Below are 57,050 nucleotides of genomic sequence, written 5' to 3'. Positions count from 1 at the left end.
TGGAGGTGACTGGTACTAATAGGCCGAGGGCTTGTCCTCAGTTGCTCGCGTCCACTGTGTTAGTTCTGAGACAACGACCGTTGTCGGCTTTCGAGCTAGAACATCTAACTGAAGAGTGTGCTTGTTCGCTCGAAACCAATAGGGTTTCGGTGGTCATAGCGTAAGGGAAACGCCCGGTTACATTCCGAACCCGGAAGCTAAGCCTTTCAGCGCCGATGGTACTGCAGGGGGGACCCTGTGGGAGAGTAGGACGCCGCCGAACAATCTTTGGAGGACCCCTGGTCCCAGCGTTCACGCTGGGACCAGGGGTCCTTTTGTTTTTAACAAGCGCACTGCCCGGAGCGCGCCGGATAGACGGCTGCGCGAGAATGACTTGCGGTACCGAAGACAGGAGTCACCCATCATGTCCACCAACTCTCCCGACGAGCGCCCGGAGCGCGACCAGCGCCGCCGGGACAGTGGTGACCGCGGCGATCGCGGCGGGTACCGAGGGGCCCCGCGTCGTGACAACGACCGCCGCGACGACCGTGGTGCTTCCGACCGTGGCGGCCGACCGACGGGCGGTTATGGTCGCCGTGACGACCGGCCGGCGACCCCTCGTCGTGAAGACCGCGCTGATCGGCCCGCCGGTAGTGGTTTCCGCCGCGACGACAACCGCGGTGAGCGCGGCGGGCCCGTGCGCCGTGACGACCGGCGCGACGGAGACCGTGGGGGTCGTCCCGCTTTCCAGCGTGACAACAGTTCGGACCGGCCGGAGCGCTCGGACCGTCCGGCGGGACCTCGTCGTGACGACCGAGGGGACCGTCCCACTTTCCGTCGGGATGACAACCGCGGTGGTGGCGGTGACCGTGGCGGGTTTGTCCGTCGGGATGATGATCGTGGTGGGTTCCGTGGGCGGAGTGACGACCGTGGTGGTCGTCCTGCCGGGGGTGGCTTTGCCCGTCGGGACGAGCGTCAGGATGACCGTGGTGGTCGTCCGGCCGGTGGTGGTGGCGGGTTCCGTCGCGATGACAGCCGTGGCCGGGACGACAACCGTGGTGACCGTGGCGGGTTTGTCCGTCGGGATGATGATCGTGGTGGGTTCCGTGGGCGGAGTGACGACCGTGGTGGCCGTCCCTCTGGTGGTGGCTTTGCCCGTCGGGATGACCGTCAGGATGATCGTGGTGGTCGTCCGGCCGCCGGTGGTGGTTTCCGCCGCGACGACAACCGCGGTGACCGTGGCGGGTTTGTCCGTCGGGATGACGACCGTGGTGGGTTCCGTGGGCGGAGTGACGACCGCGGTGGCCGTCCCGCCGGCGGTGGCTTCCGTGGGCGGGACGACCGGTCGGCAGCCCCCCGTCGCGATGACCGACGAGATGACCGACGGGACGGAGAGCGTTCCGGCTTCCGTCGGGATGATGATCGTGGTGGGTTCCGTGGGCGGAGTGACGACCGTGGTGGTCGTCCTGCCGGGGGTGGCTTTGCCCGTCGGGATGACCGTCCGGATGACCGTGGTGGCCGTCCGGCCGGTGGTGGTGGCGGGTTCCGCCGCGACGACAGCCGTGGCCGGGACGACAACCGCGGTGACCGTGGCGGCTTTGTCCGTCGGGACGACGACCGCGGTGGCAGCCCCGCCGGAAGTGGCGGCGGGTTCCGTGGGCGTGATGACAACCGCGGGGACCGCGGTGGCTTCCGTCGTGATGACGACCGCCGTGAAGGCGGTGGTGACCGTGGTGGCTTCCGTCGGGACGACAGCCGTGGCCGCGACGACAACCGTGGTGATCGCGGTGGGTTTGTCCGTCGGGATGATGATCGTGGTGGGTTCCGTGGGCGGAGCGATGACCGTGGCGGTCGTCCTGCCGGCGGTGGCTTCCGTGGGCGTGACGACCGTGGAGGTCGGCCCTCAGGTGGCGGCGGTTACCGGGGACGGGACGACAGCCGGGGCGATGACCGGCGCGGTGGCGGGTTCCGTGACGAGCGTGACCGGGACCGGGAGCCGATCAAGCGGCTGCCGATCCACGAGGACGTCACGGGCGACGAGATCGACAAGGACGTACGCCAGGAGCTGATGAGCCTGCCCAAGGGGCTGGCGGAAGAGGTCTCCAAGAACCTGGTGATGGTCGCCCGGCTCATCGACGAGGACCCCGAGGGTGCCTATGGGTACTCCCGGGTGGCTCTGCGACTGGCTTCGCGTGTGGCCGCCGTACGAGAGGCGGCCGGGTTCGCCGCGTACGCGAACCAGAAGTACAGCGAGGCCCTGGCCGAGTTCCGTGCGGCTCGGCGGATGACCGGGAACGTCGAACTGTGGCCCGTCATGGCCGACTGCGAGCGTGGGCTCGGGCGGCCCGAGAAGGCGCTCGAGATGGCCGGGGCGCCCGAGGTGCACAAGCTGGACAAGGCAGGGCAGGTCGAGATGCGGCTCGTCGCGGCCGGCGCCCGGCGTGACATGGACCAGCTCGACGCGGCCATCGTGACCCTGCAGAGTCCTGAGCTGGCCTCCAACTCCGTACAGCCGTGGACCGCGCGCCTGCGGTACGCGTACGCCGACGCTCTGCTCGCCGCAGGGCGTGAGGACGAGGCACGGGAGTGGTTCGCCAAGGCCGTCGAGTCCGACAAGGACGGCAGCACGGACGCCTCCGACCGGCTCGCCGAGCTGGACGGCGTGGAGTTCGTGGACGCCTTCGACGAGAGCGAGGACGCGGACGAGGGCGAAGGCGACCTTGACGACAAGGGCGTCGAGCCCGTCGAGACGGTCGAGTTCCCTGAGGCCGAGTCTGTCGAAACCGTCGGGTCTGTCGAGGCTGCCGAGACGGTTGCAGCGGTTGAATCCGCCGATGACAGCGATGACAGTGCTTCGGGTGACGTCGAGGGCGGCAAGCGCTGACCTGCGGTAACTGGTGAAGGGCGGGATCCCGGTAAAGGGGTCCCGCCCTTTTGCGTTTCAGTGCGACAGGGTGCGCAGGACCAGGCCCGAGGCCGGCTTGGGGCCGAAGGATGTCGACTTGCGGGGCATCGTGACGCCCTGGCGGGCCAGGTCCCGTACGACCTCTTCGCGGACCGGGTGCATCAGGACGGCCGTACCGCCGTCCTGTTCCGCCTTCTCCACGGTGGCCGCCGTGTCGTGGATGTACGCGATGCGTGCCGGTGAGTCCTCGGGGATGTGCCAGATGTGGTCGAGGAGCGTGGCGTGCAGGACCGTCGCGTCCAGGGTGCGCCAGGCCTGCGGGCGGTCGGCAGGGATCGTACGGGCCAGGAGGGACGGGTCCGGGCGGTCCACGAGGTGGAAGTCGCCGTCGCCGGCCAGGAGGAAGGCGTTGCCCGCGGTGGCCGCCTCCGCGAGGGCGGTGAGGGCCTCGGGGAGCGGGGTCGCCAGGTGACGTACCCGGAAGTGGCCTTCCAGGGCCGCCAGGGCGTCGGAGACCGGGAGGCCGTGCAGGAGGCGGTGGATCGCGCGGACGCGCAGGGGATAGTGGGCGGTGTCCACGAGGAGTACCAGGCCGTGGTCCCAGGGGCTGGGGGACGGGTGCTCCGCGCGTAGACGCAGATACGTGGCCCAGCGGTGGTGGCCGTCGGCGATCAGGGCCTGGTGGTGTGTCAGGTCCGTCTGGATCCCGGCGAGTTCGGCGGGGTCGGTGATCGCCCAGAGGCGGTGGCCGAAACCGTCCTCCGTGGTCGTCGAGAGCAGCGGGGGGCGGTCGGCTGTGCGTTCGACCACCGCGCTCGTTGTGTACGGCGACGCGGTGGCGGAGTCGTCGCTCCGGTAGGTCAGGAGGAGGGGCTCCAGGTTCGCGTAGGTGGCGCGCATCAGGGCCGCCCGTTCCGCCACCACGTGCGGCATGACGTCCTCGTGCGGCAGGACGACGCCCTCCGACGGCTCCGACAGGCGCAGGGCGCCGATGACCCCGCGTTGGAGGTGGCCGGTCGTGTCGCGCTGTTCGTAGACGTACAGGGCGGGCTCGGCGTCGGCGGTCAGGATGCCCTCGGCGAGCCAGTCGTCCAGGGTGTCCGCCGCCTGCTCGTTACGGATGGACGGGGTGGCCGCCTGGGGGAGGATCAGCCGGACGATGTTGTGCGGGTCGGCGGATTCGAGGTGTATCAGCCCGTCCGGGCGCACGATCACGTCGTACGGCGGAGAGGTCACGGCGGCCAGGCTGCCGACCCGGTCGGGATCGTAGCGCAGGCCCCGGAAAGGGGTCAGTTGAAGGCCCATGCGAGCCGGTACGTCCGCGGGACCTGCAGTGTTCATTGGTGCATCGTAGGGCTGTCAGTGGCATGGGGGATGATCGGGGGAAAGCCGGTCGAACGAGGAGCGATGCGCAATGAGCCAGACCGTCAGGACGCGGCCCGAGGGCAGCGCGCGGGCCCTCAGCGAGGCGTACGACACGGCGCTGCTCGACCTCGACGGGGTGGTGTACGCGGGGGGCAACGCGATCGTGCACGCCGTGGAGTCGCTCGGTGTCGCGCGGGACGGCGGAATGCGGCTCGCCTATGTCACCAACAACGCGTTGCGGACGCCGGACGCCGTGGCCGCGCACCTCACCGAGCTGGGCATAGCGACGGAGGGCTCGGACGTCATCACCTCGGCGCAGGCGGTGGCCCGGCTGATCGCCGACCAGGTGCCGGCGGGGGCGCGTGTGCTGGTGATCGGTGGTGAGGGGCTGCGGGTCGCGCTGCGCGAGCGCGGGCTGGAGCCCGTCGAGTCGGCCGAGGACGAGCCGTTGGCGGTCGTGCAGGGGTACGGCGGGCCCGAGTTGCCCTGGGGGCGGTTCGCGGAGGCGTGCTACGCCATCGCGCGCGGGGTGCCCTGGTTCGCGTCCAACACCGACCTGACGATTCCCGGCGCACGCGGGATCGCGCCGGGCAACGGGGCGGCGGTGGAGGTCGTGCGCATCGCGACCGGGGCCGAACCCCAGGTGGCGGGCAAGCCGTTGCCGCCGATGCACCGGGAGACGGTGCTGCGGACCGGGGCGGAGCGGCCACTGGTCGTCGGGGACCGGCTGGACACGGACATCGAGGGCGCGTTCAACGGGGAGGTCGACTCGCTGCTGGTGCTGACCGGAGTGGCCGACGGCGCGCAGTTGCTGGCCGCGCCGCCGCAGCACCGGCCCACCTATGTCGACGCCGACCTCAGGGGGCTCCTGGCCGGGCAGCCTGAGGTGACGGAGACGGACGCCGGCGGCGGTTTCCGGTGCGGGGGTTGGACAGCTACCGCGGGGGAGGAGCGGCTGGAGCTGACGGGGGACGGAGAGGCGCTCGACGGGCTTCGCGCGCTGTGCGCGGCGGCCTGGACGGCGGCGGGGGACGGCGTATGCGGGTTGGACGGGGGGAAGGCCCTGGCGCGGCTGGGGTTGTAGTACCGCGCTCGGGGGCGCTCCCTGGGCAGGCACAGGCAGGTTGGGGAGGGTAGGCTAACCTAACCTCGTGTTTGTCGACAGCCCTCCTGAGCCGCGCGCGGAGACCGCCCCCGCGCCCCCGAAGCGTCAGGCGATACGAGCGGTCGGGCTCCTCGTCTCCCTGGGGATCCTGCTTCTCGTCGCCCTGGCGAGCATCGCGATCGGTGCGAAAGAGCTGTCCCTGGAGCAGGTCTGGCACGGGCTGTTCCAGGACTCGGGGACCTACGGGGACGTCGTCGTAGGCGAGCGCGTCTCGCGCACCCTCCTCGGGCTGCTCGCCGGTGCCGCGCTCGGGCTGTCCGGCGCCGTTCTCCAGGCGCTGACCCGTAATCCGCTGGCCGATCCCGGGCTGCTCGGCATCAACGCGGGTGCGTCGGCGGCTGTCGTCACCGCCATCACCTTCTTCGGCGTCACCTCGCTGGGCGGCTATGTGTGGTTCGCCTTCCTCGGGGCCGCCGCGGTCGGAGCGCTGGTCTGGTTCCTCGGCGGCAGCCGTGGTGCGACGCCGGTGCGGCTCGCCCTCGCGGGCACCGCGATCAGCGCCGCGCTCTACGGCTATCTCCAGGCCGTGATGATCACTGACGACGCCGCGCTCAGCAGGATGCGCTTCTGGACGGTCGGCTCGCTGGCCTCGGCCACCGACGACACCGTCACGCAGGTCCTGCCGTTCATTGTGGCCGGCACGGTCCTCGCGCTGCTGCTCGCCCGGCCGCTCAACGCCGTGGCGATGGGCGACGACACCGCCCGCGCCCTCGGCGCCGACCTGAAGCGCACCCGCGCGCTGTCCATGGCCGCCGCGACCGTGCTGTGCGGGGCCGCGACCGCCGCCTGCGGCCCGATCGTCTTCGTCGGGCTGATGGTCCCGCACGTCGTACGGTCCTTCACCGGGCCCGACCTGCGCTGGATCCTGCCGTATGCGACCGTCCTGTCGCCGGTGCTGCTGCTCGGCGCCGATGTCATCGGGCGGATCGTGGCCAGGCCCGCCGAACTCCAGGTCGGTATCGTCACGGCGGTCATCGGCGGCCCGGTCTTCATCTTTCTCGTACGACGGCGGAGGACGGCGCAGCTGTGAAGAGCAACCTTGTCCGGTCCGCCCCTGGATCGAGCCGCGTGGCCCGTTTCGTACGGGCGCCGGGTGGCCTCTCCCTCCGGCTGGAGGTGCGCGCGCTGGTGGTCGTCGTGGCGCTGCTGCTGACCGTGCTCACCGCGAGCGTGGTGCTGATCGGTACCGGTGACTTCCCGATCCCGGTCGGGGACGTCCTCAAAACCCTGCTCGGCGACGGGAACGCGGGCCAGGAGTTCATCGTCAACGAGCTGCGGCTGCCCCGGGTGCTGGTCGGGCTGCTGGTCGGGGCCTCGCTCGGGCTGGGCGGCGCGCTGTTCCAGTCCATCTCCCGCAATCCGCTGGGCAGTCCGGACGTACTCGGCCTCAGTCAGGGCTCGACGGCCGGCGCGCTGGTCATGATCGTGCTGTTCTCCGGGAGCGCCGCCCAGGTCACCGCCGGGGCGCTGGTGGGCGGGCTGGTGACCGGGCTCGCCATCTATCTGCTGGCCTGGAAGCAGGGCGTGCACGGGTACCGGCTGGTGCTCGTCGGTATCGGGGTCTCGGCGGTCGTCACGGCGGTCAACGGTTACCTGATCACCAAGGCGGACCTCGTCGACGCGACCCGCGCGGTCGTATGGATGACCGGTTCCCTCAACGGGCGGGACTGGGACCAGGTCTGGCCGCTGCTGTGGCTGTGCGCGATCCTCGTACCCGTGGTGCTCGCGAACGCGCGCGGGCTGCGGATGACGGAGATGGGCGACGACGTGTCGTACGCCCTCGGGGTGCGCGTCGAGCGCGTACGGCTGGTGCTGATGCTGGCCGCCGTGCTGCTCACCGCGGCTGCCACGGCCGCCGCCGGGCCAGTGGGTTTCGTCGCGCTGACCGCGCCGCAGCTCGCCCGGCGGCTGACCCGCTCGCCGGGCCCCAACCTGGTGCCGTCCATGTGCATGGGCGCCACCCTGCTGATCGTCGCCGACTGGGCCTCGCAGCGGCTCTTCGGCGCCGATCAGTTGCCCGTGGGTGTGGTGACCGGGGTGCTCGGCGGGGTGTATCTGCTGTGGCTGCTGGTCACCGAGCGGAAGGCGGGCCGGATATGAGTGGCCCGGCGAACGAGACCGAGCCGGTCATGAGCGGCTCCGTGAACGAGAACGTCGAGAAGGGCACCAACACCGTGAACCGCCTGTCCGCCGAGAGCGTGACCCTCGCCTACGACCAGCGTGTGATCGCCGAGCAGTTGTCGGTGGAGATCCCCGACAACTCCTTCACGGTCATCGTCGGCCCGAACGCCTGCGGCAAGTCCACGCTGCTGCGGGCCCTGTCGCGGATGCTGAAGCCGAGCGAGGGCCGGGTGCTGCTCGACGGGCAGGTCATCCAGTCGATGCCCGCGAAGAAGGTCGCGCGGACGCTCGGTCTGCTGCCGCAGTCGTCGATCGCGCCCGACGGGATCACCGTCGCCGACCTGGTGGGCCGGGGTCGCTACCCGCACCAGGGCCTCCTGCGCCAGTGGTCCCACGACGACGAGCGGATCGTGCGGGAGTCCATGGAGTCGACCGGCGTCGCCGAACTCGCCGAGCGCTACGTCGACGAACTGTCCGGCGGCCAGCGGCAGCGCGTGTGGATCGCGATGGCGCTCGCCCAGCAGACACCGCTGCTGCTGCTCGACGAGCCGACGACCTATCTCGACATCCAGCACCAGATCGACGTCCTCGACCTCTGCGCCGAGCTGCACGAGGAACAGGGGCGGACCCTGGTCGCCGTCCTGCACGACCTGAACCACGCGGCCCGGTACGCCACGCACCTCATCGCGCTGCGCGACGGCTCGGTCGTCGCCGAGGGCGCGCCGGGCGACATCGTCACGGCCGGGCTGGTCGAGGAGGTGTTCGGGCTGCGCTGCCAGGTCATCGACGATCCGGAGACGGGGACGCCGCTGGTGGTCCCGGCCGCGCGCAAGGCCCGGACGAAGGTCGCCGCAGAAGCTTCCTGAGTCCTGAGGGCGGTCAGAGGAGCTTTCTGAGGCGGAACAGGTCCCGCAGGCCCGCCTCCAGCTTCACCCGGCCCGAGCTCCACGCCTTCGCGAAGTTCAGCTCGCCGGCGACCATCGCCACCAGGTCGTCGCCGGACATGGCGAGCCGGATCTCGGCCTTCTCCGGGGGCGGGCCCTGGAGGGTTTCCTGGACCTCGATACGGCCGCCTCGCAGCCGTCCCACGAAGGTGATGTCCAGATCGGTGATACGGCAGCTCAGCGAGCGGTCCAGGGCCGCCGCCTCGCGTACGTCCCCGCTCGCGCCCGCCATGTTGTCCGAGAGCTTGTCGAGTGCGCTGCGGCACTCCTCTGTCGTCGCCATCGCGCACGACGGTACCTCAGCCGTTCGCGGTAGCGTCAGGGCATGAACGACTCAGTGCCCCTGGCCGAGGGCCCGGAGGAGACACCGGTTCCGGGTCCGGCTCCGGACGGGGTTCCGGCGGAGGCAGGCGAATCCGAGGCGGAACCCGGCGCCCCGGCCCCGCTGGACGTCCCCCGCGCCCCCACGGGCAACGCCGACGTCGACGCCCTGCTCGACCGGCTCGACGACGCCGACCACCTCGCCACCGACGGACACGTCCAGGTGTACGAGGATGTACACCGGGGGCTGCGCGACACGCTCACCGCGCTCGACGCCCGCCCGGGACCTCCGGCGCCCCCATCGACGTACGAACCCAGGAGCTGAACCGAACGTGGCAGGAGTGGCACGCCGCCGCCTTGACGCCGAGCTGGTGCGGCGGAAACTCGCCCGCTCGCGCGAACACGCGAGCCAGCTGATCGCCGCCGGGCGAGTCACCGTCGGCAGGACCGTCGCGACCAAGCCCGCCACCCAGGTGGAGACCGCCGCCGCGATCGTCGTCGTGGCCGACGACAACGACCCCGAGTACGTCTCCCGGGGCGGCCACAAGCTCGCGGGTGCCCTGGAGGTCTTCGTACCGCAGGGGCTGAAGGTCGGCGGACGGCGGGCGCTGGACGCCGGCGCGTCCACCGGCGGGTTCACCGACGTACTGCTGCGCGCGGGTGCCGCACACGTGGTCGCCGTCGACGTGGGGTACGGACAACTCGCCTGGTCTCTCCAAAGCGATGAACGCGTCACCGTCAAGGACCGTACGAACGTACGCGAGTTGACGCTCGAAGCGATCGATGGGGAACCAGTGGATCTTGTCGTGGGGGATCTGTCCTTCATCCCGCTCGGTCTCGTGCTGCCCGCCCTTGCGCGGTGCGCGGCACCCGATGCCGACCTGGTGATGATGGTCAAGCCACAGTTCGAGGTGGGGAAGGAACGGCTGGGCAGTGGAGGAGTCGTACGCAGTCCCGAACTGCGTGCCGAGGCGGTACGCGGAGTCGCCACCCGCGCCGGGCAGTTGGGGCTGGGTGTGCAGGGCGTGACCGCCAGCCCGCTGCCCGGGCCTTCGGGTAACGTCGAGTACTTTCTGTGGCTGCGGGCCGGCGCACCCGAACTCAACCCGGCCGACGTTGACCGTGCAGTGGCGGAGGGGCCTCGTTGACTCAGACCCGAGATCGTACTGTTTTCCTGCTTGCCCACACCGGACGGCCGGCCGCGATCAGAAGCGCCGAGCTCGTGGTCCAGGGGCTGGTGCGCTCCGGACTCGGGGTGCGGGTGCTCGCGGCGGAGGCGGCCAACCTGCCGCTGCCGCCGGAGGTGGAGCTGATCGAGGAGGCCACGGCGCAGTGCCTCGACGGGTGCGAGCTGCTCATCGTGCTGGGCGGCGACGGGACGCTGCTGCGTGGCGCCGAGTTCGCCCGGGCGTCCGGGGTGCCGATGCTCGGCGTCAACCTCGGTAGTGTCGGCTTCCTCGCCGAGGCCGAGCGCGACGACCTCGACAAGGTTGTCGACCGGGTGGTGACGAAGTCGTACGAGGTCGAGGAACGGATGACCATCGACGTCGTCGTGCACCAGAACGGGAACATCGTGCACACCGACTGGGCGCTGAACGAGGCGGCCGTGCAGAAGGTGTCCGCGGAGAAGTTGCTGGAGGTCGTGCTGGAGATCGACGGGCGGCCGGTGACCGGGTTCGGGTGTGACGGGATCTGTCTGTCCACGCCTACCGGGTCGACCGCCTACGCCTTCTCGGCCGGTGGGCCGGTGGTGTGGCCCGAGGTGGAGGCGCTGCTGATGGTGCCGATCAGTGCGCACGCCCTGTTCGCGAAGCCGTTGGTGACGTCGCCGGATTCCGTGCTGGCTGTGGAGGTTCTGCCTCATATTCCGCCGGGTGTGTTGTGGTGTGACGGGCGGCGGACTGTGGAGTTGCCTCCGGGGGCGCGGGTGGAGGTTCGGCGGGGGGCTGTGCCTGTGAGGTTGGCTCGGCTGCATCATGCTTCGTTCACCGATCGGCTTGTGGCGAAGTTCGCGTTGCCGGTGTCCGGGTGGCGGGGAGCGCCTCACTAGCGCTCTGTAGGGGGTGGTGGGGATCTGTGCGCGTGTGCAGGTTCGCTGTGGCTTGTCGCGCAGTTCCCCGCGCCCCTGAGTCGGGCCACTCCCCTGGGTGACAAGTGAGGTGGATCTCCTTTCGTTACCTGCGGGTTCTCTCATTCGAGGTGGGTGGCGTCGCACATGGGGTGGCTGACCTCGTATGGTCGTGTTCGTGTTGGAGGAGATGCGGATACGGTCGCTCGGCGTCATCGACGATGCGGTCGTCGAGCTGTCGCCAGGCTTTACCGCCGTCACCGGTGAGACCGGTGCGGGTAAGACCATGGTCGTGACCAGCCTGGGGCTGCTGCTCGGTGGCCGGGCTGATGCGGCGTTGGTGCGGATCGGGGCCAGGAACGCGGTCGTGGAGGGGCGGATCACCGTGCCCCCGGGCGGTGCTGCCGTCGTGCGGGCCGAGGAGGCCGGCGCCGAGCTGGACGACGGGGCGCTGCTCATCAGCCGTACCGTTTCCGCCGAGGGGCGTTCGCGGGCGCATCTGGGCGGGCGGTCCGTGCCCGTGGGTGTGCTGGCCGAGCTGGCCGACGAGCTCGTGGCCGTGCACGGGCAGACCGACCAGCAGGGGCTGCTCAAGCTGTCCCGGCAGCGGGCGGCGCTCGACCGGTACGCGGGGGACGCGGTCGCCGCGCCGCTCACCAAGTACGGGGAGGCGTACCGGAGGCTGCGGGCCGTCTCCGTCGAGCTGGACGAGATCACCACGCGCGCGCGTGAGCGGGCCCAGGAAGCCGACATGCTGCGGTACGGGCTCGACGAGATCGCCGCCGTGGAGCCGCGCGCCGGTGAGGACGCCGAGCTCGCCGAGGAGGCGGAGCGCCTCGGGCACGCGGAGGCGCTGGCCTCGGCCGCGACCGTCGCCCACGCCGCCCTCGCAGGCAACCCGGAGGACCCCGAGGGCATCGACGCCACCACGCTCGTCGCGGGCGCCCACCGGGCCCTGGAGGCCGTACGGTCGCACGACTCCGCCCTGGCCGCGCTCTCCGACCGGATCGGTGAGGTCGGCATCCTGCTCGGGGACGTCGCCGGGGAGCTGGCAGGGTACGCCGACGACCTGGACGCCGATCCGCTGCGGCTGGCGGCCGTCGAGGAACGGCGGGCCGCGCTCACCGCGCTGACACGGAAGTACGGCTCCGACGTGGCCGGAGTGCTCACCTGGGCCGAGGAGGGCGTCGCGCGGCTGCTCGAACTCGACGGTGACGACGAGCGGATCGGTGAGCTGACCGCCGAGCGCGATGCGCTGCGCGGCGAACTGGGCGGGATGGCACAGGCGTTGACGGACGCGCGGACGGAGGCCGCCTCGCGGTTCGCGGACGCCGTGACCGCCGAGCTGGCCTCGCTGGCCATGCCCCACGCGCGCGTGTCGTTCGAGATCCGGCAGACCGAGGACCCGGAGGGCGTCGAGGTCGACGGACGTACGGTCGCCTGCGGGCCGTCCGGCGCCGACGAGGTCGAACTGCTGCTCGCCCCGCATCCCGGCGCACCCGCCCGGCCGATCGCCAAGGGGGCGTCCGGGGGTGAGCTGTCCCGCGTGATGCTGGCCGTGGAGGTCGTGTTCGCGGGGACCGACCCGGTGCCCACCTATCTGTTCGACGAGGTCGACGCCGGTGTGGGCGGCAAGGCGGCCGTGGAGATCGGGCGGCGGCTTGCCCGGCTCGCCAAGAGCGCGCAGGTCGTCGTCGTGACGCACCTGCCGCAGGTCGCCGCGTTCGCCGACCGGCAGCTGCTGGTGGAGAAGACCAACGACGGGTCGGTGACCCGGTCGGGCGTGAAGGTGCTGGAGGGTGAGGACCGGGTCCGGGAGCTGTCGCGGATGCTGGCCGGGCAGGAGGACTCGGAGACGGCGCGGGCGCATGCGGAGGAGTTGCTTGCGGCGGCCCGGGCGGACGGCTGACGTTCGAACGGTCGATGTTCGAACGGTCGGTGTCCGGTGGGGTCCCTCTCACCCGTGTGAGTGACCGGCCCCACCCCTCCGTGGTTCGGAACACCCGTACGTACTGGCATCCTTGAAGGAGCACGGAATACCCCCGTACACGGAGGAAGCAGCGCGGTACACCCCTTCCGCCCAAACCTTCTGTACGTTTCTCCGTGTCCTTTTCTTCGTGACCGCCCGATGCCGAACCAGGAGCCCCCGGCCACGTGAGCCCCGCGAGCAGCCACTCACCGCACGGTCAGTCGCCGCTGCGCACCGTGCAGGTGCTCGGCGGCGGCAACGCCGGCAGCAGCCAGCACGTGCGCTCGCTGGCCGCGGGGCTGGTCGCGAGAGGCGTGCGTGTCACCGTGTGCGCCCCCACCGACGCCGACAGCGCGTACGACTTCACGGGCGCCGGTGCCGAACACGTGCCCATCCCGCGCAGCAGCGACCCCGGCTCGGTGGCGGCGCTGCGCGCGGCCTGTTCGAACGCCGACCTCGTGCACGCGCACGGGCTGCACGCCTCCTTCCGGGCCGCCCTCGCGCTCAGTGGGCGCCGCACTCCGCTGATCGTCACCTGGCACAACCGCGCGTACGCCGAGGGGCCGCGCGCCCAGCTGCTGAGGGTGCTGGAGCGGCGGGTCGTGAAGGCCGCCGCCGTCGTCCTCGGGACCTCCTCCGACCTCGTGGACCGGGCCCGGCGGCGCGGGGCCCGGGACGCCCGGCTGTCCGCCGTGGCGCTGCCCGCCCCGCGCGGGACCCTGGGGCGGGACGAGTCGGACCGGTGCAAGACGCGGGCCGAACTCGGTGCCACGGACCGCCCGTTGCTCATGGCCGTCGGCAATCTGTACCGGCACCGGGGGTACGACGTCCTGCTGGACGCCGTACGCGCGTGGCGCGGTCTCGATCCCGAGCCGCTCCTCGTGATCGCGGGGGAGGGGCCGCTGCGGGCGGAGTTGCAGGGCCGCATCGAGAACGAGGGGCTGCCGGTCCGGCTCATCGGGCGGCGTGACGACGTGGACGAACTGCTGCTCGCCGCCGATCTCGCGCTTCTGCCCAGCCGTTGGGAGTCGCGCTCCGTTCTCGCCCAGGAGGCCCTCCACGCGCGCGTGCCGCTGATCGCGACCGCCGTGGGAGGTGTTCCGGAGCTGGTCGGGGACGCGGCCGAACTCGTCCCCTACGGCGACGCGGTGGCGCTCGGCAGGGCTGTCGTACGGCTGCTCGGGGATCCGGAGCGCCGGGAGGCCCTCCGGGAGCGGGGTGTCCGGCAGCTCGCCACCTGGCCCACCGAGGACGAGACCGTCGCCCAAGTGTTGAGTGTCTACGACGAGTTCACACGGCCCCGGCCGCTGACCTGAAGCCGCGGAGGTTCACGCCACGTGCCTGCGGGCCCGTAGCGCCAGGCTCAACGCCAGTACCGTCTGCGGGTCGTCGAGGTCCGTGCCCAGCAACTCCCCGATCCGGGCGAGGCGGTTGTAGAGGGTCTGGCGGTTGAGGTGGAGTTCACGGGCCGTCTCCGCCTTGCGGCCCGCATGGGCCAGATACGTCTCCAGGGTGGGCAGCAGCGGCGGCTTGGAGCGATGGTCGTGGGTGCGCAGCGGGCCGATCGCGCGGTCCACGAAGGCCGCCAGGTCCGGCTGGTCGCGCAGGCGCCACAGCAGCAGGTCGATGTCCAGACGGCGGGCGTCGTACCAGGGGCGGTCCGGCAGCCCCTGGGCCGCCGTCGCCGTCTCCGCCGCGTGACGCAGACCCGCCGAGGCCGCCGCCCAGCCACCGGCGACCCCGACCACGACCACCGGCGGCTGCGCGCCCGGGCGTTGCATCCCGGCGCGCTCCACACCCGCCCGAAGCGCTGCCGCGACCCGGTCGGCGACCGCCGGGCGCTCGGACTCCGTACGCAGGCCCACCAGCAGCGGCACGCGCCCCTCGACCGGCCGTACGCCCAGCAGCACCGGCACGCCCACCGACGCCAGCTCCTCCGTGACCGCCCGTGCCAGCACCGCCCAGCCGCCGCCCGGGGACAGGGTGTCGCCGAGCCGCATCACCATCGGCAGCAGTGGGCCGGCGCCGGGCTTGAAGCCGAGGACGCGGGCCTGGGCGGGCGCGGCCTCCGCGTCGACGCGGCCCTCGGCGAGGTCGGTGAGGAAGTCGCCGCGGCCACGCGCCGCCAGCTCCTCCTCCTGGCGGGCCTGCATCAGGACGACGGCCAGGATGCCCGCGGCCCGCTCGGCGGCCATCCGGTGCACGGGCGCAAGGGGTTCGAGGACGGGGAGCAGGACCAGACGTGCGCGGACCGAGCCGGTGCCGGGGCCGCCCCCGGGGACATCGACGACGGCGGAACCGGCGGGCGGCGGCGCGTCCTTGTGCTGGGCGCGCAGGCCCTCCCACACCTGGAGCGGGTCGGCGCCCTCGGGGCCGGCTCCGGCGGCGTACAGGAGCCGTCCGTCCGTCGTCTCCAGGAAGACCGGGTTGCCGCAGAAGTCGGCCAGGATGCCCAGGACCTGCGGAATGCCGCCGCCGCCCAGCAGGGCCTCCGTGCAGCGCCGGTGAACCTCCTCGGCCCGCTGGAGCAGCGCGTAGTGGCCGTTGACGATCTCGGTGTGGATCTCCTCGGTGACGGCCACGAAAGGCACCTCACGGTGCAGCTGGACCAGGGGGAGACCGGTCGAGCGGGCCGTCTCGACGAGGGCCGCGGGCAGCCGGGTGAAGCGGGGGCCCAGCTCCACGACGAGCGCCGCGATGCCCCGCTCGGCGAGGGTGCGGACGAACGCGCGCTGCTCGGCGGGGCGGGTGCCGAGCCCGTACCCGGTCGTCAGCAGCAGTTCGCCGCCCTTCAGCAGCGAGGCGATGTGCGGGACCTCGCCCGCGTGCACCCACCGCACGGTCCGCCCCAGCCGGTCGCCGCCCGCCAGGATCTCCGGCAGCCCGCTGCGCAGCCCGGGCAGCTCCAGCGCCCGCCGCACGGTGATGCCGGCGCCCCGGGTCTCGAAACGGCTGTCCGTACGGCTGTCCATGCAGCGGACGCTACCCGCACCCGCGTACGGCTGACGAGCTGCGACCTGCGCATCGGCGGCACGAGTGGCTCGTCTACGCCGGAACGATGTTGTGGTTGAAGCGGAACACGTTGTCCGGGTCGTACTGCCGCTTCACCGACGCCAGCCGGCGCGTGTTCTCGGCGCCGAGGCCCGCGATCACGCGCTCCGCGCCCTCGTCCCCGATGAAGTTGAGGTAGACCGCGCCGGTGCTCCACGGCCGGACGGCGGTACGGACGTCGTGGACCCACTGGACGCAGCGCTCGTCGTCGGCCGGGTCCTCCCAGATGCCGAAGGGGTGGACCGCCCACCGGGCGTCGCGGTAGGGGACGGGGTACTCGGACGGCCCGTCGGCGATGGCGCCGCCGAGCGGGAACAGCGCGCTCTGGGTTCCGGTGGGCACGGGAAGGGCGTCCCCGAGAGCGCAGAAGACGTCCACGAGCTCGTCGGGCGCGCCCGACAGGTACTCGGCCGACCAGTAGTTCCGCAGCCCCGGCGGGTCGTCGAGCATGCACTGGAAGTCGGCGTACGGGATCGCGGTGACGATCTCCGCCTCGTGCGGCAGTGCCAGCAGCGGCTCGACGAGCTTGCGCATGTCGTCCTCGGTACCCGCGTACGTCAGCAGCGCACCGCACAGCAGGTGTCCGACCAGATGAGGCGGGACGAACTCCTCCGGCGGGCCGGTGAGATGGATGATCCCGCCGCTCGCCTCGACCGGGCCTGCCTCGATCACGTCACGGTAGGTGCGGGTGACCTCGCGGCCGAACTCGGGGAGGTAGAGCAGCAGCGCGACGGAGAACGCGGGCAGTTCGTGCAGTCCCAGGGTGAGCGAGGTGGCGACGCCGAAGTTTCCGCCGCCGCCGTGCAGGGCCCAGAACAGCTCAGGGTTCTGCTCGGCGCTCGCGTGGACCGGGGTGCCGTCGCAGGTGACCAGGTCGACACTCAGGAGGTTGTCGACGGCGAGGCCATGGGTCCGGTCGAGCCAGCCGCTGCCGCCGCCGAGGACGAAGCCGGCCACCCCGGTCGTGGAGACCCGGCCGCCGGTGGTCGCCAGCCCGTGCGGCTGGGTCGCCCGGTCCAGGTGACTCATCAGGGCCCCGCCCTGGACCCGTACCGACTGCGCCGCCCGTTGGACGGTCACCTCGCACATCCGGCGCAGATCGATCACCAGACCGCCGTCGTTGAGGCCCATGCCCGCCACGCTGTGGCCGCCGCCGCGCACCGCGATCGGCAGGTCCAGGTCCCGGGCGAAGCGCACGGATCGGGCCACGTCGGCTTCGTCCGCGCACCGCGCGATCACCGCCGGACGCCGGTCGATCATGGCGTTGAAGACGGTCCGGGCGTCGTCGTATCCCGGATCCCCCGGGGCGAGCACGTCGCCGGTGAGATCTTCGCGCAGCGCGGTCAGGGCTGCGCCTGCCTTTGAGGGGGAAGCCATGGTGATCCCCTTCCGATAAGGGGCATTTGCGTGGTTCCAGCGTAGACGCTCGGACGGGAGGGCGCCGTTTTCGGGTGCGGCGCCGTTGTGGCTGGTCGCGCAGTTCCCCACGCCCCTAAAAGCAGTTCCCCGCGCCCCTGGAAAAGGGGCGCGGGGAACTGGTCGTCGGTTTTCAGCCGCCGTACGCCCCCGAAGCCGTCAGCCTCAGTGCCGTGTCGATCAGCGGGACGTGGCTGAAGGCCTGCGGGAAGTTGCCCACCTGGCGCTTGAGGCGCGGGTCCCACTCCTCGGCCAGCAGGCCCAGGTCGTTGCGGAGGGCGAGGAGCTTCTCGAAGAGCTTGCGGGCCTCGTCGACCCGGCCGATCATCGCCAGGTCGTCCGCCATCCAGAACGAACAGGCGAGGAACGCGCCCTCGTCGCCCGGCAGACCGTCGAGGTTCTCGTCGCCGCCCGAGGTCGTCGGGTAGCGCAGGATGAAGCCGTCCTCGGTGGACAGTTCGCGCTGGATGGCCTCGATCGTGCCGATGACCCGCTTGTCGTCGGGAGGCAGGAAACCCATCTGCGGGATCAGCAGCAGGGAGGCGTCCAGCTCCTTCGAGCCGTACGACTGGGTGAAGGTGTTGCGCTCCTTGTCGTAACCCTTCTCACACACGTCCCGGTGGATGTCGTCGCGCAGGTCGCGCCACTTCTCCAGCGGGCCGTCCGCGTCGCCGGACTCGATGAGCTTGATCGTGCGGTCCACCGCGACCCAGGCCATGACCTTGGAGTGCACGAAGTGCCGGCGCGGGCCGCGCACCTCCCAGATGCCCTCGTCGGGCTCGTCCCAGTGCTGCTCCAGATAGCGGATCAGCTTCAGCTGGAGCAGGGAGGCGTAGTCGTTGCGGGCCAGACCCGTCATGTGGGCCAGGTGCAGGGCCTCGGTGACCTCGCCGTACACATCCAGCTGGAGCTGGTGCGCCGCGCCGTTGCCGACGCGGACGGGGCCCGAGTTCTCGTAGCCGGGCAGCCAGTCCAACTCGGCCTCGCCCAGCTCCCGTTCGCCCGCGATGCCGTACATGATCTGCAGGTTCTCCGGGTCGCCGGCGACCGCGCGCAGCAGCCACTCGCGCCAGGCGCGGGCCTCGTCGCGGTAGCCGGTGCGCAGGAGGGAGGAGAGGGTGATGGCCGCGTCGCGCAGCCATGTGTAGCGGTAGTCCCAGTTGCGCACGCCGCCGATGTCCTCCGGGAGGGAGGTGGTCGGGGCGGCCACGATGCCGCCGGTCGGCGCGTACGTCAGTGCCTTCAGCGTGATGAGCGAGCGGACGACCGCCTCCCGGTAGGGGCCGTGGTACGTGCACTGCTCGACCCACTCGCGCCAGAAGTCCTCGGTGGCGTCGAGGGACTGCTCCGGCTCGGGCAGCGCGGGCGGCTGCTTGTGCGAGGGCTCCCAGGAGATCGTGAAGGCGATCCGGTCGCCCGGCGCCACCGTGAAGTCGGCGTACGTCGTCAGGGACTTGCCGTACGTCTCGGCGGTGGTGTCGAACCACACCGAGTCGGGGCCGGCGACGGCGACCGTCCGCCCCTCGTGCTTGTGCACCCACGGCACGACACGACCGTACGAGAACCGCATGCGCAGGGCCGAGCGCATCGGCACCCGGCCGCTGACGCCCTCCACGATGCGGATCAGCTGCGGGGCGCCGTCGCGAGGAGGCATGAAATCGGTCACTCTGACCGTGCCGCGCGGGGTGTCCCACTCGGATTCGAGGATCAGCGAGTCGCCCCGGTAGCGGCGGCGGGCCGCTACGGGCGGTTCTGCGTCCGCCGCGTGCGCGGGACCGAGGCGCCAGAAGCCGTGCTCCTCGGTGCCGAGCAGTCCCGCGAAGACGGCGTGGGAGTCGAAGCGGGGAAGGCACAGCCAGTCGACTGTGCCGTCCCGGCAGACCAGAGCGGCGGTCTGCATGTCCCCGATGAGTGCGTAGTCCTCGATGAGCCCGGCCACGTGCAACTCCAGTCGAACGGCCACGTCGCCCCCAAAAGGAAAAAGGGGGTCTCGATCTTGCGGTCAGGGGTTCGTTGTCCAGCATCGTTGAGCGGTGAAGCAAACACCAATCTTTGCTCAACGGGCTGACGAGCGCTCGTTTTTCCGGGGTTACGGGCGGGGTGGTGCCGTGTTGCCGGCCGGGCTCGGCAGCGAGTGTCCGAGGAGCATACGACGCACTCAGATGATCCGCGTGCCGCTCCGGACAACCCGGGTCCGCTGAATGAGTGAAGCTCGGGTGAGCGGACGCTGTTTCGGGTGAGCGCAGGACAGGGTGATGGTGACTCGTGTATGGGATGCGTGTCCGGGCGTGCGCGGAGCGTGGCCGGGAGTCATCTCCTCGGGTCGCTGATACCCTGGTAGCCCGTGGACCGGTGGGCAGGAAACCCCCGAACCGCAGCGACGGCTCCCCCAGTGAAAACCCGGAAAACTCCGGGCCGGGCGGCCGTACCGCACCCCAGACCGCGACCACGGGAGCCCCGCCTTGGCCATGACACCCGCTTCGTTTCGAAACGGCACAGCTCGAAACAGCTCAGCCACGACGACCAAGCACATCTTCGTCACCGGGGGTGTCGCCTCGTCGCTCGGCAAGGGACTGACCGCCTCCAGCCTCGGCATGCTCCTCAAGGCGCGCGGACTGCGGGTCGTCATGCAGAAGCTCGACCCGTACCTCAACGTCGACCCCGGCACGATGAACCCCTTCCAGCACGGTGAGGTGTTCGTCACCCACGACGGTGCCGAGACCGACCTGGACATCGGCCACTACGAACGCTTCCTCGACCGCGACCTCGACGGCTCGGCCAACGTCACCACCGGCCAGATCTACTCGACGGTGATCGCGAAGGAGCGGCGCGGCGAGTACCTGGGCGACACCGTCCAGGTCATCCCGCACATCACCAACGAGATCAAGCACCGGATCCGCCGGATGGCCACCGACGAGGTCGACGTCGTCATCACCGAGGTCGGTGGCACGGTCGGCGACATCGAGTCGCTGCCCTTCCTGGAGACCGTGCGTCAGGTCCGCCACGAGGTCGGCCGCGACAACGTGTTCGTCGTCCACATCTCGCTGCTGCCCTACATCGGCCCCTCCGGCGAGCTGAAGACCAAGCCGACCCAGCACAGCGTGGCGGCCCTGCGGAACATCGGTATCCAGCCGGACGCGATCGTGCTGCGCTGCGACCGCGAGGTCCCCATCGCGATCAAGCGCAAGATCTCGCTGATGTGCGACGTCGACGAGGCCGCGGTGGTCGCCTGTCCGGACGCCCGCTCGATCTACGACATCCCCAAGACCGTGCACCGCGAGGGCCTGGACGCCTATGTCGTCCGCAAGCTGGACCTGCCCTTCCGGGACGTGGACTGGACGACGTGGGACGACCTCCTGGACCGCGTCCACAACCCCGCCCACGAGATCAACCTGGCCCTGGTCGGCAAGTACATCGACCTGCCCGACGCCTACCTCTCGGTCACCGAGGCGCTGCGCGCGGGCGGCTTCGCGAACCACGCGCGCGTGAAGATCAAGTGGGTCACCTCGGACGACTGCAAGACCCCCGCGGGTGCCAAGAAGCAGCTGGAGGACGTGGACGCGATCTGCATCCCGGGCGGCTTCGGCGACCGCGGTGTGTCCGGCAAGGTCGGCGCGATCCAGTACGCCCGCGAGCACAAGATCCCGCTGCTGGGGCTGTGCCTGGGCCTCCAGTGCATCGTCATCGAGGCGGCCCGCAACCTGGCCGGCATCGAGGACGCCAACTCCACCGAGTTCGACCCCGCCACCGCCAACCCGGTCATCTCGACGATGGCCGAACAGCTCGACATCGTCGCGGGCGACGGCGACATGGGCGGAACGATGCGCCTGGGCATGTACCCGGCCAAGCTCGCCGAGGGCTCCATCGTGCGCGACGTGTACGGCGGCAAGGAGTACGTCGAGGAGCGCCACCGGCACCGCTACGAGGTCAACAACAGCTACCGCGCCGAACTGGAGAAGGTCGGCCTCCAGTTCTCCGGCACCTCCCCGGACGGCAAGCTGGTGGAGTACGTCGAGTACCCGCGCGAGGTCCACCCCTACCTGGTGGCCACGCAGGCCCACCCGGAGCTGCGCTCCCGCCCCACTCGCCCCCACCCGCTCTTCGCCGGCCTCGTCAAGGCCGCCGTCCAGCGCAAGACGGGCAAGTAGCGCAAGGGCTGTACGGTGACCGGGGTGCGCGCCTTTGGGGGTGCGTGCCCCGGTTTTCTGTGCCGGTTTCTGGGCCGGTTTCTTGTGTTCGGGCGGGATGCGGGATGTGGGATGTGGGAGGACAAGTCGGCATGACGACCATCAAGGACACTCCGGAGGAGTGGGAGACCCGGGCGACCCGGACCCCCTTCGTGGGCAACAAGACCTCCGTGCGCACCGACGAGGTGGTCATGCCCGACGGCTCGGTCGTGGGCCGCGACTACCAGGTCCACCCCGGCTCCGTGGGCGTCCTCGCCCTCGACGCCGAAGGCCGCGTCCTGCTGATCCGGCAGTACCGCCACCCCGTCCGGCAGCGGCTCTGGGAGATCCCGGCCGGCCTGCTCGACGTACCTGGCGAGAATCCGCTGCGCGCCGCACAGCGCGAGCTGTACGAGGAGGCGCACGTCAAGGCCGAGGACTGGCGGGTGCTGACCGACGTCTACCCCACGGCGGGCGGCTGCGACGAGGCCGTACGGATCTTCCTGGCCCGGAATCTGTCCGAGGCCGAGGGGGAGCGCTTCGAGGTCGAGGACGAGGAGGCCGACATGGAGCACGCGCGCGTGCCCGTCGACGAGCTCGTGCGGGGTGTCCTCGCCGGCGAGGTGCACAGCAACTGCTTGGTCGTGGGCGTCCTTTCGCTGGTGGCGGCCGAGAAGGGCGACGGACTCGACGCACTGCGCCCGGCCGAGGCGCCGTGGCCGGCCAGGCCCTTCGAGGCCTGAGGCGCCCGCAGGGGCCGCCTGCCGCGTCCGGTGTGACCATCGGCTGATCCGATCGGGCGACCTGCCCGCCGCGCTCCGCACAGATCGTTGCAGAGCGTGAACTAGGCTCTGGAAACGCCCGAACCGGAGTCCCGGCGGGCTTGCGCGTGCAGGTGGACGGGAGTGTGGCCCGTGACGGATCAGGCGGTGGACACGGACGGCGTGAAGCTGTCCGGAAACGATCGCTCGCCCGTTCCTACGGACAGTCAGTTCCTCGGCAGGACAAGAGAGTTGAAGGAGCTGCGCGCCGACATCGAGCGCGCCGGACTCGACACTCTCGCGGGCCGGAAGGTGCCCCGCGCGCGCGTGCTCCTCATCGCCGGCAAGCCCGGCTCGGGCCGCAGCGCGCTCGCCGAGGAGCTGGCCCGGCAGGTCGCGGACAGTTACCCGGACGGTGTGCTGCGCGCCCGGCTCGCCGAACCCGACGGCGCGCGCGTGCCGACCGAACGCACCGCCCGTGAACTGCTGACGGCCCTGGAGCTGCCCACTCCGCCCGGCGCCGACGAGGACGAGCTGTCCGAGGCGTTGCGCGAGGCGCTGGCCGACCGGCGGATGCTGCTCCTGCTCGACGACGCGGCCGACGCCGAGCAGGTCGACGCGCTGCTGCCGGACAACCCCGACTGCCTCGCCGTCGCCGTCTCCGGGGGCCCGCTGACCGGGATCTCCGACGTCCGCCCGTGCACCCTGGGCGGACTCGACACCAAGTCCGCCGTGGAACTGCTGGAGCGCTTCACCGGGTCGGTGCGCGTCACGGTGGACCCGCGCGCCGCCGAAGGGCTCGCCGAGGTGTGCCAGGGCCAGCCCGCCGCGCTGATGCTGGCCGGCGGCTGGCTCGCGGCCCGGCCCCAGGCGGCCGTCTCCGACCTCGCCAAGCAACTGCACGCCGAGGGCGACGAGGGCACCGCCCTGAGCCGCGTCTTCCGCCTCGTGTACGCCTCGCTGCCCACCCCGGCCGCTCGGATACTGCGACTGCTCGCGCTGGCCCCCGGCGGCCTGGTCGACCCGCAGACCGCCTCGGCGCTGGCCGGCTGTTCGGTCGGTGGCGCCCGCGCCACCCTGGACGACTTCGTCGCCCTGAGCCTTCTGACGGCCGTGGAGTCGCCGCTGCCGCAGTACGAGGTCCCCGGCTGCCTGCTGCCCCTCCTGCGCCCTCTCGCCGAGTCCCAGGACCGCCCGGCCGAACTCCAGCTCGCCCGGGCCCGGATGCTGGAGCGGACCGTACGGCTGCTGGTGTCCTGCCGGGCGATCACCGAGACCGACAGCCCGCTGGCCCGCGAGAAACTCCTCGGCACGCCCAGCTCGCTGCGCTTCCCGAACCCGAGGGCGGCGGCCGACTGGCTCACCATCCGCCGGCCCGCGCTGCTCGCCGCGGCCCGGCTGGCGGTGGCCGACGGGGAGCTGGACACGCTGGCCCGCCGCCTGATGTCCGCCCTGGTCAAGGCGATGGTCGCGCACATCGGTACCCAGGCGGCCGCACCCGACCTGTACGGCATCCACCGCCTGGTCCTCGATGTCGCCGAGCGGCGCGAACTGCCCCGGGAGCGGGCCGCCGCCCTGCTGAACCTCGCCGACCTGGACGCGCAGACCGGCCGTACGAACGAGGCGCTGGCCCGCTACCGGGCCGCCCTGGACGCCGGACGTGAGGCGAACGACCCGTATGCGACCGGGCGCGCGATGGAATCCGTAGGGGGCGCGCACCAGGAGCTCGGGGACTACGACCGCGCCGCCGACTGGTACGGGCGTGCGCTCGCCCAGCGCCTGGCGCGCGACGAGCGCGAGGACGCCGCCCGGCTGTACGGCCGTATCGCCGCCGCGCACACCTACGCGGGCCGTTACGGCGAGGCGCTGCGCAACTGGCGTGCCGCGGTGGCCGGCTACCGCAAGAACGGCGATGTGGCCGCGCACGCACGGGCGTTGAACGAGCTGGCGCGGGTCCAGGAGTACGCGGGGCGGCCCGAGGAGTCGCTGCGCACCTGCCAGGAGGCGGTGGAGTGGGCGCGTCGCGCCGACGACGTACGGCTGCAGGCGGCGCTCCATCTGCGGCTGGCGGACACGATGGAGCACCTCGGCGATCCGGCGGCGGCCGGGCTGCACCGGAGCACGGCCGAGCGGTTGCTGAGCGACGAGCCGGACGCCCCGGAGAGCGAGCCGGACCTGCCCGAAGGTGATCCCGATCCGGAACATGACGCTAACGCCTGCGAAATCCGTAGTACATCAGTCGAAGATTGATGCATTGAAAGGCTAGACACCGAGAACGCCTTCATTAGACTGGCTCTACCGCGCCTTCTCCTGCGGTCTCCTGGTGTGCCCCTGCACGTCCGGGTATGTATTGCTATGCCCCCACATCCTCTGAGCCAAGGACCGTGATCGACGTGAAGGTCGGCATCCCCCGCGAGGTCAAGAACAACGAGTTCCGCGTGGCCATCACCCCCGCCGGCGTGCACGAACTGGTGCGCCACGGCCACCAGGTCGTCATCGAGCGGAACGCCGGCGTCGGCTCCTCGATCACGGACGACGAGTTCGTGGCCGCCGGTGCGCGCATCCTTCCCACGGCCGACGAGGTGTGGGCCACCGCCGACCTGCTGCTGAAGGTCAAGGAGCCCATCGCCGAGGAGTACCACCGCCTCCGCAAGGACCAGACGCTCTTCACCTACCTGCACCTGGCCGCGTCCAAGGCGTGCACGGACGCGCTCGTCGAGTCCGGAACCACGGCGATCGCCTACGAGACCGTCGAGCTGCCCGGCCGCGCCCTGCCGCTGCTCGCCCCGATGTCGGAGGTCGCCGGCCGGCTGGCTCCGCAGGTCGGCGCCTACCACCTGATGCGCTCGGTCGGCGGACGCGGCGTGCTCCCCGGCGGCGTCCCCGGCACGCAGCCCGCGCGGGCCGTCGTCATCGGCGGCGGCGTCTCCGGCTGGAACGCCACGCAGATCGCCGTCGGTATGGGCTTTCACGTCACGCTGCTCGACCGCGACATCAACAAGCTCCGCGAGGCCGACAAGGTCTTCGGCACCAAGGTCCGGGCCATCATGTCCAACTCCTTCGAGCTGGAGAAGGCCGTCCTGGACGCCGACCTCGTGATCGGTGCCGTGCTGATTCCCGGCGCCAAGGCACCGAAACTGGTCACCAACGAGCTGGTGTCCCGGATGAAGCCGGGCAGCGTTCTCGTCGACATCGCGATCGACCAGGGCGGCTGCTTCGAGGACTCGCGACCCACGACCCACGCCGAACCGACCTTCCCGGTCCATGGGTCGGTCTTCTACTGCGTCGCCAACATGCCCGGCGCGGTTCCCAACACCTCGACCTACGCGCTCACCAACGCCACGCTGCCGTACATCGTGGAACTCGCCGACCGCGGCTGGGTGGCCGCGCTGCGCCGCGATCCCGCGCTCGCCAGGGGCCTCAACACCCATGACGGCAGGGTTGTCTACCGAGAAGTCGCGGAGGCGCACGGGCTGGAGCACGCCGAGTTGGACACGCTGCTCAGCTGACCTTCCCGGCCGCTCCGCAGGTGCTCCCGGTCGACTAAACGACCAAGTCATCGGCGAGTAAAAGGCGATACGTCAACAGAGATCGTCAACGCCCCGCACCCCGCCGGACCTTGCCCGACAAGGTCCGGCCGGATGTGTGTATGGTCACTTTGCGAAACTCGTTCAACTCGCCTCGAACGTAACGCTTCAACCGATTCGCGCACCGGTGAACCCTGCCGTGCGACGGCCGTACGCCCTTGACAGAGGGATGTTTCATTGCCGACACATCGGGCCGGGTCCGGCGGATTGTGTTGCTGCGAACGGCCGACACGCCATAGAGTCGCCAACCGTCGGCATGGTGCCACGCTGACCTATCGAGAAGTTTCCTGGTCACCAAGGAGGTAAGACGACTTGTGAATGAGTCGACATTTACTCCCGGGGGTGGTCAACCAGGAATGCCGGCGCGGGAATCGGGCCCCGCGGGGCTCGCGGCGGTCGGCTCCGTCGCGGTCCGCACCTTCGCAGCCCATCAGGGTCACCAGATGTCCGGGGTGACCCAGCCAGGACACATGAGCATGGATGGCCATCACGTGAACGCCATGGCCGGCGACGGTAGTGGCGGGGTCCACAACCACTTCGCCGACTACGACGAACTGCCCGACGGGCACTTCTACGACCCCGACGCCGAGTACGAGCCCGATCCGGAGTACGCGGCCACGCTCGCGCCCGACGCGGCCCGTCAGCGCCGTGAGCGCATCGGTCCCACCGGACGCCCGCTGCCGTACTTCCCGATCCCGGGTCCGCTGACCAGTCACGGCCCCGCGACGATCGTCGCGATGTGCAACCAGAAGGGCGGCGTCGGCAAGACGACGTCGACCATCAACCTGGGTGCCGCTCTCGCGGAGTACGGACGCCGGGTCCTGCTGGTCGACTTCGACCCGCAGGGCGCTCTCTCCGTGGGCCTCGGTGTGAATCCGATGGAACTCGACCTGACGGTCTACAACCTGCTCATGGAGCGGGGGATGTCCGCGGACGAGGTCCTGCTCAAGACGGCGGTCCCGAACATGGACCTGCTGCCGAGCAACATCGACCTGTCCGCGGCCGAGGTGCAGCTGGTGTCGGAGGTCGCGCGCGAGTCGACGCTCCAGCGTGCCCTGAAGCCGCTCATGGCCGACTACGACTACATCGTGATCGACTGTCAGCCCTCGCTCGGCCTGCTCACCGTGAACGCCCTGACGGCGGCCCACAAGGTGATAGTGCCTCTGGAGTGCGAGTTCTTCGCGCTGCGCGGTGTCGCGCTGCTGACGGAGACCATCGAGAAGGTCCAGGAGCGGCTGAACCCGGAGCTGGAGCTCGACGGGATCCTCGCCACGATGTACGACTCGCGCACGGTGCACAGCCGTGAGGTGCTCGCACGTGTCGTCGAGGCATTCGACGACCACGTCTACCACACGGTCATCGGACGCACGGTCCGCTTCCCGGAGACCACGGTCGCCGGCGAGCCGATCACCACGTACGCCTCGAACTCCGTCGGTGCCGCCGCCTATCGCCAGCTCGCCAGGGAGGTGCTCGCCCGGTGTCACGCCGAGTGAGTCTGCCGGGGGCCGACGAACTGTTCCGTACCACCGGGGGCATGGCGCTCCAGTCGTCCACTCCCAGGCGCCAGGCCAACGGTGAGGCCCGGGTGCCGGGTCCCGCCGGGGAGAGCGACGGGGCCGCCGCGGAGGACGCGCCGCACTCGGTGCCCGTCCAGGGCGGTGACGGTGCCGGTGACGAGCATGTCGCCACCGGCGCGGACCCGGCCGACGCCGGCGAGTCGCGCAGCCGGGGGGCCACCGCGGAGCGTTCGATGCGGCGCCCGGGCGAGCAGGAAGGTTCTGCCTCCGGACAGGGGCCGCAGTCGGTGTCGGCGTCCCGCAAGCGCGGCCGGGCCCCCTCGCGGCGGCCCAGCGGGCGCGAGCGGCACGACGAGAAGATCACGGTGTACGTCTCCGCCGAGGAACTGATGGACCTGGAGCACGCGCGTCTCGTACTGCGGGGCGAGCACGGGCTCGCGGTCGACCGCGGGCGGATCGTGCGCGAGGCGGTCGCGGTGGTGCTCGCGGATCTCGAGTCCCGTGGGGACGCGAGCATTCTCGTACGACGGTTGCGCGGCCGCTAGCGGTAGCCTGCGTGGGCCATGACCTCGAACGACGCCCCTGCACCCGGCCCCGGCTCCGCCGGTCGTCGGCGTGTGCTGGGGCGGGGTCCGGGAGGCGCGCCACCGGTTCCGGTCGCACCCTCGCCCGAAGAGGTGGCGGAAGTACCGGAGGCCCCGGTTCCCTCGGCGGAACCGGAACCGGAACCCGAGCCGGAGTCGCCCGCCGGGCCTGTCGAGCCCACACCGTCGGACGAACCCGATGACGGTGTCTTCAAGGTCCGGCTCGCCAACTTCGAGGGACCGTTCGATCTCCTCCTCCAGCTGATCTCCAGGCACAGGCTCGACGTCACCGAGGTCGCCCTCTCCAAGGTGACCGACGAGTTCATGGCGCACATCAGGGCGATGGGGCCGGACTGGGATCTCGACCAGACGACCGAGTTCCTGGTCGTCGCGGCCACTCTGCTGGACCTGAAGGCCGCGCGGCTGCTGCCCGCCGCCGAGGTCGAGGACGAGGCCGACCTGGCCCTGCTGGAGGCGCGCGACCTGCTGTTCGCGCGGCTGCTCCAGTACCGCGCGTACAAGCAGGTCGCCGACATCTTCAGCCGCCGCCTCGACGACGAGGCCCGCCGCTATCCCCGTACCGTCGGACTGGAGCCGCACCACGCCGAACTGCTGCCCGAGGTCGTCATCAGCATCGGGGCGGAGGGGTTCGCGAAGCTCGCCGTGAAGGCGATGCAGCCGCGGCCCAGGCCGCAGGTGTACGTCGACCACATCCACGCGCCCCTGGTGAGCGTGCAGGAACAGGCCCAGATCGTGGTCGCGCGGCTGCGGGAACTCGGTGAGGCGACCTTCCAGGACCTCGTCGAGGACACCGACGACACGCTGACCGTCGTGGCGCGCTTCCTCGCCCTGCTGGAGCTGTACCGGGAGAAGGCCGTCGCCCTGGACCAGGAGACCGCGCTCGGGGAGCTGGTGGTGCGCTGGACGGGCGGGGAGGGCGATCGGGAGCCGACGGTCACCGACGAGTTCGACCGGCCGCCGGAGCCGCCGAAGGAGGAGAGGAAGGCGTGAGCGAGGAGACCACCGAGGTGCCGGCCGGGCCGCCGACCGTCGCCGATCTCGATCTCAGGCCCGCTCTGGAGGCCGTCCTCATGGTCGTGGACGAACCCGCGACCGAGGAACACCTCGCGAAGATCCTCCAGCGGCCCCGGCGGCAGATCGCGGACGCCCTGCGCGCTCTGGCCGACGAGTACACCGTCCAGGGACGCGGTTTCGAGCTGCGGCTCATCGCCGGCGGCTGGCGTTTCTACTCCCGGCCCGAGTACGCGGCGGCCGTCGAGGGCTTCGTGCTGGACGGGCAGCAGGCCCGGCTCACCCAGGCGGCGCTGGAGACTCTGGCGGTGGTCGCGTACCGGCAGCCGGTCAGCCGCAGCCGGGTCTCGGCCGTCCGCGGAGTCAACTGTGACGGGGTCATGCGGACCCTGTTGCAGCGCGGTCTGGTCCAGGAGGCGGGCACGGAACCCGAAACAGGTGCGATCCTGTACACGACGACGAACTACTTCCTGGAGCGGATGGGCCTGCGAGGCCTGGACGAACTCCCGGAGCTCGCACCCTTCCTTCCGGAGGCGGACGCGATCGAGGCCGAGACGCAGGAAGGTGTTCCGTCGTTCGATCCGGATGCTCCCGATGCTCCGGGTGCAGACGACGCAGACGACCAGACGGAATTTTGATGCGAAGCAGTAGCGGTAGCGGTGGCGGCAAGAGCGGTGGCGGGCGCGGTAACTCTCGCGGCGCCGGCAACGGCGGGGGCGACAGGCGGGGCCAGGGCCAGGGCCAAGGGCGCGGTCAGGGGCAGGGGCGCGGCCAGGCTCAGGGCCGAGGCCAGGGGCAGGGCCCAGGTCAGAAGCAGGGTCAGGGCCAGGGTCAGGCCCAGGGGCGTCCCAGTAAGCCGCGTCCCGAGGAGCGCCGCTACGACGTGGGGCCGGCCGCGACTCCGGACGGCCCGAAGTCAGGGCGCGGTGCCTCCGCGCGTGGCGGTGCCAAGGGCGGGCCCAGGCAGGGCCACAACAGCACCGGACGCGGGCGGTGGGTCCCGGCGACCTCTCGCGAGTACGACGCGCGGGCCGAGGAGCGCAACCGGGAGCGGTACGCGGACAAGAAGGACGTCCAGCTGCCCAAGACGTTCCCGGGCGCCGAGCAGGAGGGCGAGCGGCTCCAGAAGATCCTCGCGCGGGCGGGCTACGGTTCCCGGCGGACCTGCGAGGAGCTGATCGAGCACGCGCGCGTGGAGGTCAACGGCGAGATCGTGGTGGAGCAGGGTCTGCGTGTCGACCCCGAGCACGACGAGATCAAGGTCGACGGGCTGACCGTGGCCACGCAGTCGTACCAGTTCTTCTCGCTGAACAAGCCCGCGGGCGTCGTCTCGACGATGGAGGACAACGAGGGCCGACAGTGCCTCGGCGACTACGTGACGAACCGCGAGACGCGGCTCTTCCACGTCGGTCGGCTCGACACCGAGACCGAGGGCGTCATCCTGCTCACCAACCACGGTGAGCTGGCGCACCGGCTGACCCACCCCAAGTACGGCGTGAAGAAGGTCTATCTCGCGCACATCGTGGGCCCGATCCCGCGCGACCTGGGCAAGCAGCTCAAGGACGGCATCCAGCTGGAGGACGGGTACGCGCGTGCGGACCACTTCCGGGTCGTCGAGCAGACCGGCAAGAACTACCTCGTGGAGGTCACGCTCCACGAGGGCCGCAAGCACATCGTGCGCCGCATGCTCGCGGAGGCCGGCTTCCCGGTCGACAAGCTGGTGCGCGTCTCCTTCGGCCCGATCACCCTCGGCGACCAGAAGTCGGGCTGGCTGCGGCGTCTGTCCAACACCGAGGTCGGCATGCTGATGCAGGAAGTCGATCTGTAGGCACTGGGTTCTCGTTGCAGGCGGCCGGTTCCGGAGCTCTCCGGGGTCGGCCGCTCTTGTTTGTCAGGAGGGTCACCAGGGGGCGCCTGGGCGCGCTGGAGGGGATTCGACACCCTCCTCGGCCTTCCCGGTATCACGATCCCTCCTGGGCGCTTGGGGGGCTACTGAGGGGCTTTTGGCGTATGGGAGTCGTCAAGAAGGGTTGTGCGGTCGGCTCGGGCTCTTTATAGTCAGGATGACTATTGGTCATGGTGACCATAAATAGTGATCGTGAAGGGGGTGGGCGGGCATGACCGCACCCGTGAACGGATCGGCGCGGGGCCGGGCTCCCGAGGGATACGACAAGTACGCCTTCGAACCCTTCGCCGTCACCGTCGATCTGGCGGTCCTGACCCTGCGCGCGGGCACGCTGCACGTGCTGCTCGTCGAGCGCGGTCATGAGCCGTACGCCGGCCGCTGGGCACTGCCCGGAGGCTTTGTCCTTCCCGACGAGTCCGCGGAGAGGGCGGCCCGGCGCGAACTCGCCGAGGAGACCGGCCTGTCGGACGTGTCCGGGCTGCACCTGGAGCAGTTGCGCACGTACAGCGAACCCGACCGCGACCCGAGGATGCGGGTCGTGTCCGTGGCCTTCGCCGCGCTGCTGCCGCACGCGCCGGAGCCGCACGGCGGCGGGGACGCGGCGCAGGCCCAGTGGCTGCGGTACAACGCGCTCGGGCCGCTCGCCTTCGACCACGACCGCATCCTGGCCGACGCCCACGACCGGGTCGGCGCCAAGCTGGAGTACTCCTGCATCGCGACCGCCTTCTGCCCGCCCGAGTTCACCCTCGGCGAGCTGCGGCAGGTCTACGAGACCGTGTGGGGCACCGCTCTCGACCCGCCCAACTTCCGCCGCAAGGTGCTCGCCACTCCGGGCTTCGTCGAACCCGTACCGGGCGCGGCGCGCCTCACCGGAGGCCGGGGCAAGCCCGCCGCGCTGTACCGCGCGGGTACCGCGGACACCCTGCATCCGCCGCTGCTGCGCCCGACCACGTCGGTGTCGCCGGCCTCGCCTCCCTCCTCACCGTCCCCTTCGTCACCGACCCCTTCGTCACCGTCTCAGTCACCACCGTCTCCGTCGTCACCGGAAGGACGCCCCGCATGACCACCACGACCGTCAGGAAGCGCGCCGCAAGTGGGGCGTTGATCGGGCTCGCCCTCGGCGACGCCCTGGGCTTCCCGACCGAGTTCAAGGACATCCCGTCGATCCTCGCCACGCACGGCCCCTGGCGGCAGATGGAGCTCCCCACGCCCGCGATCGTCACCGACGACACACAGATGACACTGGCGCTCGCCCACGGTCTGCGCGCGGCGATGGACCGGGGGCTGCTCGCCCCGGCGGGGATGGAACGGCCGGTCCGCGAGGAGTTCGTGAAGTGGTTCCGGTCGCCGGACAACAACCGGGCACCCGGCCGCACCTGCCTGGTCGCCTGCGAACTGCTGGAGAACGAGCGGCTGCCCTGGCAGGAGGCCAGCCAGATCGGTTCGAAGGGCTGCGGTGCCAACATGCGCGTGGCGCCCCTCGGCCTGGTCGCGGCCCTGAGTGACGAACAGCGCGCGGGCGCCGCCCAGTTGCAGGCCGCGCTCACCCACGGACACCCGACGGCGCTGGCCGCGTCCGACCTCACCGCCTACGCCGTCCGGCTGCTGGCCCAGGGCGCAGGCCCGGCCGAACTCGTGACCCTGCTCCGTACGCACGCGCACGAGAGCCGTAGCCGCTACTACCACCGCTGGCTGGGCGACCTGTGGACGCACAGCCACGATCCCAGCCCCGAGCACTTCATCGCCCGCGGCTGGGACGAGTGCCTGGCGATCCTGGACCGGCTGCGGCTCGCCGTCCGCACCGCCTCGCCCGAGGACGACCCCTGCCTGGCCACCGGCGCCGGCTGGACGGCCGAAGAGGCCCTGGCGACCGGTCTGCTGTGTTTCCTGCTCTTTCCCGACGAGCCCCTCACGGCCCTGCGCCGCGCCGCCTGCACCTCCGGCGACTCGGACTCGATCGCCTGCCTGACCGGAGCCTTCGCCGGCGCCCACCACGGCACCGACGCCTGGCCGACCCCCTGGGCGGACCGCATCGAGTACGGGGGTGACCTGCAGACGCTGGGGGCGCTCTGGGACGCTTGACGGATGAACGATGTACTGCGCCTCACGGAGTTCCCGGAACTCGACCTGGCGTCCGTGGCCGCGGAGCAGCCCGACCCGGTGCTCTTCGCCACCGTTTCGGGCGCCCACCTCTACGGCTTCCCGTCCCGAGACTCGGACGTGGACCTCCGGGGCGTCCATCTGCTGCCGGCCGCCGACCTGGTCGGGCTCCGGGAGCCGGCCGAGACCCGGTCGCGGATGTGGGTGCGGGACGGTGTCGAACTGGACCTCGTCACCCACGATCTGCGTAAGTTCGTACGGCTGATGCTGCGACGCAACGGCTATGTGCTGGAGCAGTTGCTGTCCCCGCTGGTCGTGCACACGACCGACACCCATCGCGAACTCGCCGCGCTCGCCCCCGGAGTTCTCACCAGCCACCATGCCCACCACTACCGGGGCTTCGCGGTCACACAGTGGCGGCTCTTCGAGAAGAGCGGTGAACTCAAGCCGCTGCTCTACACGTTCCGTGTGCTGCTCACCGGGATCAGGCTGATGCGCGCCGGCGAGGTGCAGGCCCATCTGCCCACGCTCGTCGGGGAGATCGGCGAGGCCCCGGCGTATCTGCCGGAGCTGGTCGCGGCCAAGGCGGAGCGGGAGCACGGGCCCGCCGACATCGACCACGCGCGCGTGGAGGCCGATGTGGAGAGGTTGCACCGGGTGCTGGACGAGGCGCAGGCCGTCTCAGGGCTGCCGGACGCCCCCGCCGCGCACGACGCCCTGCACGACTTGGTCGTACGGGTCCGGCTGACGGGCTGAGGCGCGACGGGTGCGGACGAGGAAGTCCTCGACGCGTCGGTGGTCCGGCTCCTCGGGGAGCGGGCTGTGGTGGGACGCCGCCTCGGCCTCCGCGGCGAGGCGGTTCATCCAGGACTCGACCTCCGGCCACGGCACCTCGCCCCGCTTCACCGCCAGCAGCGGCTCGCGCTCGTCGCCGACGTCGATCGTGAGCGTGCCCGTGCGCAGCAGGTCGCGGCAGCTCATCAGCAGGCGCAGCAGGTGCATCGCGTGCTTCCAGCGCGGGGCGCCGTGGACGCGGACGTCGGCCTCCAGCTTCTTGTGCTGGCCGAGCGCGTAGCGCGCGAACGTCTCGTGCGCCTGGCGGGAGAGGAACGCCCCGCGCAGGGCGAGAAGTTCGCGGCCCGTGTCGTCGGCGTACTCGACGAGAGGGGAGTGGAGGCACTCCAGGATGTTCGGGTTGGCCCGCAGAGCCAGTGTGCAGAAGCGTTCCAGCTCCCAGCTGAACTGCTCCTGGGCCGGGCCCTCCACATGCGTGGGCGGTTTCTCGAAGCGCCAGAACAGGGGAGTGGGCGCGAGGAACACCCCGCGCCGGTCCGTGTCGCTGCCGTCCGTCGCCAGGCCGAAGGCGCGCGAGCCCATCACACAGGCGTAGACCGTGTGGTCGCGTACCAGGTTCTCGGGGCTCTCGGGGTCGGAATGCCGGCGCATTCCGGGAGCGTACGCGGGAACCTCACGCCAGGCGGATCGAATTTCCCGCCACCGTGATCTTCTTCTCGGCCAGCGGCCGCGTCGCCGGCGGGTTGGTCACCGAACCGTCCGTGATGTCGAACTTGCTGCCGTGGCAGGTGCAGTTGATGGTGCCGTCCTGGACATTGGCCACGGGGCACTGCTGGTGCGTGCAGATCGACGTGAAGGCCTTGAACTCGCCCTCCCTGGGCTGCGTCACGACAACCTGCTCGTCCTTGAAGATCCTGCCGCCGCCGACCGGGATGTCGGCCGTGGTGGCCAGTTCCTGTCCGGGGGAGCCCGCGGAGGACTCGGGGGACGCGGATTCGTCGCCGTACTCGCTGCATCCCGCGGTGAGCGCCGCGGCGCCCGTCGCGAGGAGGATCGTGCGTCGCGTCGGGCCTTGCGTCATGTCGTCACTCCGAAGTTGCGGAAGAACCAGAGGGCGGAAGTGAGCCAGACGATCGTCAGCGCGGTGAAGACCAGTCCGCCGACGACCGGCAGCAGCCAGCCGGGCAGCCGGTCCCAGCGAAGCAGCAGCATCTTTGCACTGAAAACGCCGAAGACGAAGCAACCCAGGAGGGAGTGCCACATCACGCGGGAATCGTATGTTTGATATCCGAACGCGTACAGACAGTGCACGGCCACCGGAACCGCCACCAGGAACGCGATCCGCCCCGACCAGCGGTGCAGCTTCGCCGACCAGCCCGGGCCCGGCAGCTTGCCGTACACCATCAGTGCCGACACGACCTGGACGAGCGCGAAGCCGAACGCCGTCGTCGCCAGCCAGGACTTCACCGCGCTCGTGCTGCTGAACCCGGCCAGGTTGAAGGCGGTGCCCTCCGGGTCGTGGACCTTGCCGTACGCCCCGAGGCCCACCGCCACAGCGGCGGCGACGAGCGCCGGGACGAGGTAGCGGGCAGCGTTCGGGCCGCTGGGGGCCGGCGGACGCGGCGGGAAGCTCTGGGTGGCGGCGTTCGGGTCCACGGTCATGTTCGGCTCCCTGCGAGGAGTGGGATGTCAGGGTGTGACCGGGCGGGCCGTCAGCCGCTGGCCGTCGATCGTCACCGCGCCGGTCTCCGGGTCGATCCGGGGCGCGGGGGCGGGTTTGCCGTCGCGCTTGAGGATGCCGACCTGCTCCCCGGTGGACAGCACGATCCAGCCGCCGTCGACCTCGGCGTTCCGCACGGTCGCGGTCGCCCGGTAGAGCCCGGACGGCTTGACCGCCTTGTCCGCGGTGAAGGCGTAGTGCCCGCCCTCGATGTCGACCGTGCCGCGGAGGCTCCCGCCCTTGAGGGTGCCGTTCAGTACGGAGCCGCCGTCGCCGGTGAGCTTCATGGAACCGTCGGCCCCGACATCGCCCTTGAGCCACGACTCCTTGTCACGGCCGTCGCAGAAGTAGGCGATCGCCCTGCCGTCGCGCAGCGAGACCGACACCGCGGACGAGTCGTCGTCCGTACGGCCCGCGTAGTCGGCGTTCGGTGCGGAAACCCTGGTGGGCGACGGGGACGGGGTCGCGGACGGGGAAGGCGATGGGGACGCCTTCGAGGCGGTGGGTGCCGGCGAAGGTGACACCTTGTCGGCGGGTGAGTCGGCCTGGGACGTGGATGCGGGCTTCGTCCCGGTCGTCGCGTTGAGCGACAGCATGAACAGGGCCAGCAACAGTCCCGCGAGCAGTGTGAAAAGCGGTCCGGTGCGCTTCATCGGGCCTCCCCCGAGGCGAGCTTCCTGCTATGAGAGCGGACCCGAGCCCCCACGTCCAGAGCGCACGGGCGTGTCCGCACTCCAACTCGCGGATCGGGGCGAATCGGGTGACATTGGCAAAGCCGGGTCCGGGCCGTTCGGCGCGTCTCAGGGGGCGGGCGCCACGGAGCCGTCGCACACGGGCTGACTAGGCTGTGGACCGAAATCCCTACATCGGCTCAGCAAGGAGCATCACCGTGGCGGTACGAGCGGTCCGGGGCGCCGTCCAACTGGATCGGGACGAGGCCGGACACATGGACGAGCGGGTCAGCGAACTGCTCACCGCGGTCCTGGAGCGCAACAGCCTCACCGCGGACGACCTGATCAGCGTCTGGTTCACGGCCACCCCCGACCTGCACAGCGACTTCCCGGCCGCCGCCGCCCGCAAGCTCGGCATCGTCGACGTACCGCTGATCTGTGCCCAGGAGCTGGACATCGAGGGCGCGATGCCACGGGTGGTCCGGATCCTCGCGCACATCGAGTCGGACCTGCCCCGCGCGGACATCGCGCACGTCTACCTCGGTGCCGCGGGTGCCCTGCGCAAGGACATCGCCCAGTGAGAACCGCACTCGTCATCGGCACGGGCCTCATCGGTACGTCCGCCGCGCTCGCCCTCGCCTCGCGCGGTGTCGTCGTCCACCTCGCCGACCACGACCCCGAGCAGGCCCGTACGGCGTCCGCGCTGGGCGCCGGTACGGACGCGGCGCCGGAGGGGCCGGTCGACCTCGCGATCATCGCAGTTCCGCCCGCGCACGTGGCCGGCGCCCTCGCCGACGCCATGCGCCGGGGTGTCGCGCGCGGCTACCTCGACGTGGCCAGCGTCAAGGGCGGCCCGCGCCGCGAGCTGGAGGCGCTGGACCTCGACCTGGCGACGTACATCGGCTCGCACCCCATGTCGGGCCGGGAGAAGTCCGGTCCCCTGGCCGCGACCGGCGACCTCTTCGAGGGCCGGCCCTGGGTGCTGACGCCGACCCGCGACACGGACACCGAGGTCCTGAACCTCGCCCTCGAACTGGTCTCGCACTGCCGTGCGGTCCCCGTCGTCATGGACGCGGACGCCCACGACCGTGCCGTGGCCCTCGTCTCCCACATGCCCCACCTGGTCTCCAGCATGGTCGCCGCGCGGCTGGAGAACGCGGAGGAGGCGGCCGTACGGCTGTGCGGGCAGGGCATCCGGGACGTGACCCGGATCGCCGCGTCCGATCCCGGCATGTGGATCGACATCCTCTCCGCCAACCCCGGGCCGGTCGCCGACCTCCTCACGGACGTCGCCGCCGACCTGGGGGAGACGGTTCAGGCGCTGCGGTCCCTCCAGTCGTCCGACGAGGCGAAGCGCCGCGAGGGCGTGTCCGGGGTCGAGGACGTCCTGCGGCGCGGGAACGCCGGGCAGGTTCGGGTGCCCGGGAAGCACGGGTCCGCTCCGCGGGCCTATGAGGTGGTGGCGGTTCTCATCGACGACCAGCCGGGGCAGCTGGCCCGGATCTTCGCCGACGCGGGGCGTGCGGGGGTCAATGTCGAGGATGTGCGGATCGAGCACGCCACGGGGCAGCAGGCGGGGCTGGTGCAGTTGATGGTGGAGCCGAAGGCCGCGCCTGTGCTTTCGGCTTCGCTGCGGGAGCGGGGCTGGGCGCTTCGGCAGTAGGGGGTGGGCCGTCGCTGCTGGGGGCTCCGCCCCCAGACCCCCGGTCGGCCCTGAACGGGCCTCGTCCTCAAACGCCGGACGGGCTGATGGGGCGCGGCCTCGTCCTCAAGCGCCGGACGGGCTGAAGGTGCCGGGGCCGGTGCCGACCAGGCACCGAGCGGGTTGGGGACGTGAGGGCCGGTGTCGATCAGGCACCGAGAGAGGCACCGGACGGGCTGGAGGTGCCCGGGCCGAAGGCGTGCGGCCGGATGAGTGACCCGCACCCAGTAACCTTGTCCGGGGCACCAAGCGCCCCCGCCCCACCACCCCGGACCAGGAAAGGTGCCTCCACAGTGGATCGCGCCGCAGTGATTGTCGCCATTGACGGGCCCTCCGGCACAGGCAAGTCGAGCACGTCGAAGGCTGTCGCCGCGCAGCTCGGGCTGAGTTACCTGGACACCGGGGCCCAGTACCGGGCGATCACCTGGTGGATGGTGACCAACGGGATCGACATCACGGACCCCTCCGCGATCGCCGCCGTGGCGGGCAAGGCCGAGATCGTCTCCGGCACGGATCCGGAGAACCCGACGATCGCGGTGGACGGCACCGACGTCGGCGGCCCGATCCGTACCCAGGAGGTCACCTCCAAGGTCAGCGCGGTGAGCGCCGTCCCGGAGGTGCGGGCCCTGATCACCGGGTTGCAGCGTTCCATCGCCGCGTCCGCCGAGAAGGGGATCGTCGTCGAGGGGCGGGACATCGGGACGACCGTGCTGCCCGACGCCGACCTGAAGATCTTCCTCACTGCCTCCCCGGAGGCGCGTGCGGCCCGCCGCAGCGGTGAGCTGAAGGGTGCCGACGTCAACGCCACCCGTGAGGCGCTGCTGAAGCGGGACGCGGCCGACTCCAGCCGTAAGACCTCGCCGCTCGCCAAGGCGGACGACGCGGTGGAGGTCGACACCTCCGAGCTGACCCTGCAGCAGGTCATCGAGTGCGTGGTCACCCTCGTCGAGGAGAAGCGGGACGCGAAGTGAGCGTTCCGTCGAAGGAGAGGAAGGCTCCGTCCGCGCGGGGTGCCGAGGTCGGGCGGCGCATCGGCGTCGGCCTGATGTACGGGCTGTGGAAGCCGCGCGTGCTCGGTTCCTGGAAGGTGCCCGCGACCGGTCCGGTGATCCTCGCCGTCAATCACTCGCACAACCTCGACGGCCCGATGGTCATCGGCGTGGCTCCCCGGGCCTCGCACTTCCTGGTCAAGAAGGAGGCGTTCATCGGCCCGATCGCCACCTTCATGCGCGCCACCGGCCAGCTGGAGGTGGACCGCTCGACGGCGGACCGCACGGCGATCACCCACGCCCTGGGTGTGCTGTCGAGTGGTGGGGTACTCGGGATCTTTCCCGAGGGCAGCCGCGGTGACGGCGACTTCGCCTCACTGCGTGCCGGGCTCGCGTACTTCGCGGTCCGCAGTGGTGCGCCGGTCGTTCCCGTGGCCGTCCTGGGAAGCACCGACCGGCGTGGACGGTTGATAAAGGGGCTGCCTCCGCTGCGCAGCCGCGTCGACGTGGTCTTCGGTGACCCGTTCGAGGCGGGCGACGGCACCGGGCGGCGTACGCGCGCGGCGCTGGACGAGGCGACCGTACGCATTCAGAAGCAGCTCACCGCGCACCTGGAGAACGCCAGACGGCTCACCGGCCGTCAGGAAAACGCCGGGCGCCCCGCTGAGCACTGAGCGACACTTGAGTACTTGAGCGGTTTCAGTAGTGGATCACCCGATACCGGGAGGTTCCACCGATCACCACGATGAACGAGGTACGGACTTCATGAACGACCACATTCCCTCCGAGGGCTCGGGAGAGTACGAGCACGGAGAGCTTGGCGATGCCGAGTACGCGGAGTTCATGGAGCTCGCCGCGGTCGAGGGCTTCGACGCCGAGGAGATCGAGGGCGCGCTCGACGAGGCGGGGCACGGGCCGCTGCCCGTTCTCGCCGTGGTGGGGCGGCCGAACGTCGGCAAGTCGACGCTCGTCAACCGCATCATCGGGCGCCGCGAAGCCGTCGTCGAGGACAAGCCGGGCGTCACCCGCGACCGCGTCACCTACGAGGCCGAATGGGCCGGGCGCCGCTTCAAGATCGTCGACACCGGCGGCTGGGAGCAGGACGTCCTCGGTATCGACGCCTCCGTGGCCGCGCAGGCCGAGTACGCGATCGAGGCGGCCGACGCGGTCGTCTTCGTCGTCGACGCCAAGGTGGGCGCGACCGACACCGACGAGGCGGTCGTCCGGCTGCTGCGCAAGGCCGGCAAACCCGTCGTCCTGTGCGCCAACAAGGTCGACGGGCCGAGCGGCGAGGCCGACGCCACATCCCTGTGGGCCCTCGGGCTCGGCGAGCCGCACCCCGTCTCCTCGCTGCACGGCCGCGGCACCGGCGACATGCTGGACGCCGTCCTGGAGGCGCTGCCCGAGGCGCCCGCGCAGACCTTCGGCGCCGGGGTGGGCGGCCCGCGCCGCATCGCCCTCATCGGCCGCCCGAACGTCGGCAAGTCCTCGCTGCTGAACAAGGTGGCGGGCCAGGAGCGCGTCGTCGTCAACGAGATCGCGGGCACCACCCGTGACCCGGTCGACGAGCTCATCGAACTCGGCGGCGTCACCTGGAAGTTCATCGACACGGCGGGCATCCGCAAGCGCGTCCACCTCCAGCAGGGCGCCGACTACTACGCCTCGCTGCGCACGGCCGCCGCCGTGGAGAAGGCCGAGGTCGCGGTCATCCTGATCGACGGCTCCGAGAACATCTCCATCCAGGACCAGCGGATCGTCACCATGGCCGTCGACGCGGGCCGTGCGATCGTCCTCGCGTACAACAAGTGGGACACGCTCGACGAGGAGCGCCGTTACTACCTGGAGCGGGAGATCGAGACCGAGCTCGCCCAGGTGGCGTGGGCGCCCCGCGTCAACGTCTCGGCGCGCACCGGCCGCCACATGGAGAAGCTGGTCCCCGCGATCGAGGCCGCCCTCGCGGGCTGGGAGACCCGGGTCCCCACGGGCCGGCTGAACGCCTTCCTCGGCGAACTGGTCGCCGCCCACCCGCACCCGATCCGGGGCGGCAAGCAGCCGCGCATCCTGTTCGGCACCCAGGCGGGCACCAAGCCGCCGCGGTTCGTGCTCTTCGCCTCCGGCTTCATCGAGGCCGGCTACCGCCGCTTCATCGAGCGCCGTCTGCGTGAGGAGTTCGGCTTCGAGGGCACGCCGATCCACATCTCGGTCAGGGTCCGCGAGAAGCGCGGCCGGAAGAAGTAGAGGAAGTAGCAGTCGTACGTCTCGTACATGGCTGAGGGCGGCTCCGGATGGGAGCCGCCCTCAGCCATGTGCAGGTGGGGGTCACGCACCCCGTCGGGGGCCCGGTGGCAGCGCCGCCGGGATGTGGGTCATCCCGGTGTAGTGCTGCCGTCCGCCCGTCGGCCATACGGCGGTCGGGGGCCCCGCCTGCCCCTGCTGCGTGTCGAGTTGGCCGACCCGCTGCCACACGGACTGCTGCCCGCCGCCCTGGCTGCCCTGGCCGCCGTTGCGCGCGCTGAACGCACCCGCGCTGTAGGCGCTGTACGAGCCCGTGCCCGAGCCGTACGAGCCGCCGTACGGGGGGAGGCCGTTCGGGCCGGCCCCGAAGGCCGAGAAGTCCAGCTCGTCCTCGCCGCTGCGGTCGCCCGGCAGGGAGCGGAAGGACTTGCCGTACTCGGAGTAGAGCGCGTCGTAGATCGGCGTGGCCGATGGGCCGCTGGAGTAGTCCTGGGTCGACCGCGCGGACGGGATCGGCTGATAGGACTGGCGGCGGGGGACGTCATAGGTGTGCACGTACCTCCAAACGACCCCACCGCCCAACGGATGCGGTCAATGCCCGGACATTGCAAGGCCGCGAAGCGCCTTGCAAGGGGCGCGGGGCTGTGACATTTGCGGCTCCGCCGCGTGGGCGCGACCAGCCATACTCGACCGGCAGCCGCCAACTCACCGGAGTGCCCGCGGCCTATGGCGCTCAGGTACCCGCCAGAGGCAACGCGCTGGCGACCAGCTTGCCGATGCCCGCCGCCTTGTCCAGCGCGTCCCGCAGCAGGTCCTCGCGGGGCTGGCGGCCGATGGAGCCGACCGGAGCCGCGAACATCAGCACCTGCTGGTGCTTGTTGGCGGCGGCGCGCCAGCTCTCGGTGACCTGGAGCGGCTGGTGCGCCTGCCACCAGGCCACCGCGGAGCCGCCGTTCGGGCCGGGCTGGAGTACGGCGTGCAGCTGGCCCGCCGCGAGCAGCACCGACCAGCCGTGCAGCACGGGCGGTACCTCCGTCAGCTCGGTCAGCGGCATGAAGCCCTGCTCGATGAGGAGCGGCAGGAAGTCGTCGCCGGCGCCGGTCGCGCCGGGGCGGACGATCGGAGCGGTCGGCTCGACGACGAGGGCGGGGTGCAACTCGCCCTCGATCAGGACCAGTCCGCTGGTGACGCCCAGTACGGCCTGCTCGGGTGCGGCCATCGGGGCCTCCTCGTCGGCGTTGATGGAGCGGACCGCGCCCTGGAGCTGCTCCTCGGTGACCTGGACTACCTGCGACGGCAGGCAGCCCGCGTGGGCGAAGGCGAGGACGGCGGTCTCGTCCCCGATGAAGAGGACGGTGCTGGTGCGCTCCTGGGCGGAGTCGCCCGGCGTGCGGCAGGACGTGCAGTCGTAACTGCCTGGGGCGTTGTCGCCGGCGAGCAGGCGGTCGGCTTCTTCGTCGCCGATCTCGGCGCGGACCTCGTCGCTGACATCGAGCATGCGCGGCACGGGTGGCTCCCTCGGGATGCGGTGCGTGGCGAGACCGGGTCGCCCCCGGCCGGTGAGCCCGGACAGTCCGGGCTCATGAAGAGGACAACGGCGATCTGTGTCAGGGGTCACGCTGCACGGCGAACGTAATCGAACCATCCCGCACGCTCGGTCACACTGAGTACGGAATTGGACACACCATGTCAAGTAACGGGCAGGTCACAGATGTTGGTTCGGTGAACTGACTCACAGTTTGCCCGAGTAGGTGGTCGGCAAATCAGGAAATGACGGGATGAAGTGGGTGGCCGGAATTCGCCGATACCTGCGGTAACCATGAACTGGCCTGGGGCAACGGGGAGTTGGTTGATAACGGGTCGTCAGGGTCCATAGATTCCTCCGCCGTGTGCACCTAGCACCGCTCGGGTAGGTCCGCCGGCAGCGCAGAACCAGACATCGCGCAGCACCATCGACGGCGGACGGGGCGGAGTGTGCCGGCCGCGTCAGTACGGGGTCGGCGTGTTCCGGTCAGGGGGAGTCCGGGTCTGTGGAGAGGGATCTACATGTCCGAATGTGCCGATAGTTACACCCGCAAGACGCGCAAGACGGCGGTCCTCGCCGGAGCTGCACTGCTCGCTCCGCTCGGTCTACTGGCCGCGACCGGCAACGCCGCGGCGGCGGACAGCGGGGTGTGGGACCGCATCGCCCAGTGCGAGAGCGGCGGAAACTGGCACATCAACACCGGCAACGGCTACTACGGAGGACTCCAGTTCTCCGCGAGCACCTGGCGCGCCTACGGCGGCACGGCCTACGCGGCCACCGCCGACGGGGCCAGCAGGTCCCAGCAGATCGCCGTCGCCACCAAGGTCCAGGGCGCCCAGGGCTGGGGCGCGTGGCCGACCTGTTCGGCGCGCGCCGGTGCCTCCGGGAGCGCTCCCGCCACATCGGGCTCCGACCCGGGCTCCGGTTCGGCCACCACCAGGTCGACGAAGAAGTCGGCCGAGCCGTCCACCGAGCGGTCGGCCGGAAAGGCGACCGGTTCCGGCGGGTCCGCCGCGTCCGAGACCCCGTCGAAGGCACCGGAGCGTTCACCGGCCCACGTCGGTCGCAGCTCGTCCCGCGGTGACTACACCGTCCGCGCGGGCGACACCCTGAGCGGCATCGCCGCCCGGTACACGACCACCTGGCAGCACGTCTACGCCGCCAACAAGGCTGTCATCGGCGACAGTCCCGACCTGATCGTGCCCGGACAGAGGCTCGACTTCTGAGCCGCTCCCCCTGATCCGGGCACGGTGCTCCCCCCGGTCCTCGGACCGGGGGGAGCACCGGCGTCCTACGACGGCCGTCCTGCCGGCAGTGCCGCGGCAGCCGGTTACCGGTACCTCGCGGGGGAGCACGGCGCCCGGACGGCCGCCGGCGTCTCGTACAGCCCGGCGGCCTCGGCCGCGTACGCCCGGCTGGTCGTCCGGGGACTGAAGGCCGAGGGCTACCACGTGGTCACCGAACAGGTCGACTTCGCGCTGCCCAACTTCCGCGCGGAGGCGGCCGATCTGAGGGAACAGGGCGCCGGCCTCGTCTTCGACTACGAGGGCACGGAACAGGCGGCCGTACGGGAGTTCCGGGAGGCCATCGAGGAGCTCGGTTCGCGTTCGTAGTGGCAGCTGGAGGGGAGGGTGGCGGCCAGGTGGTTCACGGAGGCCGCCCGGGCCTGTGCGGAAACCGGACGGGCGTCACGCGCGCGTGTCGACGACTTCATGAACCGCGGCGACGGATACCCAGCGGGCGGTCTGCTGATTCCGGTGCGTTTCGAGGGGCTCGGCGAGCCTCCCGGACGTGCCGGACGTGTCTGTCGGTGGCCCGGTGGCCCGGTGGAAGGTCGGCCAGGGCTGGTTCTCGCATGGGGACGGGGACGCCGACCGCTTCGGCGTACCGCGGATCGCCTACCGGCCTCGCCCCTTGAGGACAGCGGCTGTCCGCGACCGCTGGCAGACTCGCTCCCATGTTGGAGACCTCGGCACGCCTACTGCGTCTGCTCTCGCTGCTCCAGGCACACCGCGAATGGTCCGGCGCCGACCTGGCCGGCCGCCTCGGTGTGACCCCGCGTACCGTCCGCCGGGACGTGGACCGGTTGCGCGAACTGGGCTATCCCGTGGACGCGAGTCCGGGCACCGGTGGCGGCTACCGGCTCGGCGCCGGTGCCGAGCTGCCGCCGCTGCTGCTGGACGACGACGAGGCGGTCGCCGTGGCCGTCGGGCTGCGGACCGCCGCCGGGCAGGGCATTGAGGGCATCGGCGAGACCTCCGTACGGGCCCTGGCCAAGCTCGAACAGGTGCTGCCCGACCGGCTTCGCCGCCGGGTCGGGGCTCTGAACGCCTTCACCGTGCCGATGCTGCGCGGGCCGCAGCCCTCCGCCGTCGACCCGGCCGTCCTCACCGAACTCGCCCACCTCTGCCGGGACACGGAGCGGCTGCGCTTCGAGTACCGGGGACACGAGGGATCCGTGTCCCGCCGTACCGTCGAACCGCACCGCCTGGTGTGCACCGAGCGGCGCTGGTACCTGGTCGCCTGGGACGTCGACCGCGCCGACTGGCGTACGTTCCGCGTGGACCGCATCACGCCGAAGCCGCCGCACGGACCGCGCTTCGCCCCGCGTACGCCCCCTGCCGACGATCTCGCCGCCTATGTCTCCCGAGGTGTCTCCACGCGCGCGTACGCCGCGCACGCCGTCGTGCGGCTGCTGGTGCCCCTCGCGGAGGCCGCCGAGCGGATCTCGCCCTCCGCCGGGACGCTGGAGCCGGACGGCGAGCAGGCCTGTCTGCTGCGCACCGGGGCCGCGAGCCTCGACGTGATGGTCGTCCACGTCATGCTGATGGGCTTCGAGTTCGAGGTGCTGGAGCCCGCGGAACTCGTCGACGTGATCAAAGCCTCCCGGGACCGGTTGTCTCGCGCGGTGGAGCGGTCGCCGCGTACGCGGAGCAGTTCGGAGGGGATGCCGTGAAGATGTGATGCGGAGATTATGTGGGGAAGTCATGGGTGTTTTATACGTTCTGTCGTCGAGGCGGCGACCGAGACGCGTGGCATCAGCACGTATGGCGCGTGTATGGGGCGCGTAAGGCGCCGGGGTGGGGGCGCCGGTGAAATTCACCGTCCCCGAGTTGCTCTTCCGGCGATCACGAACGGGGTTTATGGGGGCGCACGGAGAGTAGGCGAATTACGTTCGAATGGCTGTCGGAAGTATGGGTGACCAGCCATGTGTATGTCGTGCGCGTGATGATTGTCGCGCGAAGCGAATGGCGTGATCTTGTGACAGAAGCGTGACCGCGGCCGGCCGAGTGACGCGTGGTGCCGGGGGCCCGGGCTTCCCCGGCCGCCGGTGGGCGCCTACCGTGGCGGGCATGTCATCGATTCCCAGGCCCGAAGAACCCCAGGACAGCCCGGACACCTATGTCGGCCTCGACGCGGCGGAGGCCGAGCGGCGCGCCCGGGAGCGCGGCTGGTCCGCGGTGCGGTCGCTGCCGCCCGGGGCGATCATCACCATGGAGTACCGGTCGGGGCGGCTCAACTTCGAGGTCGGCGGCGGCAGGGTGACGCGCTGCTGGAAGGGCTGAGGCCGGCCGGTGCGCCGCCGGAGGCTCAGCCGCTGCCGGGCAGGGGGTGGGCCGAAGGGTTGCCGGCGGCGTGCGGGGCGCGGTCCGCGTGCGGCGGGCGGCGGCTGCCGGCCGGGGTGACCGGGCTGCGCTCCGCACGGCTCGCGTGCGAGCCCGGGGCCAGATGTACGGGGTGGTGCGGAGCGTGCGCGGGCGCCCGGGACGAACGGGCCGCCGGGGTGGTGTTCTCGCGGACCGTTACCTCTTCCTCGGCGGTCGCGTGCGGCTTGAGCAACGCCGGCGAGCCGACCCGGGCCGGGACGGGCGCGGTGCCGGGGCCACGGGCGCGGACGCGGTCGCGCAGGTCCAGGATCCAGGTCTCGGCGCGAGTGATCAGCGGCTCGCACCACGGCAGCGCCAGCAGGACCAGCAGACCCGCGACCCAGCCGAGGATGACATCGCTCAGCCAGTGCGTCCCCAGATAGACCGTGGTGAGGCCGACGCCGAGCGACATCAGCGCCGAACCCGCGGACAGCCAGCGCCTGGTCCACGGAGTCGAGGCCAGATAGGCCAGGATGCCCCAGGTCACCACGGCGTTCGCGGTGTGACCGCTGGGAAATATATCCCCGCCCATTCCCATCTCGTTCGAGCCGATGGTGGTCGCGTAGTGCGGTCCGAGGCGGCCCATGCCGATCTTGGCGGCACCGACCGTGACGTTGAGCAGCAGCAGCGCGGCACCGAACACGAGCAGCGGGCGCAGGGTGTGCTGACGCCAGGCACGCCAGCCCAGCCAGGCCGAGATCATCACGGCGGTGGGGCCGCGCTGACCGAGCACCACGTAGTAGTCGAGGAACGCGTGGATCTCCGGCCACTGCTGGTAGGGCCGGAAGAACATGACCTGCCAGTCGAGCCGGACCAGCCACGAGGTGATCACGACGGCCCACACGGTGGCGAGATAGAAGGCCAGGGTCGCGACAAGAAGCGCGATCCTGTGCCGGCTCATCTTCGGCACATCGATGTGGGTCGGCCGTTCCGGTTCACGGTCCAGCCTCGCGAACACCCGGTCCAGACGGGCGAGGTTTCCTTCAGTACGCACGCAATCGACGTTACAGCGAGTGAGCGCGGATCTCCGCCCAATCCTCGGCTTTGTAATGACGATGTGATGTGGGATTCCTCTCAGGAGGCATGTTTAATTCCCTGGAATCCCTATTCGGCGGGCCGTCTTCCCTTGATTTCCATTGATCATGCGGCCGTGCTGTTAAATGGCTCTTTCGAATTGGTTCACCAAGTGGTTGTTCGGAATTCGCCGAGAGGTCGCTCAGGGCGGGCCGGAGCCGTTCAGCCAGAACGCCCCGTAGATCGCCGAGGCCACCGCGACCACGCCCGTCACCAGCGCCGACCTGGAGGTGCGCGACCGGGCCAGGACCTGGGCGAGCGGCAGCAGAAGAGGGAACGCGGGCAGCAACAGACGTGGTTTCGAGCCGAAGTAGCTCGACGCGCACAGGGCGAGCACGGTGACGACGCCCGCGTACACCAGCAGGGGCAGCGGCTGGTGCTGCCGTACGCAACGGACGAACAGCCAGATCAGCAGGCCCACACCGACGATCAGCCCGACCCCGGCGAGCGCCGACGGGAACGACGTGAACTTGTCGGCGACGAAGCGGGCGAACGCGGCACCGCCGTCGAAACCGTTGCGCCAGCCGGCCTGGACGTCCAGGTAGCCCAGGGGGCCCTTGCCGGTGTGGTGGCCGACCCACAGGACATAGCCGGCGGCGCCGAGCGGCGCGATCAGCATGCCGAGGGCGCGCCGCCAGGCGGGTGCGCCGTGCGAGTCGGGCGCGCTTCGGTCCCGTTCGAACGAGCTACTGGACCAGCCACTGGACGAGGTGCTGAACGAGGCGATGGCCGTCACCCACACCGCCGCCACCACCGCGAGTCCCACCGGGCGGGTCAGGCCCGCCAGCAGGGCCAGGGTGCCCGCCGTCAGCCAGCGGCCGGTGAGGACCGCGTACAGGGACCAGGCGGCCAGGGCGGTGAACAGTGACTCGCTGTACGCCATCGACTGGACGATCCCGACCGGCAGCACCGCCCACAGCAGCACGGCACAGACGCCGACCCGACGGTCGTACACATGATCCGCGACCGCGAAGATGCCCCAGGCGGCGGCGAGTGACGCTACGGCGCCGACCGCGAAGCCCGCGTCGGCGTACGACATCGGGGTGACCGCCGCCAGGAGCCGCTCCAGCCAGGGCAGCAGCGGGAAGAAGGCGAGGTTCGAGTGCACGTCGCCGTTGGGGAGGCGCACCTCATAGCCGTAGCCGAGTTCGGCGACCCGGGTGTACCAGAGCGAATCCCAGCGGGCGGTGAGGAGTGTGTACGCGCTCTTGTCCCGCGCCGCGCTCCACAGCGCCAGCGCGACCAGACCCAGGAGCCGGACGACCGCGTACCCGAGGAGGGCGGGCGCCGCTCGGCGGAGCGTGGGAAGCGCGGGGAGCACGGGGAGCGGGCGGGTTCCAAGGTCTGTCACCGGTCGATTATCGACGGGGTGCGCGACGAGGGCGGGTACGGAGGCGGGCGGCCCGCCGGATGCGTGGTGTACGCCACACGGGTTCCGTGGGCGGGTGAGAGGTCCGCCACTTTTCGCCGCTGCGAACTCGCGTACGCTGTCTGACCACTCGCTTTTCGCCGCGCGGACCGAGGACACCGCTCCTCCTCGGTCGAAGCCGAAGCCCCCGGGGAGTCCCCACCCCGCGGACCGTCGAACGCGAGGGAATCTTGGAGGTACGTACATGTCCGGGACGACCACGGCTGCGGCTGCGCTGCGCCGTCGGGCGGCCGGGGCGAGTGCCAACCGCTGGGTCGTCCTCCTCGTCCTCTGTACGAGCCTGCTGCTCGTCGCGGTCGACGCGACCGTGCTGCACGTGGCGGTGCCCGCCGTCAGCGAGGATCTCCGGCCCGGCGCGATGGAGCTGCTCTGGATCGTCGACATCTATCCGCTGGTCTGCGCCTCGCTGCTGATCCTGTTCGGCACGCTGGGCGACCGGGTCGGCCGCAGACGGATCCTGCTCCTCGGGTACGGGCTGTTCGGCGTCGCCTCCGGTATGGCCGCCCTCGCCGACAGCGCCCCGGTACTGGTCCTGGCGCGGGCGCTGCTGGGTGTCGGCGGCGCGATGATCATGCCGGCGACGCTCTCGATCCTGCGCCAGGTCTTTCCCGAACGGCGCGAACGGGCGCTGGCGATCGGCGTCTGGAGCGCGGTGGCCGCGGTGGGCGCGGCGGTCGGCCCGCTGCTCGGGGGCTTTCTGCTGGAGCACTTCTGGTGGGGTTCGGTCTTCCTCGTCAACATCCCCCTGATGCTGGTCAGCCTGCCGATCGGCCGGCTGCTGCTGCCCGAGTCGCGGGGCGAGGGGGGCGACGGCCCGTGGGACGTGGTCGGCGCGCTGACGGCGGCGGGCGGGCTGTTCGGTGTCGTGCTGGGCGTGAAGCGGCTGGGCGGCGGGGAAGGGGCCGGGAACTTCCTGACGGTCGTGCCGCTGGTGGCGGGCGTGGCGCTGCTGGTTGTCTTCGTCCGGCGGCAGCGGCGGCGCAAGCATCCGCTGGTGGACCTGGGGATGTTCGCGCGGCCCGCGTTCAGTACGTCCGTCGGGTGCATCGTGCTGGCGATGCTCGCGCTCGTCGGGCTTGAGCTGATCGCGGCGCAGTATCTCCAACTGGTGCTGGAGCTTTCGCCGTTGCAGACGGGGCTACGACTGCTGCCGCTGACGGTGGCGGCGATGGCGGCCGGGCTCGCGGGTGCGCGGCTGCTGCGGACGTTCGGGCCGCGGACGATGGTGTGCGCCGGTTTCTGCCTGACCGCGGCGGCGGTCGTGCTGCTGACGGCGATGGGCGGCGAGGACAACGCGGGGTTGTTGCTGTGCGGGTTCGTGTTGTTGGGCTTCGGCCTGGAGACGACGCTCTTCGGGGCGTACGAATCGATGCTGAGCGAGGCTCCGGCGGCGCAGGCGGGTGGGGCGGCGGCGATCGGCGAGACGTCGTACCAGCTGGGCGCGGGGATCGGGATCGCGCTCCTGGGAAGCGTGATGAACGCGGCGTACGCGCCGGGGGTGGGGTCGGTGCCGGGGGTCCCGGAGTCGGCGTCGGCTGCGGCGGGGCGTTCACTGGGCGAGGCGTACGAGGTTGCCGGGCGGCTCGGGGGGTCGCCCGGTGCGGACCTGCGGGCGGCGGCTCGGGACGCGTTCGTGCACGGGCTGCATGTGACGTTGCTGGTGAGTGCGGGGTTGTTGCTGCTGGGCGCGGTGATGGCGTTGCGGTTGCCGCGGGCAATGCAGGGGGGCGGCGCCGCTGAGCCGGCCGGGGTGCCTGGTCCTCGGGAGGTGGCGGGGTCCCGTGTGTCGGTGTGAACGTCCCACGGATCTCCTACCCACGCACCACCCGTGACGGCCATCTGAAGGGGTGGACGTCTCTTGTGGGGGTGCGGGTGCGTCGGCGGGTGACGGGTGACGGGTGACGGGTGAAGGTGAGGGGTGGCCGGTCACTGGGTGCGGGTGCGGGTGCGGGTGCAAGGTGATGGCGGGCGGACGGGGTGGGCCATTGTCCTGGGTGGGCGGACCGCTGGGCCCGGCCGCCGCCGACGAGGCAGGTACCCCACGGGAGAGGCCGACCTCGTCAGGTGACAGCCACGGATGGGCGGGTGGGAAAAGCTGTCGGGCAGGCGTCGACGGTGGGTTCGCCCCGCGGGTGACGCGAGCCTGTCGGCTGGGTCGCACGGGCTGGCGGGGTGGGAAAAGCTGTGGGTGAACGTCGGCTGGACGTACGGCACACTCCGTCGTACCGTCAGCCGCGTCACTAGCGGTGCTAGTTTAAGTTGCCGGAGGCTCCCGTGGCCGAGTTCGCGAAGCTGCCCGCTTTCGACCCCGCCGACCCGCTCGGCCTCGACGACCAGTTGGACGCGGAGGACCTGGCGATCAGGGACACCGTGCGGACCTGGGCGGCGGACCGCGTGCTGCCCCATGTCGCCGGATGGTTCGAGGAGGGCGAGCTGCCGGACATCAGAGGGCTCGCCCGTGAGCTGGGCGGCATCGGAGCCCTCGGGATGTCGCTCACCGGGTACGGCTGCGCCGGCGCGTCGGCCGTGCAGTACGGCCTCGCCTGCCTGGAGCTGGAGGCCGCCGACTCGGGAATCCGCTCCCTCGTCTCCGTACAGGGCTCGCTCGCCATGTACGCCATCCACAGTTTCGGCAGCGAGGAGCAGAAGCAGCACTGGCTGCCGCGTATGGCCTCCGGCGACGTCATCGGCTGTTTCGGGCTGACCGAGCCCGACCACGGCTCCGACCCCGCCGGCATGCGTACGTACGCCAAACGCGACGGCAGCGGCGGCGACTGGGTGCTCAACGGCCGGAAGATGTGGATCACCAACGGGTCCGTCGCCGGCGTGGCCGTCGTGTGGGCGCAGACCGACGACGGCATCCGCGGCTTTGTCGTCCCCACCGACACCCCCGGCTTCTCGGCGCCCGAGATCAAGCACAAGTGGTCACTGCGCGCCTCCGTCACCAGCGAACTGGTGCTCGACGACGTGAGGTTGCCCGCAGATGCCGTACTGCCCGAGGCCACCGGCCTCCGCGGCCCTCTCGGCTGTCTCTCCCACGCCCGCTACGGGATCGTCTGGGGTGCCATGGGCGCGGCCCGGTCCTGTTTCGAGGCCGCTGTCGACTACGCGAAGACGCGCGAGCAGTTCGGGCGGCCCATCGGCGGGTTCCAGCTCACCCAGGCCAAGCTCGCCGACATGGCGGTCGAGCTGCACAAGGGGATTCTGCTCGCCCACCATCTGGGGCGACGCATGGACGCCGGCCGCCTGCGTCCCGAGCAGGTCAGCTTCGGCAAACTGAACAACGTACGAGAGGCCATCGACATCTGTCGTACGGCCCGGACGATCCTCGGTGCCAACGGGATCTCGCTCGAATACCCCGTGATGCGGCACGCGACGAACCTCGAGTCGGTGCTCACGTACGAAGGCACCGTCGAGATGCACCAGCTCGTGCTGGGCAAGGCGCTCACCGGACTTGACGCCTTCCGCTGACCTGAACAACGGCCGGCGGGGCCGGTGAGCTGCCTTGCTCAGCTCTGGTTGAAGAAACCGTCCGCCCGGTGCGGCTGGGCCTCCCCGCTGACGATCTCCGTGTCGGCGGGGGTCAGCAGGAACACGCGGTTGGACACCCGCTCGATGGAGCCGCGCAGACCGAAGATGAGGCCTGCGGCGAAGTCGACGACGCGCTTGGCGTCGGCGGCCTCCATGGCGGTGAGGTTCATGATGACCGGAACGCCGTCCCGGAAGAGCTCGCCGATGGCGCGGGCGTCCCGGAAGCTGTCCGGGGTGACCGTGCCGATCCGGCGGCCCTTCTCCTCGGCCACCTCGCCTGCGACCTTGACCCGGGGGTCCGTGACCCAGGCATCCCCGGGCTGCTCGGTCCCCTCGGAGTAGTCGTCGTCGTAGTAACGCTCGTCATCGTTGTTGTCGTCGACGAGGCCAAGCCAGGCACTCGCCTTGCGTACCGATCCCATGGACGCCTCCTCTCACAGCGGTCTCTCATGCTTTCCGCATCCCTATGGTCATCCATGATGCGGATGGCGCGCCAAGTGAATAGACGCCGCGCGGGGGTTTCGTGACGGTACTGGTGCACAACCATTTCGTCGAGAGGCCCCGCGCCGCAAGGGTCTTACTGTGTCCGACTGCTGACTGAGAGTGAAATATGATTCTTCGTGGCGTATGGGTGAGCGTTGGGACGTATGGGTGAATGGGCGTCCTGCCCGCTTTCCTGACGAAGACTCAGTCACGGTCGGCAAGTGCCCAGTCAGGCCCGGATCACACCTGACGGCAGGTCAGTCCCTGAGCTCCGGAGGGGAGATCCGCGATGTCGCGATCGCCGAGCCCGTCGTGCCCCACGTCCTGAGAATCCTGTCGTACGTCCCGTCGGTGATGAGTTTGTTCACCGTGGCCTGGAAAGCGGGGGCCGGTTTTGTGCCCTTCTTGAAGGCGAAGCCGACGTCGAGGCGGCGGAACTCGTTCAGGGACTTCACACCTTTCTGCTGGGTGACCGCGTATCGAAGGCCGTTGATCGTGGACATCACGATGTCGCTGCGGTCCTGCTGGAGCGAGGACCGGATGGCGCCCTGTTCGCTGTAGGTCTGCACCTTGTACGTTTTTTCCCGCGTCCGGGCGAATCTGCGCGTTCTCCTCCAGCGTCGCCTCGAAGGTCGTGCCCGCGCCGGTCTCCACGTTCGGGCCGCACAGCTGGGCAAGGTCCGTGATCTTCGTCAGCTCGCTGTCCGCGCGCCTGGCGAAGCCCTGGCCGTCGTTGAGGTAGGCGACGAAGTCGATCGTCCTGCGGCGCTCGTCCGTGACGCCGAAGTTGCTCGCCCCGAAGTCGTACTCGCCGCTGTCCAACGCGGGCAGGATCGCCTCGGAGCCGGCCGACTCCTGCTTCAGCTCGATGCCGAGCACCTTGGCGACGGCGTCCGCGAAGTCGACCTCCTGGCCGGCCAGCGTTCTGCCGTCGTCCAGGTGCGAGGTGCCTGGCCGTTCTGGCGCCCGGCATCCGTGTCCAGCACCACGTCGGGCGCGCCCTGCGGGTCGGCGGGCCGCGCGAGGGGCGCCAGCAGGGGTGGCTGGAAGGGCACGCCCGGCCGCTGCTCGCCGACCTCGTCGTACTGACGCTCGGGCATCTCGATGCCGAACTCGACGACGAGCGGAGCGAGTTGGCCGCCTGCGCGCAGGCCAGCGGACTGGTTCATCTGCCGCCCGACTTCACCGCCGACAGCGACCTGTCCGCGCTACGGCCCGGAAAGCCCGTCCTCGTGCGGGGTTTCGGGCTCGCCTTCGTCGACCTGATGGTGCTCCTCACGGAGGGGCGCGGCGGGAGCTGTGAAGACGATGGCGAGTGGAGTTGGTCTACCGGCCGTCGGGGCGGGAACCCGTCCTGTACGTAGGCTCCCGACGCGGGGTGCCGTACCACTCGAAGATCGGCTACGACTGGACCGGTGAACGGCCGCCCCTGCCACGGTTCTTCGGGCAGGGCGAGGCGGACGCCCTGCTCGCGCGGCCGGACGGCTTCGACTTCCGGCGGGACGTATGGCCGCTGGTGGAGAAGGAGTTGGGGTTCGCCCTCTACCGCCGGCTGTTCACCCCCGAGCGCACCAACGGCGCCTGGACGGACTTCGAGGAGAAGTGCGCCGCCGCGGACCGGGCGGAGCGGGAGGTGCTGGTCGCCTCCACCGTGCCCGATCCGGCCGGCCGGCTCACCTCGGCGCCCTCGCTGGACCGGGTCGAGACGCTGCCCCAGGAACGTGGCGCGTTCCGTACGCAGGACGCGGGGGCCACGTTGCGCTCACACCTCGGGCTGGGCGAACCCGGATGGACGGGCTGACTGAGCGCCGTACTGACAAAGATGACATACAGGTTGTGTACGGGCCGCGCACAGAACGCGTGGTCCGGGGCGTGTGCCGAAGGCGGCGCACGGTGGGTTCCCGGGAGTGAGCTGGCGTGGGTTCTGGAGTGGGTTCATGACGGCGGCCGGAGCCGAGGCGTGGCAGAAGTGGCACGAACGGCGCGTCGAGACGGTGTCGGCGCCCTACGGGCCCCTCGCACTCGTCGGTACGCACTGGCTCAAGGACTTTCCGGACGGTCGACTTCCGGCCATCCCCGGACGGTGGACGGCCGACGGCGACGCGGTCGCCCTGGCCGCCGGCGCCGCGGACGGGCTGACGCTCGACGGCGGGCCCTTCGCCGGGGAGATCCGGCTGACCGCGGACCAGGGCCCGGCGGGCGCGGCGCGGGTCGGTCTCGGCGAGAGACGCCTGGTCGTACTGGTGCGCGAGAGTAGCTGGGGTGTGCGCGACTTCGACCCCGACGCGAAGGCGCGCACGGCGTTCAGGGGTGTGGAGGCGACCCCGTACAACCCACGCTGGTCGGTGCCCGGTCGGTTCGCGCCGTACGACGGGCGGCGGACCGTGCGCGTCGCGAACGCGGACGGCCGGGAGTGCGGGCTCGGGCTCGGCGGCGGACTGACTTTCTCGCTCGACGGGCAGGAGCAGACGCTGCGCGTGACCGTCGAGGAGGACGGCACGTTGTGGGCTGTCTTCGCCGACTCGACCAGCGGCGACGGCAGTTACCGCTTCCGGTTCCCGCGTCCTGCGGCCCCGGACGCCGAGGGGCGCACAACGGTGGACTTCGACCGGGCCCTGCTCCCACCGTGTGCGTTCGCCGACCACTTCGTCTGCCCCTTTCCGCCGCCCGGGAATACGCTGGGTGTCGCCATAGCCGCAGGGGAGCGCGACCTTCGTCAGAACACCGTGGTTCCTTGATCAACCCCTGCGGGCTGTACGGGGGTTGAACAACGTGAGGCCGAAAGGCGCCCTTGCGTCGGCCGGTCGAACGGTCGAATACTCCCACCCAGCGCTTGTCAGGGTCACGGCATGTCCGGAATCCGGGCATAACGGCTCCGACTGCGCCTCACGGGCCCCGACCCCACGCGGGCCCCCGACTTCCCATGTGGAGGAACGACAAGTGAGGATCAAGCGCACCACCCCCCGCAGTGGCATCACGAGACGGACCCGGCTGATCGCCGTCAGTACCGGACTTGTGGCCGCTGCCGCCGTCGCGATCCCCAATGCGACCGCCGCGGACGTCACCACCTTCAGTGCCGCCCAGCTCAGCAAGGCGAGCGGCTCGGTGCTCAAGGCCGACATCCCGGGCACCGCCTGGGCGGTCGACGCCAAGGCGAACCGTCTCGTCGTCACCGTCGACAGTACGGTCTCCAAAGCGGAGATCGCGAAGATCAAGCGCCAGGCGGGCACCACCGCCGACGCCATCACCATCAAGAAGACCCCGGGCAAGTTCAGCAAACTGATCTCCGGCGGCGACGCAATCTATGCGAGTAGCTGGCGCTGCTCCCTGGGCTTCAACGTCCGCAGCGGCTCCACCTACTACTTCCTGACCGCCGGTCACTGCACCGATGGCGCGGGCAACTGGTGGTCCAACTCAGGCCGTACGACACTGCTCGGCGCGACCTCGGGCTCCAGCTTCCCGACGAACGACTACGGGATCGTCAGGTACGCGAGCAGCTACCCCGTGAGCTCGATCTCGGGCACCGTCGGCAGCGTCGACATCACCAGCGCCGCCACCCCGTCCGTGGGCACCACCGTCTACCGTCGCGGCTCCACCACCGGCACGCACAGCGGCCGGGTCACCGCGTTGAACGCGACTGTCAACTACGGCGGCGGCGACGTCGTCTACGGCATGATCCAGACCACGGTCTGCGCCCAGCCCGGCGACTCCGGTGGCCCGCTCTACTCCAACGGCGGCGTCGCCTACGGTCTGACCTCGGGCGGCAGCGGCAACTGCTCCTCCGGTGGTACGACCTTCTTCCAGCCCGTCACGGAGGCCCTGAGCGCCTATGGCGTCAGCGTCTTCTAGGGCAGCCCACGGCATCATCGTTTTCCGCACGGCCTGACCTGCAGCCGGCAGCAGCAGGAGAGCCCCCGTACGCAACTCGCGTGCGGGGGCTCGCCCTTGCCCGCCCGACGGAGTTACCTTCGGAGGACAGGAAGAAGTACGGGAAGTATCGGCAGAACGAGAAGTGCCCGCAGTGCGGCAAGTCTCCCCTGCGTACGCCCACTTCGGACCCTGGGGGGCCGGCATGGTCGAGGAGCTGGTGACGGCGGGAGTCGCTGTCGCGTCCGCCGGAGTGCTGTACGTGACGGCTGCGGCGCGGGTCGTCAAACAGTACGAGCGGGGTGTGGTGTTCCGGCTCGGGCGGCTCTCGTCGAATGTGCGTGGGCCGGGGTTCACCGTGATCGTCCCGTTCGTGGACCGGTTGCAGAAGGTCAACATGCAGATCGTCACGCTGCCGGTGCCGG

General features: G+C 70.8%; 49 protein-coding genes, 1 rRNA gene and 4 pseudogenes. 39 read left to right on the top strand and 15 right to left on the bottom strand.

The genetic code is table 11. From position 1 onward, the window contains the following. Positions 1-145 precede the first annotated feature (145 nt). The 3 genes and pseudogenes from rrf to IEY89_RS40265 all read left to right on the top strand — a co-directional run bounded on the left by rrf (position 146) and on the right by IEY89_RS40265 (position 2,863). A 5S ribosomal RNA gene (gene rrf, locus IEY89_RS35965) occupies positions 146-262 on the top strand. A gap of 141 nt (positions 263-403) precedes the next feature. Continuing rightward, positions 404-1,462 (top strand): annotated as a pseudogene (locus IEY89_RS40270) (hypothetical protein); the annotation flags it as partial. Between the two features lie 585 nt (positions 1,463-2,047). Beyond that, positions 2,048-2,863, top strand: a complete 816-nt coding sequence (locus tag IEY89_RS40265) for a tetratricopeptide repeat protein (protein WP_229695611.1) — start codon at positions 2,048-2,050, stop codon at positions 2,861-2,863. 57 nt (positions 2,864-2,920) lie between these two features. Here IEY89_RS40265 and IEY89_RS35955 read toward each other — a convergent pair whose 3' ends face one another. Further along, the gene (locus tag IEY89_RS35955) at positions 2,921-4,225 is read right to left on the bottom strand and encodes a DUF1015 domain-containing protein (protein ID WP_189151743.1); all 1,305 of its coding nucleotides are present in this window, start codon (positions 4,223-4,225) and stop codon (positions 2,921-2,923) included. Between the two features lie 73 nt (positions 4,226-4,298). On the opposite strand from IEY89_RS35955, the gene IEY89_RS35950 reads away from it, so the two are divergent. The 4 genes from IEY89_RS35950 to IEY89_RS35935 all read left to right on the top strand — a co-directional run bounded on the left by IEY89_RS35950 (position 4,299) and on the right by IEY89_RS35935 (position 8,401). Beyond that, on the top strand, positions 4,299-5,333 hold the full coding sequence (locus IEY89_RS35950) for an HAD hydrolase-like protein (RefSeq protein ID WP_189151742.1): 1,035 nt from the start codon (positions 4,299-4,301) through the stop codon (positions 5,331-5,333). Positions 5,334-5,400: 67 nt separating this feature from the next. Next, positions 5,401-6,444, top strand: a complete 1,044-nt coding sequence (locus tag IEY89_RS35945; RefSeq protein WP_189151741.1) for a FecCD family ABC transporter permease — start codon at positions 5,401-5,403, stop codon at positions 6,442-6,444. After that, positions 6,441-7,514: a FecCD family ABC transporter permease gene (locus IEY89_RS35940; protein WP_189151740.1), complete on the top strand. Its 1,074-nt coding sequence runs from the start codon at positions 6,441-6,443 to the stop codon at positions 7,512-7,514. Before IEY89_RS35945 ends, IEY89_RS35940 begins: the two co-directional genes overlap by 4 nt. A 29-nt stretch (positions 7,515-7,543) precedes the next feature. Continuing rightward, a complete protein-coding gene (locus IEY89_RS35935) occupies positions 7,544-8,401 on the top strand; it encodes an ABC transporter ATP-binding protein (protein WP_189151747.1) in 858 nt (285 codons plus the stop codon). A gap of 13 nt (positions 8,402-8,414) precedes the next feature. On the opposite strand, the gene IEY89_RS35930 is transcribed toward IEY89_RS35935, so the two are convergent. Next, on the bottom strand, positions 8,415-8,762 hold the full coding sequence (locus IEY89_RS35930; RefSeq protein WP_189151739.1) for an SCP2 sterol-binding domain-containing protein: 348 nt from the start codon (positions 8,760-8,762) through the stop codon (positions 8,415-8,417). Positions 8,763-8,804: 42 nt separating this feature from the next. Here IEY89_RS35930 and IEY89_RS35925 point away from each other — a divergent pair, with 42 nt between their 5' ends. The 5 genes from IEY89_RS35925 to IEY89_RS35905 all read left to right on the top strand — a co-directional run bounded on the left by IEY89_RS35925 (position 8,805) and on the right by IEY89_RS35905 (position 14,153). Then, positions 8,805-9,125 (top strand): hypothetical protein, encoded by a 321-nt coding sequence (locus IEY89_RS35925; RefSeq protein WP_189151738.1) that lies wholly within the window; start codon positions 8,805-8,807, stop codon positions 9,123-9,125. 7 nt (positions 9,126-9,132) lie between these two features. Beyond that, positions 9,133-9,948, top strand: coding sequence for a TlyA family RNA methyltransferase (locus IEY89_RS35920; protein WP_189151737.1), 816 nt, complete (start codon positions 9,133-9,135; stop codon positions 9,946-9,948). After that, complete coding sequence (locus tag IEY89_RS35915; protein WP_189151736.1) at positions 9,945-10,850, top strand: NAD kinase; 906 nt, start codon at positions 9,945-9,947, stop codon at positions 10,848-10,850. Before IEY89_RS35920 ends, IEY89_RS35915 begins: the two co-directional genes overlap by 4 nt. Positions 10,851-11,034: 184 nt before the next feature. After that, positions 11,035-12,777: a DNA repair protein RecN gene (gene recN / locus IEY89_RS35910; RefSeq protein ID WP_189151735.1), complete on the top strand. Its 1,743-nt coding sequence runs from the start codon at positions 11,035-11,037 to the stop codon at positions 12,775-12,777. Between the two features lie 245 nt (positions 12,778-13,022). Further along, the gene (locus tag IEY89_RS35905) at positions 13,023-14,153 is read left to right on the top strand and encodes a glycosyltransferase family 4 protein (RefSeq protein WP_189151734.1); all 1,131 of its coding nucleotides are present in this window, start codon (positions 13,023-13,025) and stop codon (positions 14,151-14,153) included. Between the two features lie 12 nt (positions 14,154-14,165). Here IEY89_RS35905 and IEY89_RS35900 read toward each other — a convergent pair whose 3' ends face one another. The 3 genes from IEY89_RS35900 to IEY89_RS35890 all read right to left on the bottom strand — a co-directional run bounded on the left by IEY89_RS35900 (position 14,166) and on the right by IEY89_RS35890 (position 19,243). Next, positions 14,166-15,809: a PucR family transcriptional regulator gene (locus IEY89_RS35900; RefSeq protein WP_189151733.1), complete on the bottom strand. Its 1,644-nt coding sequence runs from the start codon at positions 15,807-15,809 to the stop codon at positions 14,166-14,168. A 73-nt stretch (positions 15,810-15,882) separates the two neighbouring features. Continuing rightward, positions 15,883-17,265 (bottom strand): FAD-binding oxidoreductase, encoded by a 1,383-nt coding sequence (locus IEY89_RS35895; protein WP_189151732.1) that lies wholly within the window; start codon positions 17,263-17,265, stop codon positions 15,883-15,885. Positions 17,266-17,437: 172 nt separating this feature from the next. Then, positions 17,438-19,243: a glycoside hydrolase family 15 protein gene (locus IEY89_RS35890; RefSeq protein WP_189151746.1), complete on the bottom strand. Its 1,806-nt coding sequence runs from the start codon at positions 19,241-19,243 to the stop codon at positions 17,438-17,440. A 529-nt stretch (positions 19,244-19,772) separates the two neighbouring features. Here IEY89_RS35890 and pyrG point away from each other — a divergent pair. The 12 genes from pyrG to IEY89_RS35830 all read left to right on the top strand — a co-directional run bounded on the left by pyrG (position 19,773) and on the right by IEY89_RS35830 (position 33,713). Next, the gene (gene pyrG, locus IEY89_RS35885) at positions 19,773-21,452 is read left to right on the top strand and encodes a CTP synthase (RefSeq protein WP_189151731.1); all 1,680 of its coding nucleotides are present in this window, start codon (positions 19,773-19,775) and stop codon (positions 21,450-21,452) included. Positions 21,453-21,583: 131 nt separating this feature from the next. Then, positions 21,584-22,213, top strand: coding sequence for an NUDIX domain-containing protein (locus IEY89_RS35880; protein WP_189151730.1), 630 nt, complete (start codon positions 21,584-21,586; stop codon positions 22,211-22,213). Between the two features lie 171 nt (positions 22,214-22,384). After that, on the top strand, positions 22,385-24,481 hold the full coding sequence (locus IEY89_RS35875; protein WP_189151729.1) for a tetratricopeptide repeat protein: 2,097 nt from the start codon (positions 22,385-22,387) through the stop codon (positions 24,479-24,481). A 143-nt stretch (positions 24,482-24,624) separates the two neighbouring features. Further along, positions 24,625-25,740, top strand: a complete 1,116-nt coding sequence (gene ald, locus IEY89_RS35870; protein ID WP_189151745.1) for an alanine dehydrogenase — start codon at positions 24,625-24,627, stop codon at positions 25,738-25,740. Positions 25,741-26,174: 434 nt separating this feature from the next. Beyond that, entirely contained in the window at positions 26,175-27,311 is a 1,137-nt protein-coding gene (locus IEY89_RS35865) for a ParA family protein (RefSeq protein WP_055530198.1), read from the top strand. Beyond that, entirely contained in the window at positions 27,296-27,880 is a 585-nt protein-coding gene (locus IEY89_RS35860; RefSeq protein ID WP_189151728.1) for a hypothetical protein, read from the top strand. Before IEY89_RS35865 ends, IEY89_RS35860 begins: the two co-directional genes overlap by 16 nt. A gap of 18 nt (positions 27,881-27,898) precedes the next feature. Then, positions 27,899-28,930 (top strand): segregation and condensation protein A, encoded by a 1,032-nt coding sequence (locus tag IEY89_RS35855; RefSeq protein ID WP_189151727.1) that lies wholly within the window; start codon positions 27,899-27,901, stop codon positions 28,928-28,930. Then, a complete protein-coding gene (gene scpB / locus IEY89_RS35850) occupies positions 28,927-29,589 on the top strand; it encodes an SMC-Scp complex subunit ScpB (RefSeq protein WP_189151726.1) in 663 nt (220 codons plus the stop codon). The genes IEY89_RS35855 and scpB overlap by 4 nt, the downstream gene beginning before the upstream one ends. Continuing rightward, entirely contained in the window at positions 29,589-30,779 is a 1,191-nt protein-coding gene (locus tag IEY89_RS35845; RefSeq protein ID WP_189151725.1) for a pseudouridine synthase, read from the top strand. Before scpB ends, IEY89_RS35845 begins: the two co-directional genes overlap by 1 nt. Positions 30,780-31,068: 289 nt before the next feature. Continuing rightward, positions 31,069-31,920 (top strand): NUDIX hydrolase, encoded by an 852-nt coding sequence (locus IEY89_RS35840; RefSeq protein ID WP_189151724.1) that lies wholly within the window; start codon positions 31,069-31,071, stop codon positions 31,918-31,920. Further along, positions 31,917-32,939: an ADP-ribosylglycohydrolase family protein gene (locus IEY89_RS35835; RefSeq protein ID WP_189151723.1), complete on the top strand. Its 1,023-nt coding sequence runs from the start codon at positions 31,917-31,919 to the stop codon at positions 32,937-32,939. The genes IEY89_RS35840 and IEY89_RS35835 overlap by 4 nt, the downstream gene beginning before the upstream one ends. Before the next feature lie 3 nt (positions 32,940-32,942). Further along, a complete protein-coding gene (locus IEY89_RS35830) occupies positions 32,943-33,713 on the top strand; it encodes a nucleotidyltransferase domain-containing protein (protein WP_189151722.1) in 771 nt (256 codons plus the stop codon). On the opposite strand, the gene IEY89_RS35825 is transcribed toward IEY89_RS35830, so the two are convergent. Genes IEY89_RS35825 through IEY89_RS35810 form a run of 4 tightly spaced genes read right to left on the bottom strand, consistent with a single transcriptional unit; the run spans position 33,639 to position 36,125 of the window. Beyond that, the gene (locus IEY89_RS35825) at positions 33,639-34,403 is read right to left on the bottom strand and encodes a nucleotidyltransferase domain-containing protein (protein WP_189151721.1); all 765 of its coding nucleotides are present in this window, start codon (positions 34,401-34,403) and stop codon (positions 33,639-33,641) included. The genes IEY89_RS35830 and IEY89_RS35825 overlap by 75 nt on opposite strands. Before the next feature lie 22 nt (positions 34,404-34,425). Next, positions 34,426-34,833: a Rieske (2Fe-2S) protein gene (locus IEY89_RS35820; protein ID WP_189151720.1), complete on the bottom strand. Its 408-nt coding sequence runs from the start codon at positions 34,831-34,833 to the stop codon at positions 34,426-34,428. Further along, the gene (locus IEY89_RS35815; RefSeq protein WP_189151719.1) at positions 34,830-35,414 is read right to left on the bottom strand and encodes a DUF6529 family protein; all 585 of its coding nucleotides are present in this window, start codon (positions 35,412-35,414) and stop codon (positions 34,830-34,832) included. The genes IEY89_RS35820 and IEY89_RS35815 overlap by 4 nt, the downstream gene beginning before the upstream one ends. Before the next feature lie 27 nt (positions 35,415-35,441). After that, positions 35,442-36,125, bottom strand: a complete 684-nt coding sequence (locus tag IEY89_RS35810) for a hypothetical protein (RefSeq protein ID WP_189151718.1) — start codon at positions 36,123-36,125, stop codon at positions 35,442-35,444. 236 nt (positions 36,126-36,361) lie between these two features. Between IEY89_RS35810 and aroH the strand changes: the two genes are divergently transcribed. From aroH to der, 5 genes are all read left to right on the top strand, one after another. Next, on the top strand, positions 36,362-36,724 hold the full coding sequence (aroH, locus tag IEY89_RS35805; protein ID WP_189151717.1) for a chorismate mutase: 363 nt from the start codon (positions 36,362-36,364) through the stop codon (positions 36,722-36,724). After that, positions 36,721-37,806, top strand: a complete 1,086-nt coding sequence (locus IEY89_RS35800) for a prephenate dehydrogenase (RefSeq protein WP_189151716.1) — start codon at positions 36,721-36,723, stop codon at positions 37,804-37,806. Before aroH ends, IEY89_RS35800 begins: the two co-directional genes overlap by 4 nt. Positions 37,807-38,138: 332 nt before the next feature. Continuing rightward, positions 38,139-38,816 carry a (d)CMP kinase gene (gene cmk, locus IEY89_RS35795; RefSeq protein ID WP_189151715.1) on the top strand — a complete coding sequence of 226 codons (678 nt, stop codon included), beginning with the start codon at positions 38,139-38,141 and terminating at the stop codon, positions 38,814-38,816. Next, complete coding sequence (locus IEY89_RS35790) at positions 38,774-39,508, top strand: lysophospholipid acyltransferase family protein (RefSeq protein WP_189151714.1); 735 nt, start codon at positions 38,774-38,776, stop codon at positions 39,506-39,508. Before cmk ends, IEY89_RS35790 begins: the two co-directional genes overlap by 43 nt. A gap of 91 nt (positions 39,509-39,599) precedes the next feature. Continuing rightward, a complete protein-coding gene (gene der / locus IEY89_RS35785; RefSeq protein ID WP_189151713.1) occupies positions 39,600-41,072 on the top strand; it encodes a ribosome biogenesis GTPase Der in 1,473 nt (490 codons plus the stop codon). 81 nt (positions 41,073-41,153) lie between these two features. Here der and IEY89_RS35780 read toward each other — a convergent pair whose 3' ends face one another. Beyond that, the gene (locus tag IEY89_RS35780) at positions 41,154-41,624 is read right to left on the bottom strand and encodes a hypothetical protein (protein ID WP_189151712.1); all 471 of its coding nucleotides are present in this window, start codon (positions 41,622-41,624) and stop codon (positions 41,154-41,156) included. A 178-nt stretch (positions 41,625-41,802) separates the two neighbouring features. After that, entirely contained in the window at positions 41,803-42,576 is a 774-nt protein-coding gene (locus tag IEY89_RS35775) for a DUF8842 C-terminal domain-containing protein (protein WP_189151711.1), read from the bottom strand. Positions 42,577-43,115: 539 nt separating this feature from the next. Between IEY89_RS35775 and IEY89_RS35770 the strand changes: the two genes are divergently transcribed. The 4 genes and pseudogenes from IEY89_RS35770 (at position 43,116) to IEY89_RS35755 (ending at position 46,160) form a co-directional block, all read left to right on the top strand. Then, positions 43,116-43,820: a transglycosylase family protein gene (locus IEY89_RS35770; RefSeq protein WP_189151710.1), complete on the top strand. Its 705-nt coding sequence runs from the start codon at positions 43,116-43,118 to the stop codon at positions 43,818-43,820. Positions 43,821-43,850: 30 nt separating this feature from the next. After that, positions 43,851-44,502: pseudogene (locus IEY89_RS42240) on the top strand (ABC transporter substrate-binding protein); the annotation flags it as partial. 49 nt (positions 44,503-44,551) lie between these two features. Beyond that, positions 44,552-45,550 (top strand): helix-turn-helix transcriptional regulator, encoded by a 999-nt coding sequence (locus tag IEY89_RS35760; protein WP_189151708.1) that lies wholly within the window; start codon positions 44,552-44,554, stop codon positions 45,548-45,550. A 397-nt stretch (positions 45,551-45,947) separates the two neighbouring features. After that, positions 45,948-46,160, top strand: coding sequence for an I78 family peptidase inhibitor (locus tag IEY89_RS35755; protein WP_189151707.1), 213 nt, complete (start codon positions 45,948-45,950; stop codon positions 46,158-46,160). A 25-nt stretch (positions 46,161-46,185) separates the two neighbouring features. Here the strand turns inward: IEY89_RS35755 and IEY89_RS35750 are convergent, their stop codons facing one another. After that, positions 46,186-47,235: a phosphatase PAP2 family protein gene (locus IEY89_RS35750; protein WP_189151706.1), complete on the bottom strand. Its 1,050-nt coding sequence runs from the start codon at positions 47,233-47,235 to the stop codon at positions 46,186-46,188. Between the two features lie 222 nt (positions 47,236-47,457). Then, positions 47,458-48,666 carry a mannosyltransferase family protein gene (locus IEY89_RS35745; protein WP_189151705.1) on the bottom strand — a complete coding sequence of 403 codons (1,209 nt, stop codon included), beginning with the start codon at positions 48,664-48,666 and terminating at the stop codon, positions 47,458-47,460. A gap of 262 nt (positions 48,667-48,928) precedes the next feature. On the opposite strand from IEY89_RS35745, the gene IEY89_RS35740 reads away from it, so the two are divergent. After that, complete coding sequence (locus tag IEY89_RS35740; protein ID WP_189151704.1) at positions 48,929-50,539, top strand: MFS transporter; 1,611 nt, start codon at positions 48,929-48,931, stop codon at positions 50,537-50,539. A gap of 479 nt (positions 50,540-51,018) precedes the next feature. Beyond that, positions 51,019-52,215 (top strand): acyl-CoA dehydrogenase family protein, encoded by a 1,197-nt coding sequence (locus IEY89_RS35735; protein ID WP_189151703.1) that lies wholly within the window; start codon positions 51,019-51,021, stop codon positions 52,213-52,215. 38 nt (positions 52,216-52,253) lie between these two features. Here the strand turns inward: IEY89_RS35735 and IEY89_RS35730 are convergent, their stop codons facing one another. Continuing rightward, the gene (locus tag IEY89_RS35730) at positions 52,254-52,697 is read right to left on the bottom strand and encodes a cell division protein SepF (protein WP_189151702.1); all 444 of its coding nucleotides are present in this window, start codon (positions 52,695-52,697) and stop codon (positions 52,254-52,256) included. A 318-nt stretch (positions 52,698-53,015) separates the two neighbouring features. Then, positions 53,016-53,712: pseudogene (locus IEY89_RS35725) on the bottom strand (transporter substrate-binding domain-containing protein); the annotation flags it as partial. Here IEY89_RS35725 and IEY89_RS35720 point away from each other — a divergent pair. The 4 genes and pseudogenes from IEY89_RS35720 to IEY89_RS35705 all read left to right on the top strand — a co-directional run. Further along, positions 53,709-54,457, top strand: a pseudogene (locus IEY89_RS35720) (FAD/NAD(P)-binding protein); the annotation flags it as partial. The pseudogenes IEY89_RS35725 and IEY89_RS35720 sit on opposite strands and share 4 nt — an antisense overlap. Positions 54,458-54,695: 238 nt before the next feature. Continuing rightward, positions 54,696-55,496, top strand: a complete 801-nt coding sequence (locus IEY89_RS35715; RefSeq protein WP_189151701.1) for a DUF1684 domain-containing protein — start codon at positions 54,696-54,698, stop codon at positions 55,494-55,496. A 202-nt stretch (positions 55,497-55,698) separates the two neighbouring features. After that, positions 55,699-56,607: a S1 family peptidase gene (locus IEY89_RS35710; protein ID WP_189151700.1), complete on the top strand. Its 909-nt coding sequence runs from the start codon at positions 55,699-55,701 to the stop codon at positions 56,605-56,607. Between the two features lie 223 nt (positions 56,608-56,830). Further along, the coding region (locus tag IEY89_RS35705; RefSeq protein WP_268240783.1) for an SPFH domain-containing protein at positions 56,831-57,050 on the top strand (220 nt) is incomplete at its 3' end.

This window comes from Streptomyces lacrimifluminis, from assembly GCF_014646095.1.
Lineage (GTDB): Bacteria > Actinomycetota > Actinomycetes > Streptomycetales > Streptomycetaceae > Streptomyces > Streptomyces lacrimifluminis.
This window is presented reverse-complemented; position numbering and strand designations above follow the sequence as displayed.

Coding starts and splice junctions, on each gene's coding strand:
- IEY89_RS40265 (WP_229695611.1), top strand. CDS start 2,048: ATGAGCCTGCCCAAGGGGCTGGCGGAAGAGGTCTCCAAGAACCTGGTG.
- IEY89_RS35955 (WP_189151743.1), bottom strand. CDS start 4,225: ATGAACACTGCAGGTCCCGCGGACGTACCGGCTCGCATGGGCCTTCAA.
- IEY89_RS35950 (WP_189151742.1), top strand. CDS start 4,299: ATGAGCCAGACCGTCAGGACGCGGCCCGAGGGCAGCGCGCGGGCCCTC.
- IEY89_RS35935 (WP_189151747.1), top strand. CDS start 7,544: ATGAGCGGCTCCGTGAACGAGAACGTCGAGAAGGGCACCAACACCGTG.
- IEY89_RS35930 (WP_189151739.1), bottom strand. CDS start 8,762: ATGGCGACGACAGAGGAGTGCCGCAGCGCACTCGACAAGCTCTCGGAC.
- IEY89_RS35925 (WP_189151738.1), top strand. CDS start 8,805: ATGAACGACTCAGTGCCCCTGGCCGAGGGCCCGGAGGAGACACCGGTT.
- recN (WP_189151735.1), top strand. CDS start 11,035: ATGGTCGTGTTCGTGTTGGAGGAGATGCGGATACGGTCGCTCGGCGTC.
- IEY89_RS35900 (WP_189151733.1), bottom strand. CDS start 15,809: ATGGACAGCCGTACGGACAGCCGTTTCGAGACCCGGGGCGCCGGCATC.
- IEY89_RS35895 (WP_189151732.1), bottom strand. CDS start 17,265: ATGGCTTCCCCCTCAAAGGCAGGCGCAGCCCTGACCGCGCTGCGCGAA.
- pyrG (WP_189151731.1), top strand. CDS start 19,773: ATGACACCCGCTTCGTTTCGAAACGGCACAGCTCGAAACAGCTCAGCC.
- IEY89_RS35880 (WP_189151730.1), top strand. CDS start 21,584: ATGACGACCATCAAGGACACTCCGGAGGAGTGGGAGACCCGGGCGACC.
- IEY89_RS35865 (WP_055530198.1), top strand. CDS start 26,175: ATGCCGGCGCGGGAATCGGGCCCCGCGGGGCTCGCGGCGGTCGGCTCC.
- IEY89_RS35855 (WP_189151727.1), top strand. CDS start 27,899: ATGACCTCGAACGACGCCCCTGCACCCGGCCCCGGCTCCGCCGGTCGT.
- IEY89_RS35845 (WP_189151725.1), top strand. CDS start 29,589: ATGCGAAGCAGTAGCGGTAGCGGTGGCGGCAAGAGCGGTGGCGGGCGC.
- IEY89_RS35840 (WP_189151724.1), top strand. CDS start 31,069: ATGACCGCACCCGTGAACGGATCGGCGCGGGGCCGGGCTCCCGAGGGA.
- IEY89_RS35835 (WP_189151723.1), top strand. CDS start 31,917: ATGACCACCACGACCGTCAGGAAGCGCGCCGCAAGTGGGGCGTTGATC.
- IEY89_RS35830 (WP_189151722.1), top strand. CDS start 32,943: ATGAACGATGTACTGCGCCTCACGGAGTTCCCGGAACTCGACCTGGCG.
- IEY89_RS35825 (WP_189151721.1), bottom strand. CDS start 34,403: ATGCGCCGGCATTCCGACCCCGAGAGCCCCGAGAACCTGGTACGCGAC.
- IEY89_RS35820 (WP_189151720.1), bottom strand. CDS start 34,833: ATGACGCAAGGCCCGACGCGACGCACGATCCTCCTCGCGACGGGCGCC.
- IEY89_RS35815 (WP_189151719.1), bottom strand. CDS start 35,414: ATGACCGTGGACCCGAACGCCGCCACCCAGAGCTTCCCGCCGCGTCCG.
- IEY89_RS35810 (WP_189151718.1), bottom strand. CDS start 36,125: ATGAAGCGCACCGGACCGCTTTTCACACTGCTCGCGGGACTGTTGCTG.
- der (WP_189151713.1), top strand. CDS start 39,600: ATGAACGACCACATTCCCTCCGAGGGCTCGGGAGAGTACGAGCACGGA.
- IEY89_RS35770 (WP_189151710.1), top strand. CDS start 43,116: ATGTCCGAATGTGCCGATAGTTACACCCGCAAGACGCGCAAGACGGCG.
- IEY89_RS35760 (WP_189151708.1), top strand. CDS start 44,552: ATGTTGGAGACCTCGGCACGCCTACTGCGTCTGCTCTCGCTGCTCCAG.
- IEY89_RS35755 (WP_189151707.1), top strand. CDS start 45,948: ATGTCATCGATTCCCAGGCCCGAAGAACCCCAGGACAGCCCGGACACC.
- IEY89_RS35740 (WP_189151704.1), top strand. CDS start 48,929: ATGTCCGGGACGACCACGGCTGCGGCTGCGCTGCGCCGTCGGGCGGCC.
- IEY89_RS35730 (WP_189151702.1), bottom strand. CDS start 52,697: ATGGGATCGGTACGCAAGGCGAGTGCCTGGCTTGGCCTCGTCGACGAC.
- IEY89_RS35715 (WP_189151701.1), top strand. CDS start 54,696: ATGACGGCGGCCGGAGCCGAGGCGTGGCAGAAGTGGCACGAACGGCGC.